54 protein-coding genes (2 of these 54 only partly in view) are annotated in these 57,671 nt (G+C 34.7%); 38 read left to right on the top strand and 16 right to left on the bottom strand.

Translation table 11 applies throughout. The features are described 5' to 3' along the window. Positions 1–263 carry the 5' portion of a lipocalin family protein gene (locus ACNFU2_RS11720; protein ID WP_273649692.1) on the bottom strand. 205 nt of this gene lie to the left of the window's left edge, so only the first 263 of its 468 coding nucleotides appear in the window; the start codon lies at positions 261–263; the stop codon falls past the left edge of the window. Positions 264–409: 146 nt separating this feature from the next. Between ACNFU2_RS11720 and ACNFU2_RS11725 the strand changes: the two genes are divergently transcribed. Together ACNFU2_RS11725 and ACNFU2_RS11730 are read left to right on the top strand one after the other, a co-directional pair. Further along, a complete protein-coding gene (locus ACNFU2_RS11725) occupies positions 410–1,162 on the top strand; it encodes a glycosyltransferase family 2 protein (RefSeq protein ID WP_418121789.1) in 753 nt (250 codons plus the stop codon). Beyond that, positions 1,162–1,788 (top strand): deoxyuridine 5'-triphosphate nucleotidohydrolase, encoded by a 627-nt coding sequence (locus tag ACNFU2_RS11730; RefSeq protein ID WP_418121791.1) that lies wholly within the window; start codon positions 1,162–1,164, stop codon positions 1,786–1,788. Before ACNFU2_RS11725 ends, ACNFU2_RS11730 begins: the two co-directional genes overlap by 1 nt. Here the strand turns inward: ACNFU2_RS11730 and ACNFU2_RS11735 are convergent. From ACNFU2_RS11735 to ACNFU2_RS11755, 5 genes are all read right to left on the bottom strand, one after another. Beyond that, complete coding sequence (locus tag ACNFU2_RS11735) at positions 1,780–3,015, bottom strand: 3-deoxy-D-manno-octulosonic acid transferase (protein WP_418124903.1); 1,236 nt, start codon at positions 3,013–3,015, stop codon at positions 1,780–1,782. The two genes, ACNFU2_RS11730 and ACNFU2_RS11735, sit on opposite strands and share 9 nt — an antisense overlap. Positions 3,016–3,018: 3 nt before the next feature. Continuing rightward, positions 3,019–3,363 (bottom strand): cupin domain-containing protein, encoded by a 345-nt coding sequence (locus tag ACNFU2_RS11740; RefSeq protein WP_273649696.1) that lies wholly within the window; start codon positions 3,361–3,363, stop codon positions 3,019–3,021. Continuing rightward, complete coding sequence (locus tag ACNFU2_RS11745; RefSeq protein WP_418121793.1) at positions 3,344–3,811, bottom strand: DUF1648 domain-containing protein; 468 nt, start codon at positions 3,809–3,811, stop codon at positions 3,344–3,346. Before ACNFU2_RS11745 ends, ACNFU2_RS11740 begins: the two co-directional genes overlap by 20 nt. A 10-nt stretch (positions 3,812–3,821) precedes the next feature. After that, a complete protein-coding gene (locus tag ACNFU2_RS11750) occupies positions 3,822–4,538 on the bottom strand; it encodes a C40 family peptidase (RefSeq protein WP_345991730.1) in 717 nt (238 codons plus the stop codon). A 69-nt stretch (positions 4,539–4,607) separates the two neighbouring features. Next, positions 4,608–5,255: an O-methyltransferase gene (locus ACNFU2_RS11755; protein ID WP_172280817.1), complete on the bottom strand. Its 648-nt coding sequence runs from the start codon at positions 5,253–5,255 to the stop codon at positions 4,608–4,610. A 181-nt stretch (positions 5,256–5,436) separates the two neighbouring features. Between ACNFU2_RS11755 and ACNFU2_RS11760 the strand changes: the two genes are divergently transcribed. Beyond that, positions 5,437–5,583 (top strand): hypothetical protein, encoded by a 147-nt coding sequence (locus ACNFU2_RS11760; protein WP_172280819.1) that lies wholly within the window; start codon positions 5,437–5,439, stop codon positions 5,581–5,583. Positions 5,584–5,641: 58 nt separating this feature from the next. Here the strand turns inward: ACNFU2_RS11760 and ACNFU2_RS11765 are convergent, their stop codons facing one another. Further along, positions 5,642–6,475 (bottom strand): OmpA family protein, encoded by an 834-nt coding sequence (locus ACNFU2_RS11765; RefSeq protein ID WP_172280821.1) that lies wholly within the window; start codon positions 6,473–6,475, stop codon positions 5,642–5,644. 86 nt (positions 6,476–6,561) lie between these two features. Between ACNFU2_RS11765 and tilS the strand changes: the two genes are divergently transcribed. The 7 genes from tilS (at position 6,562) to ACNFU2_RS11800 (ending at position 14,631) form a co-directional block, all read left to right on the top strand. After that, positions 6,562–7,875, top strand: coding sequence for a tRNA lysidine(34) synthetase TilS (gene tilS / locus ACNFU2_RS11770; RefSeq protein WP_418121796.1), 1,314 nt, complete (start codon positions 6,562–6,564; stop codon positions 7,873–7,875). Positions 7,876–7,878: 3 nt separating this feature from the next. Next, on the top strand, positions 7,879–9,954 hold the full coding sequence (locus ACNFU2_RS11775; RefSeq protein WP_418121798.1) for a cytochrome c biogenesis protein CcdA: 2,076 nt from the start codon (positions 7,879–7,881) through the stop codon (positions 9,952–9,954). Positions 9,955–10,091: 137 nt separating this feature from the next. Then, on the top strand, positions 10,092–11,618 hold the full coding sequence (locus ACNFU2_RS11780; protein WP_418121800.1) for a T9SS type A sorting domain-containing protein: 1,527 nt from the start codon (positions 10,092–10,094) through the stop codon (positions 11,616–11,618). Between the two features lie 197 nt (positions 11,619–11,815). Then, on the top strand, positions 11,816–12,331 hold the full coding sequence (locus ACNFU2_RS11785) for a biopolymer transporter ExbD (RefSeq protein ID WP_273649708.1): 516 nt from the start codon (positions 11,816–11,818) through the stop codon (positions 12,329–12,331). 66 nt (positions 12,332–12,397) lie between these two features. Further along, a complete protein-coding gene (locus ACNFU2_RS11790) occupies positions 12,398–12,907 on the top strand; it encodes a hypothetical protein (protein ID WP_418121802.1) in 510 nt (169 codons plus the stop codon). A 10-nt stretch (positions 12,908–12,917) separates the two neighbouring features. After that, positions 12,918–13,700 (top strand): alpha/beta fold hydrolase, encoded by a 783-nt coding sequence (locus ACNFU2_RS11795; protein WP_273649712.1) that lies wholly within the window; start codon positions 12,918–12,920, stop codon positions 13,698–13,700. Between the two features lie 127 nt (positions 13,701–13,827). Continuing rightward, positions 13,828–14,631 (top strand): patatin-like phospholipase family protein, encoded by an 804-nt coding sequence (locus ACNFU2_RS11800; protein ID WP_273649714.1) that lies wholly within the window; start codon positions 13,828–13,830, stop codon positions 14,629–14,631. 49 nt (positions 14,632–14,680) lie between these two features. Here ACNFU2_RS11800 and ACNFU2_RS11805 read toward each other — a convergent pair whose 3' ends face one another. Beyond that, positions 14,681–15,685, bottom strand: coding sequence for a DHH family phosphoesterase (locus ACNFU2_RS11805; RefSeq protein WP_273651065.1), 1,005 nt, complete (start codon positions 15,683–15,685; stop codon positions 14,681–14,683). 231 nt (positions 15,686–15,916) lie between these two features. Here ACNFU2_RS11805 and rpmH point away from each other — a divergent pair, with 231 nt between their 5' ends. Further along, complete coding sequence (gene rpmH, locus ACNFU2_RS11810; RefSeq protein ID WP_172280837.1) at positions 15,917–16,075, top strand: 50S ribosomal protein L34; 159 nt, start codon at positions 15,917–15,919, stop codon at positions 16,073–16,075. A 157-nt stretch (positions 16,076–16,232) separates the two neighbouring features. Further along, on the top strand, positions 16,233–16,943 hold the full coding sequence (locus tag ACNFU2_RS11815) for a cell division ATP-binding protein FtsE (protein WP_172280839.1): 711 nt from the start codon (positions 16,233–16,235) through the stop codon (positions 16,941–16,943). Between the two features lie 3 nt (positions 16,944–16,946). On the opposite strand, the gene ACNFU2_RS11820 is transcribed toward ACNFU2_RS11815, so the two are convergent. The 3 genes from ACNFU2_RS11820 to ACNFU2_RS11830 are packed head-to-tail and all read right to left on the bottom strand — an operon-like array spanning position 16,947 to position 19,682. Beyond that, positions 16,947–17,642, bottom strand: a complete 696-nt coding sequence (locus ACNFU2_RS11820; protein WP_306614920.1) for a tRNA1(Val) (adenine(37)-N6)-methyltransferase — start codon at positions 17,640–17,642, stop codon at positions 16,947–16,949. Continuing rightward, positions 17,642–19,096, bottom strand: coding sequence for a sensor histidine kinase (locus ACNFU2_RS11825; RefSeq protein WP_172280843.1), 1,455 nt, complete (start codon positions 19,094–19,096; stop codon positions 17,642–17,644). The genes ACNFU2_RS11820 and ACNFU2_RS11825 overlap by 1 nt, the downstream gene beginning before the upstream one ends. Then, the gene (locus ACNFU2_RS11830; RefSeq protein ID WP_418121806.1) at positions 19,086–19,682 is read right to left on the bottom strand and encodes a riboflavin synthase; all 597 of its coding nucleotides are present in this window, start codon (positions 19,680–19,682) and stop codon (positions 19,086–19,088) included. The genes ACNFU2_RS11825 and ACNFU2_RS11830 overlap by 11 nt, the downstream gene beginning before the upstream one ends. Before the next feature lie 49 nt (positions 19,683–19,731). On the opposite strand from ACNFU2_RS11830, the gene pdxA reads away from it, so the two are divergent. The 14 genes from pdxA (at position 19,732) to ACNFU2_RS11900 (ending at position 32,875) form a co-directional block, all read left to right on the top strand. Beyond that, the gene (pdxA, locus tag ACNFU2_RS11835; RefSeq protein WP_345991708.1) at positions 19,732–20,823 is read left to right on the top strand and encodes a 4-hydroxythreonine-4-phosphate dehydrogenase PdxA; all 1,092 of its coding nucleotides are present in this window, start codon (positions 19,732–19,734) and stop codon (positions 20,821–20,823) included. Between the two features lie 84 nt (positions 20,824–20,907). Then, positions 20,908–21,438 (top strand): YceD family protein, encoded by a 531-nt coding sequence (locus ACNFU2_RS11840; RefSeq protein WP_172280849.1) that lies wholly within the window; start codon positions 20,908–20,910, stop codon positions 21,436–21,438. 69 nt (positions 21,439–21,507) lie between these two features. Further along, positions 21,508–21,711, top strand: a complete 204-nt coding sequence (gene rpmF / locus ACNFU2_RS11845; protein ID WP_172280851.1) for a 50S ribosomal protein L32 — start codon at positions 21,508–21,510, stop codon at positions 21,709–21,711. A gap of 123 nt (positions 21,712–21,834) precedes the next feature. Next, a complete protein-coding gene (accB, locus tag ACNFU2_RS11850; RefSeq protein ID WP_172280853.1) occupies positions 21,835–22,314 on the top strand; it encodes an acetyl-CoA carboxylase biotin carboxyl carrier protein in 480 nt (159 codons plus the stop codon). A gap of 98 nt (positions 22,315–22,412) precedes the next feature. Next, on the top strand, positions 22,413–23,768 hold the full coding sequence (gene accC, locus ACNFU2_RS11855; RefSeq protein WP_172280855.1) for an acetyl-CoA carboxylase biotin carboxylase subunit: 1,356 nt from the start codon (positions 22,413–22,415) through the stop codon (positions 23,766–23,768). Positions 23,769–23,929: 161 nt separating this feature from the next. Then, the gene (locus ACNFU2_RS11860) at positions 23,930–24,952 is read left to right on the top strand and encodes an MAC/perforin domain-containing protein (RefSeq protein WP_418121810.1); all 1,023 of its coding nucleotides are present in this window, start codon (positions 23,930–23,932) and stop codon (positions 24,950–24,952) included. Between the two features lie 173 nt (positions 24,953–25,125). Next, positions 25,126–26,373: an ornithine--oxo-acid transaminase gene (gene rocD, locus ACNFU2_RS11865; RefSeq protein ID WP_418121811.1), complete on the top strand. Its 1,248-nt coding sequence runs from the start codon at positions 25,126–25,128 to the stop codon at positions 26,371–26,373. Next, a complete protein-coding gene (locus ACNFU2_RS11870) occupies positions 26,373–27,164 on the top strand; it encodes a glycosyltransferase family 2 protein (protein WP_418121813.1) in 792 nt (263 codons plus the stop codon). Before rocD ends, ACNFU2_RS11870 begins: the two co-directional genes overlap by 1 nt. A gap of 98 nt (positions 27,165–27,262) precedes the next feature. After that, complete coding sequence (locus tag ACNFU2_RS11875) at positions 27,263–27,925, top strand: polysaccharide deacetylase family protein (protein ID WP_418121814.1); 663 nt, start codon at positions 27,263–27,265, stop codon at positions 27,923–27,925. 39 nt (positions 27,926–27,964) lie between these two features. Next, complete coding sequence (locus ACNFU2_RS11880; protein ID WP_418121816.1) at positions 27,965–28,714, top strand: glycosyltransferase family 2 protein; 750 nt, start codon at positions 27,965–27,967, stop codon at positions 28,712–28,714. A 4-nt stretch (positions 28,715–28,718) separates the two neighbouring features. Then, on the top strand, positions 28,719–29,699 hold the full coding sequence (locus ACNFU2_RS11885; protein WP_418121818.1) for a glycosyltransferase family protein: 981 nt from the start codon (positions 28,719–28,721) through the stop codon (positions 29,697–29,699). A 23-nt stretch (positions 29,700–29,722) separates the two neighbouring features. Continuing rightward, on the top strand, positions 29,723–30,712 hold the full coding sequence (locus ACNFU2_RS11890) for a hypothetical protein (RefSeq protein WP_418121820.1): 990 nt from the start codon (positions 29,723–29,725) through the stop codon (positions 30,710–30,712). Then, positions 30,709–31,659 carry a hypothetical protein gene (locus ACNFU2_RS11895; RefSeq protein ID WP_418121822.1) on the top strand — a complete coding sequence of 317 codons (951 nt, stop codon included), beginning with the start codon at positions 30,709–30,711 and terminating at the stop codon, positions 31,657–31,659. The genes ACNFU2_RS11890 and ACNFU2_RS11895 overlap by 4 nt, the downstream gene beginning before the upstream one ends. Positions 31,660–31,663: 4 nt before the next feature. After that, positions 31,664–32,875, top strand: coding sequence for a glycosyltransferase (locus ACNFU2_RS11900; RefSeq protein ID WP_418121824.1), 1,212 nt, complete (start codon positions 31,664–31,666; stop codon positions 32,873–32,875). Positions 32,876–32,963: 88 nt separating this feature from the next. Here ACNFU2_RS11900 and ACNFU2_RS11905 read toward each other — a convergent pair whose 3' ends face one another. From ACNFU2_RS11905 to ACNFU2_RS11915, 3 genes are read right to left on the bottom strand one after another with little or no spacing between them, the layout of a single operon-like run. Continuing rightward, on the bottom strand, positions 32,964–34,187 hold the full coding sequence (locus ACNFU2_RS11905; RefSeq protein WP_418121826.1) for a glycosyltransferase family 4 protein: 1,224 nt from the start codon (positions 34,185–34,187) through the stop codon (positions 32,964–32,966). An 8-nt stretch (positions 34,188–34,195) separates the two neighbouring features. Then, positions 34,196–34,852 (bottom strand): glycosyltransferase, encoded by a 657-nt coding sequence (locus tag ACNFU2_RS11910; protein WP_418121828.1) that lies wholly within the window; start codon positions 34,850–34,852, stop codon positions 34,196–34,198. A 4-nt stretch (positions 34,853–34,856) separates the two neighbouring features. Then, positions 34,857–35,654: a hypothetical protein gene (locus tag ACNFU2_RS11915; protein ID WP_418121830.1), complete on the bottom strand. Its 798-nt coding sequence runs from the start codon at positions 35,652–35,654 to the stop codon at positions 34,857–34,859. 318 nt (positions 35,655–35,972) lie between these two features. Between ACNFU2_RS11915 and ACNFU2_RS11920 the strand changes: the two genes are divergently transcribed. The 3 genes from ACNFU2_RS11920 to ACNFU2_RS11930 all read left to right on the top strand — a co-directional run bounded on the left by ACNFU2_RS11920 (position 35,973) and on the right by ACNFU2_RS11930 (position 39,518). Continuing rightward, positions 35,973–36,863, top strand: a complete 891-nt coding sequence (locus ACNFU2_RS11920) for a hypothetical protein (RefSeq protein ID WP_418121832.1) — start codon at positions 35,973–35,975, stop codon at positions 36,861–36,863. Between the two features lie 139 nt (positions 36,864–37,002). After that, complete coding sequence (gltX, locus tag ACNFU2_RS11925; protein WP_418121834.1) at positions 37,003–38,514, top strand: glutamate--tRNA ligase; 1,512 nt, start codon at positions 37,003–37,005, stop codon at positions 38,512–38,514. A 47-nt stretch (positions 38,515–38,561) separates the two neighbouring features. Beyond that, positions 38,562–39,518, top strand: a complete 957-nt coding sequence (locus ACNFU2_RS11930) for an acetyl-CoA carboxylase carboxyltransferase subunit alpha (RefSeq protein WP_172280876.1) — start codon at positions 38,562–38,564, stop codon at positions 39,516–39,518. A gap of 61 nt (positions 39,519–39,579) precedes the next feature. On the opposite strand, the gene ACNFU2_RS11935 is transcribed toward ACNFU2_RS11930, so the two are convergent. Beyond that, positions 39,580–40,275 carry a DUF6759 domain-containing protein gene (locus ACNFU2_RS11935; RefSeq protein ID WP_172280878.1) on the bottom strand — a complete coding sequence of 232 codons (696 nt, stop codon included), beginning with the start codon at positions 40,273–40,275 and terminating at the stop codon, positions 39,580–39,582. Between the two features lie 143 nt (positions 40,276–40,418). Between ACNFU2_RS11935 and tsf the strand changes: the two genes are divergently transcribed. The 9 genes from tsf to ACNFU2_RS11980 all read left to right on the top strand — a co-directional run bounded on the left by tsf (position 40,419) and on the right by ACNFU2_RS11980 (position 56,903). After that, positions 40,419–41,246, top strand: a complete 828-nt coding sequence (gene tsf / locus ACNFU2_RS11940; RefSeq protein WP_418121837.1) for a translation elongation factor Ts — start codon at positions 40,419–40,421, stop codon at positions 41,244–41,246. 241 nt (positions 41,247–41,487) lie between these two features. After that, positions 41,488–44,295 (top strand): gliding motility-associated C-terminal domain-containing protein, encoded by a 2,808-nt coding sequence (locus ACNFU2_RS11945; protein WP_306614903.1) that lies wholly within the window; start codon positions 41,488–41,490, stop codon positions 44,293–44,295. Positions 44,296–44,422: 127 nt separating this feature from the next. Next, on the top strand, positions 44,423–47,224 hold the full coding sequence (locus tag ACNFU2_RS11950) for a T9SS type B sorting domain-containing protein (protein WP_306614901.1): 2,802 nt from the start codon (positions 44,423–44,425) through the stop codon (positions 47,222–47,224). 133 nt (positions 47,225–47,357) lie between these two features. Continuing rightward, complete coding sequence (locus tag ACNFU2_RS11955) at positions 47,358–50,183, top strand: T9SS type B sorting domain-containing protein (protein ID WP_306614899.1); 2,826 nt, start codon at positions 47,358–47,360, stop codon at positions 50,181–50,183. Between the two features lie 111 nt (positions 50,184–50,294). Next, positions 50,295–53,693 carry a T9SS type B sorting domain-containing protein gene (locus ACNFU2_RS11960; protein ID WP_273649765.1) on the top strand — a complete coding sequence of 1,133 codons (3,399 nt, stop codon included), beginning with the start codon at positions 50,295–50,297 and terminating at the stop codon, positions 53,691–53,693. A gap of 149 nt (positions 53,694–53,842) precedes the next feature. Then, positions 53,843–54,631, top strand: coding sequence for a hypothetical protein (locus ACNFU2_RS11965; RefSeq protein ID WP_273649767.1), 789 nt, complete (start codon positions 53,843–53,845; stop codon positions 54,629–54,631). Positions 54,632–54,803: 172 nt separating this feature from the next. Further along, a complete protein-coding gene (locus ACNFU2_RS11970) occupies positions 54,804–55,583 on the top strand; it encodes a DUF6759 domain-containing protein (RefSeq protein ID WP_273649769.1) in 780 nt (259 codons plus the stop codon). Positions 55,584–55,658: 75 nt separating this feature from the next. Continuing rightward, positions 55,659–56,336: a tRNA (guanosine(46)-N7)-methyltransferase TrmB gene (trmB, locus tag ACNFU2_RS11975; RefSeq protein ID WP_172280894.1), complete on the top strand. Its 678-nt coding sequence runs from the start codon at positions 55,659–55,661 to the stop codon at positions 56,334–56,336. 123 nt (positions 56,337–56,459) lie between these two features. Beyond that, entirely contained in the window at positions 56,460–56,903 is a 444-nt protein-coding gene (locus ACNFU2_RS11980; protein ID WP_172280896.1) for a DUF6759 domain-containing protein, read from the top strand. A 70-nt stretch (positions 56,904–56,973) separates the two neighbouring features. Here ACNFU2_RS11980 and rpsB read toward each other — a convergent pair whose 3' ends face one another. Continuing rightward, positions 56,974–57,671: the 3' portion of a 30S ribosomal protein S2 gene (gene rpsB / locus ACNFU2_RS11985; RefSeq protein WP_172280898.1), read on the bottom strand. Its footprint extends 64 nt past the window's final position; 698 of the gene's 762 nt are visible here — the last part of the coding sequence; the start codon falls outside the window, past its right edge; the stop codon is at positions 56,974–56,976.

Below are 57,671 nucleotides of genomic sequence, written 5' to 3' on the forward strand. Positions count from 1 at the left end.
CATATTGCAGGGGTTCCTATTTCATCCTTATCGGTTCTTTTTCCGGTATTTCCTTCATTGAACAACCATCTTGATTCTTTCTGGCAAGTGGTAAAAGTAATTTCATCTGAAACCCCGGATCCGTTTGCCGGAATAGTGGTAATCACTTCTTTAACAGGTTGCCAAAGTCCGTTAATTGGAAATACCTGTTGAGTATCGTCGTCCTTACATCCGGTTGCTACTAATAATGATAAACCTGCAAATAGTAATGCTAATTTCTTCATGTATCAAATTTTTCAAGGCCTAAAATTATGATTTTTTTTAAATACTCTGTCATTTTTTTTAGGTTTTGCAATTATAATTTTCATTTTCTTAAAATTCCTTCAATAAAACAGATATTTTAAAACCTTATATTTGCATAAAAACACGTATGCCCGAGGTTTCCATAATCACTCCATGCTATAATTCTTCCAGATTTCTGGAAGAGACCATTCATTCTGTAATAAGCCAAACTTTTACAGACTGGGAGTGGCTAATCACTGATGACAAGTCTTTGGATAATTCTGTGGATATAATCCGTAAGGTAAATGATCCAAGAATAAAGTTATCTGTTGCGGAAAAAAATGGAGGTGCAGGACATGCTCGAAATTTATCCCTTGAAAAAGCAACCGGAAGATTTATTACTTTTCTGGATGCCGATGACTACTGGGAGCCTGATTTTTTAGAAGAGATGATCAGCTTCATGAAGCGCGAAAATGCTGAAATTGCCTACTCCAATTATGCGAGATGCAATGAACAGCTTATTCCTCAGATTGAAGATTTCAAAGCAGACAAGGAAGTAACTTTTGACAATTTACTGAAAACATGCCGATTATCCCTCCTATCATCGATGTATGATTCCCAGAGGGTAGGCAAAGAATACTTTCCGGAAGGCAGCAAGCGGGAAGATCATGTTATGTGGCTCAATTTACTAAAGAAAATTCCTGTGGGAAAACCCCTTCCCAAAACTATGGCAAAATACAGGATGCATTCAACGAGTGTTTCCAGAAAAAAACAGCATATCGTAAAAGATCAGTACCTTGTGTACAAAGATTTCATGAAGTTTTCTACGTTAAAGTCTCTATATTATACTGCCAACTGGGCGTTGAACGGGTTTATGAAATATTCTAAAATTTTTAATTAATGGAGTATTCAAAAGAATTCAAAGCAGCACTGAGTAATTTCTCTTCTATAGAAAAAGACCGTTTGATCTTCAGACTTCTTAAAAAAGATAAGCTTCTTTCCAAAAAACTATATTTTGAGTTAATTGATACAGAAACAACGGATCAGAAAAGATCCCAGATGGAAGATATCATTGAAGAAAAAGTTCTTTTCGCATCTAAATATATAACTAATCCAAAATATTTCCTGGTTCTTATTAGAAAAATAAGCGCTGAAATAACTGAACACATAAAAGTGACTACCGATAAATTTGGTGAAGTATCACTTCACCTGTTTCTCATCAACAGAATTTTAGACCAAAATTCTCAGCTCAACCATCAAAGGTTCGATGCTGTATATAAGCTTTACATTTATATAATCAATAAAGCAATAAAGGCGCTTCTTACTATACAAAAGCTTGATGAAGATTACTGGATTGAGTTCGATGAGCAATTGAGTGAACTGGAAGATAAAATTCAAAATAACCGCTACCTACAGAAACTTTGTATCAATAATAATTTTGATATGAGATGGCTTAAATCTGACCGTATTCCTGAAAATCTGGATTTAATCATTAAAGAGATCAAAAGCCAGGGATTCTTAAAATGATGTCATCTTTTCAATAATAAGCTCCGAAGAATCGGGTTTATCATCTACAAATTTTCTGGCACTTTGAGACATATCTTCAATTACCTCTTCATTATGTGTTAAAAAAAGAATAAAATCCGCAGCCAAATATTCGGTTTCAAAAGATTTGCCTCCATCTGCTGAAATCAGTTCATCTGCTTCAGGGTTTTTTCTGTAGTGGTTTCCGAAAACAACAGGAACACCAAAAGCCGCCGCTTCAAGAATATTATGAAGACCTGCATCATGAAACCCACCTCCCACTACGGCAATATCAGCATAAGAATATAATTTTGATAGCAGCCCGATGCTATCAATAATCAACAACTGAGGATTGAAAGCCGAAAATCCGGAATCAGAAATCTCACTGTACAATAAGGCATTGGGAAACATCTGCTTTAAGTTCTGGACTCTTTTTAAATCATGAGGAGCAATAATAATTTTCACATCCTGATTCATTACAGAAACCAGCTCTGCAATTTTTTCTTCAGCATGCCACGAACTTCCGAAAACAATGGTTTTTTGATCTCCTGTAAAGTCTTTGATAAATTTTACATGATGATCCCTGCTCCTAAGTTGCTTAACCCTGTCAAATCTTGTATCTCCTGTTATAGAAGATTTTACCAATCCTATACTTTTAGCCAGAGCGTAGGAAAATTCAGTCTGATGAAAAAACCAATCAACGTTTGACTGAAGCTGTTTGACAAACCATTTCCCGTAAGATGTAAAAAATGATTGCCTTTCATAGAACAGTGCAGAAATCACATAAATTCTGGCATTCCTTTTTTTTAGTTCAGCTAAAAGATTATACCAATAATCATATTTAACCGTAAAGAATAGTTCAGGAGTGAACTGTGCAACAAACTCGCTTACAGATTTTTTTGTATCAAAAGGAAGATAGCAAATAACATCAGCGATATGTTTTTTCCTGATAACATTTTCATATCCTGAAGGTGAAAAAAATGTAATCAGAATTTTATGTTGTGGAAAAATTTCTTTCAACCTTTCAAGAACAGGAAGCCCCTGCTCATATTCCCCCAGACTTGCTGCATGCATCCAGATTACCTTATCCGTTTTTGAAAATGAAGATTTTACAAGCGATAAAGAATGTTTTCGTCCCTCAATTCCTTTTTTAGTTTTCTCATTGAACAACGAAAATACTTTCATTCCGAAAATGAGGATATTAATCAGTATGTTATAAATAAAAGACATCATCTATTTTTCAATTTCAACCCGGTCATTATTTGTTGAAGGACAAGAGATCACTAAAAACTCAAGTTCTTCTTCTGTATCATTAAAAATATAATGTTGCGCTTTTGGCTCAATAGAAATACTTTCACCCGCTTTTATAAAAAACTTTTCCTGCTCAATTTCAAATGAAGCCTCTCCCTTAAGAATATAAAAGAATTGGCTAGCTCTATTATGAAAATGAAGTTTTTCAGAGGTTCCCGAAGGCATTTTTTCCTGCTTTACAGAAAGCTCCTGGGTATCCTTCAGTACCCAGCTATCACAATGCTCTCCCCATATATAGTGATCAGAATTATTTTTGGATTTTATCATATTTTCCTTTTTTAAACATTACAAATATGTTTGTCCCTATTACAAGGATCATCAAGCCTAAAAAAACGAAAAACATATTACCCAAAGTATTTGTTCTGTTTTCAGCTATCCAAACGGTTTCTAAAAGAGTATACCCAAACAACAATAGCAGAGGTAGCAGAATACTGTATGCAAAAAGCTCTAAAGATTTTTTATTTCGGAAGTGATCCGGAACAGTAAGCATGGGAGAGTTGGGATCTCTGGTAACCGCAAAAAGAATAAAAGATAAGAAGGTAGCAATAGAAGGTAAAATCCAAATTGTCCTTTTATGATCATAACCGTCAATTCTTCCGTTAACCATAAAATGAGTAGGAATAATTTCCGGTAATTCTGCATATTTCCATCCGGTAAAAATCCAAATTGAAATAAGCAAGAGAATATTTACAATAAGTAATAGTTTACCAGACATGCTTCGGTTATTACAAAACTTTTTTAATCACTCTTAATTTATGGGTATGACTGTTCAATTCCTTATTGAAAATCCCGGAGGAATCAAGGGTGTCAATTCTTACCTTACCAGAGGCATGAATGATCTTCTGATTTTCTAACATAATTCCAACGTGAATAATTTTCCCTTCGGTATTTTCAAAGAATGCCAGGTCTCCGGGCTGACTTTCCTCAACAAAGGTTAAAGGCTCCCCCATCTCTGCCTGCTGATAGGTATCTCTCGGAAGCTTGATGTCGTGAACTTTATACACCAATTGTGTAAAGCCTGAACAATCTACCGCAAAAAAGCTTTTTCCTCCCCATAAATAAGGAACATTAAGAAATTCTTTTGCCGTTAAAGCAATGCTTTCCCGAATATCATGACTTCTCCTTGAAGCCACAGCCGGAAATTCAACTTCTGATCCCATAGAAAGCAATGTTTTACCATCATTCATCAATACAGAGGAGAAATCTTCCGTAATCAGAGTAACTTTTCTCTTTTCAAGTTCTTCGTCTGATACAGGTTTTATCTGTTTAGTATCCATCCATCCTTCATAGCCATCATAATGCATTTTTATTTTGGTCCAGTTTTTATTCACTTCCAAAATATCAGCACTTTCACCAAACAATATTTCTGTTACAATCTCTGCTTTGTCCGAGTTTTCTGCCCGGACAGGAGCTACAGTAACAATACAGATTCCTTTATTCATCAACTTTCTTTATATATTAAATGACTAAGAATTTGAAAATTTAAAAATTTAAATTTCAAACCTCTCTATTTACTTCCTTCGAAGGAAATTAACCCCATCACGCAAAGGTAAAATAAGATTTTCAAAATCTTCATCTTTTGCAATCAAATCATTTAATTCTTTAATGACCTGGGTAGATCTTTGTTTTGGGTTTTCTTCCAATACTTTACCGTACCATAGAACATTATCAAACAATACCACTGATCCGGATTGGGTATGGGGTTTTATTAATCTGAAATATTCTGCATAATTATCCTTATCTGCATCGATAAAAACAAGATCAAAAATCTCATTTGTTTCTTTTAAGAAGTCTTTTGCATCCTGAAGTTTAAAATAGATCTGCTCCGAAAATTCACTTTCAGAAAAATACTTCCTTGGAAGGTAAGCCAGGTCTTCATTAACATCCAATGTTGTAATTTTTCCTTCTTTGGATAAGCCCGTAGCTAAACAAAGGGTGGCATATCCCGTAAAAGTTCCTATTTCAAGAATATTTACTGGCCGCAGCATCTGGGAAATAATCGTTAAAAGCCTTCCCTGCTGATAACCGGATATCATATGCGGCTGTGTTGTTTTCTGGAAAGTTTCTTTTCTTAATCTCTTCAGAATTTCAGGTTCGGAAGAAGCGTGGGTCTCCAGATACCTATCCATTTCCGGGTTCTTTTCTTCAAAAAAACTCATGTTATCGATTTTTGTTATTCAAATTTAATTAAATAAAAGAAAAAATGGTGGTATTGTGGATAAAAGATACAATTTAACCATGGGAAAATCACCCTGCTAAAATACCGTAAAAACACGGGTGTTTTAGCAGACAGGACATTAGTACCTTTGCTAAGCAGCAAACGCAAAAACATCATATAACATGGAAACAGAAGAAAGCCTAACTAAGAAAAAGAGAAAAGCTACAGGATCATTAGAGAATGTATCTTCTGAAAAAACTAAACGCAAATTATCCGATTCATTTATTAAGCGAATTATTTCATTATTGAAACAAGAAGAATTAGTTTGATTAAAATAATAAATCCCGAATTTCTCCGGGATTTATTTATGTTTATGTATTTCAAGTATTATTTCTTAGGAGCAATATCCATCAGTTTCATAAACTCATCAAGCTTAGGCATAATGATAATTTCAGTTCTTCTGTTTTCTGCTCTTCCTGAAACACTCATGTTCGTTGCTTTAGGATTGTATTCTGAACGACCTCCAGCTGTAATTCTTGAAGGATCTACTCCAAACTGAGTTTGCAGCACCTTAGCAACCGCAGTTCCTCTCAATGCAGAAAGATCCCAGTTGTCTCTTGGTAAATTAGCAGAGCTCAAAGGAGCATTATCAGTATTCCCTTCAATAAGTACGGAATATTTATCGTAATCGTTGATCACTTTAGCTACTTTTCCTAGTACTTCCTGAGCTGCCGGCAGAATGTTATAATCTCCTGTTTTGTACAACATTTTATCTGAAAGGGAAATCATTACAACTCCTTTCAATACTTTTACCTGAACATCCTCATCGGTTACATTATCCAAAGATCTTTTCAGTTTATTTGACAATGCTAAATTCAGACTATCATTTTTAGCATTATTAGAAATCAATTGTTTGATGTATGAGTTTGAAGCATTAATCTCACCTACCAGTTTATCAATATTTGCAGAGCTTTTTCCTGTATTGGATAAGCATGCATCTAAAGATGACTTCAGAGCATCATGCTGGCTTTTTAGTAAACTATTTTCACCGGATAATGCGGAGTTTTGAGATTTCAGATCCTGAATCTCTCTTTGTCTTTCGCCAATATTTTCAATGCACTGTTTGTAGTTCGAACTTAGTGCATCATACTGTTTTTTGCTGACACAAGATGTCATTCCCAACGCCATCGCAGAAACTGCTAAAATTTTTAATATCTTCATAAATAATCTTTTTTAGACGGATCAAAGTTAGAAAATTCAATTGAATTATATGAATTATCTTTGCACAAATGAAATTCTCAACAGTTATGTTGAAAAAATTAAGTATTAAAGAACAGCTGCAAAATCTGGTTAACTCACCCGAAAAACACAATTATCTTTTAGCGGTAAGCGGAGGTGCAGATTCCATGGTTTTAGCTTTTCTATTCAGTAATCTGGGTCTTAACTTTCAGATTGCACATATCAATTACAAACTTCGGGGTAAGGACTCTGATTCGGATCAGAAAGTTGTTCAGGATTTTTGTCAGGCCAATGACATCAGATTTCATTTATATGAGGTTTCGGAAGAAGATCAACAACCTGAAAATTCCATTCAGCTTTGGGCCAGGGAACTCCGGTATCAATTTTTTAAAAAGGTACAAGAGGCAGAAAAACTGGAATATCTGGTAACCGCACATCACCTGAATGATCAACTAGAAACATTCATCATTAATCTGTCAAAAGCAGCAGGCATTAACGGATTGAGCGGCATTCCTGCTAATGAGAACAAAATCCTGCGCCCTCTTTTAGGTTATTCCAAAGAAGAGATTTATAGTTTTGCAAAAGAAAACAATATTGAATACAGAGAAGATGCGTCTAATAAAAAAAACGATTACTTAAGAAACAAAATCAGAAATGAAATTGTCCCGAAACTTCTTGAAACTAATGATCATTTTTTAGAAAATTTTAAAAAAAGCTCTTCTTACCTGAATCAGGCAAAAGATTTTATACAAAAACAAATAGAAGAAGTAGAAAATAGTATTTCTACATTTAACCTGGAAAAGAGAATCCTATCAAAGCAAAAGCTGGCTAAAGAAAGTGATTTTATAAAGTTCGAAATTTTAAAAAAATACGGATTCAACAAAGAAGAAGAAATCAGGAAAATTTTCACCGCCTCTACAGGAAGTTCTTTTTTTTCTAATGATTATCAACTGATGATTAATCGGGATGAACTTATCATAATCAATAAGGTTGATAAAAAAGAGGAAGAACAGATAATTTTAATTGAAAAGTTTGATTTCAATAAATTTTCAGTTGAAATCAATCTTGCCACATTCATTACAGACAGTAGTGAGCATAGCAAGAGTTTCAAATGGTCTTTTGATGCAGAACAGCTTCAATTCCCATTAATTTTAAGGAAAAAAGAGGAAGGTGATTTATTTTATCCATTACTCTTTTCGGGAAAAAAGAAAGTTTCCAAGTTTTTTAAGGATGAAAAATTATCTATTTTAGCGAAGCAAAAAATTTGGGTATTGGTGGACGGCAATAAAAACGTCTTAGGCATTATTCCTTACAGACAAGACAGAAGATTTGTGTGTACAGAAAAAACAAAGCATACCCTAAACCTTTTTAATGAAAAGTAAAAAATGAAAAGTAAATTTAAAGCATGGCTGTTATTAGCTTTGGTATTCTTATTTTCAGGACTCAATGCACAGATCAAAAATCCTGTAAAATTCAAGTTCACGATCAATGATCTGGGAAATAATCAATACGAGGCAGTTCTTAATGCAACGATGGAAAGTGGTTGGCATATTTACTCGAGAGATATTCCTGAAGATACAGGGATTCCCACAGAATATAAAGTTTCGGGAAAAAATATTGAACTGATTGGAAAATTTCAGGAGGTTGGAAAGAAGCATGAAGAATTCTCTGAGGCTTTTGGCGGAACGATTGTTTTCTATTCAAACTCGGCAGGCTTTAAACAAAAATTCAAACTTAAAGATCCTACAAAACCCGCAGATGTCACCTCGGAAATCACTTATCAAACGTGTGATGACAGGGTATGTCTGGCTCCCAATACATTAGAATTCAATCAAAAGGTCACTCCAAAAGGAGCAACTGAAGAAGCAACCCCTGAAGCTGTTTCAGAAACAGTTAAAGATTCTGCAAAAACGACTGTAACTGCTGTAGAAAATCCGTCTAAAGACGAAATTGTCGTATCACAGGTTTCGCATCTTGATCCTAAAAAATTGAAAATAGAAACAATAGATTTTAAAAAGCCTTTAACGGATTGTGGTACTAAGTCTTCAAAGGTTGATGAAAACTACTGGACCTATTTATTTTTAGGATTTATCGGTGGATTAATAGCCTTATTAACTCCTTGTGTTTTTCCAATGATCCCTCTAACGGTATCATTCTTTACAAAAGGAAATAAAAATAAAGCCAAAGGAAAAAGAGATGCTCTTATCTATGGTTTTTTCATCCTGCTTATATTTGTATTGTTAAGTGTTCCTTTCCATTTAATTAATGGAATTGCAGGAAATATTTTTAATGAAATTTCAACAAGTGTTTGGCTTAATATAGCGTTCTTTATCATATTTATTTTCTTTGCCGGAAGCTTCTTCGGATACTATGATATTACACTACCAAGCGCTATTGCCAATAAATCATCCAAGGCTGAAGAAGCAGGAGGTATCATTGGAATCTTTTTTATGGCTCTTACACTGGTGATTGTTTCATTCTCATGTACCGGACCTATTTTAGGAAGTTTATTAGGAAGTGCTGTTACCGGATCTACTAATGTACCGATGTTGCTAACTTTTGCATTGGCTGGTTTTGGTTTGGCTTGGGCAATTATTTTCGGACTTTTAGCATTATTTCCTCAAGCTTTGCAGAGCCTTCCTAAATCAGGAGGATGGATGAATACAGTAAAAGTAGTGCTAGGTTTCGTGGAACTCGCATTGGCTTTAAAATTCCTGTCAAAAGCAGATCTTGTTTCTAAAACATTTTTATTAAAAAGAGAATTATTTATTGTTATCTGGATCATCATTACAATTGGTCTTGCTTTATATTTATTTGGACTGATCAGATTCCCTCATGATGATAAAAAACCCAAAATATCTATCACCAGAAAAATATTGGGAGTATTAGGAATTGGATTTGTAATCTATCTGATCCAGGGATTGATCCCTTCTGAGCGTCCAAAACTTCAGTTACTGAGTGGTATCCTTCCTCCGCTTAACGTTAGCTATTTCCATAATGAAAAGGACGGAATTCTGGGAATGCATCCGGAACATGACTTTTTCAGCGCTATAGAATTAGCCAAAAAAGAAAACAAACCCATTTTGATTGACTTCACCGGATATGGTTGTGAAAACTGTAGAAAAATGGAAGAGTTTGTCTGGAGCGAACCCGACATTTTACCCATCCTTCAAAACGATGTCATTCTTGCTTCTCTGTATGTTGACGACAAAGAAGAACTTCCGGAAGATCAGAAAACCAAAATTGATCTGGGAGACGGTCAAATTAAAAAAGTAAAAACAATCGGAGACAGATGGAGTTTATTCCAGCAGGTTAATTTCAATAACAATTCCCAACCCCATTACGTTTTGGTAACTCCGGGCGGAAAGGTTATCAACACTCCTGTATCAGGTTATATGCCGAAAGAGGAGTTTAAAAAATTCCTGGAATGCGGAGTAAATTACTACAAACAGAATAAATAGTTTTTACACTTAAAAATATTACAGCCCTGTCAATTAAATTGACAGGGCTTTTTACACTTATTAGAAAAATGTCTACACTTACTTATTGAAATAAATAAACCCAATAATTTTTATTTATTTTTAGGATAAAAGTATACATGAAAAATCTATTTTATCTTTTATTTTTCACTTTAAATTTTCTTTCTTTAAGCGCCCAGGCACCTTCCATAGTATGGCAGAAGACTTTTGGAGGTACAGGTAGAGAAGAGTTTTTTGATATCCAGGCAACCAATGACGGCGGATACATCACTATTGGGGATACTACCTCTTCAAATGGCGACGTAACTACAAACCATGGAAGCACAGACCTTTGGATTGTAAAAGTAAACAGTTCCGGTACCATCCAATGGCAAAAAACGTATGGCGGAAGCAATATAGACAGAGGATTTAAGATTCAGCAGACCACTGACGGCGGATATATCGTCATTGGATCCACAAGTTCTACGGATGGGGATATTATGGGAAATCATGGAGGATATGATTTATGGATACTTAAACTTGATGACTCCGGCAATATTGTATGGCAAAAAACACTGGGTGGTAGTGCTGATGAAGATGGAGTTGATATCCAGCAGACAAATGAAGGAGGATATATTGCTATAGGATCTACCTACTCTACAGATGGTGATATTACAAGTAATCACGGACAAAGGGATATGTGGATCATCAAATTAGACAGTTCCGGAAATATACAATGGCAAAATACGTATGGTTTTCTTTATCAAGACGATGGAAATCAGATTAGGCAAACTCCGGATGGAAGTTATGTCGTTATCGGAAGTTACAACTTTTCTTCAACCGACACTTCGGATTTCTGGATTCTGAAATTAGACCCATCAGGAGTTGTTATCTGGGAGAAAACATATGGCGGAACATCAAGGGAAAACCCGTACGATATACAAAACACCAGTGATAACGGATATATACTTGTAGGCTACACTCAATCCAGTGATGGAGATATAACAGGGAATCACGGTCAGGGTGAAGTATGGACGCTGAAACTCAACTCGTCAGGTGACCTGCAATGGCAGAAAACATTTGGAGGAACGTCTTCTGATTATGGAGAAGCCATCCAACGGACCTTGGATGGCGGATATATCATTGCCGGAAACGCCCAATCAACCAATGGAGATGTGACGGGTAATCATGGAAGCAGTGACTTCTGGATTATTAAGACTGACTCTTCCGGAAATATCATGTGGCAAAAATCGTTGGGAGGCACCAGTAATGAAATGGGCAGAGGTATTATAGAGATTGCTGACGGGACCTATATTGTAGTTGGCGGAACCTATTCTACCGACGGAGATATCACCATTAATAAAGGGCTTAACGATGGCTGGATGGTAAAAATCCAAACTGAACAGCTAAGTACCGCAGAAAATAATATTAAAAACAATATTTCCTTGTATCCTAATCCTGCAAAAGATCTTATTTATCTGGATAACCTGCCTACGGGAACTACTGTACAGATAACAGATATGTCGGGAAGAAAATTACTAAGTCAAAAATATAATAATAAAAAAAGCTCTATTAATACCTCTCAATTAACCAATGGCATTTATATTATCCACGCTGAGCATCAGGGAAAAAATATTTTATCTGAGAAATTGATCATAGAGAAATAATACACAATCTCTTAATTAATCATAAAATATTAGTAAAATCAAAAACGCTAAGGTTTCTTTATGCTAAACATTTAATAAATTTTAAAAAATTGTAAGATTTTGAAAAATTAGGTACAAACTTTGTATGGATTCCTTCAGATAAAGAACAATAATTCAATCTTTATCAAATAACCGTTTAACATTTAAAAATTGTACTTATGGCTGAAGTTATCGCACAAGAAAAATCAGGAGGAAAACAACGGAAAAAATTAATCCGCGTGGACATGACTCCAATGGTAGACTTAGGTTTTTTATTAATAACCTTTTTCATGTTTACAACCAATTTTACAAAACCCAATGTAATGGATCTGGGATTGCCGGCAAAAAGCCCAACTCCACCAACAAATGTAGTTGACAACAAAAACCAGGTTACATTTATTATCGGAAAGGATAATAGGATATTTTATCATCAGGAGGCAAAAGGAGATTTAAACACCAGCAATCTCAAAGAAACCGATTATAATGGGGTTAATATTTCAAAAATCATTTCGAAGGCTTACAATGACGCACCTATAAAAGATAATTTCACAATTATCATTGAACCTACAGATGATTCTAATTATAAAAATTTTGTAGATATGCTGGACAACATTGCCATCTCTAAAAAGGAACGTTATGGAATCACCGACATGAAACCTTGGGAAAAGAAAGTTTATGAAGAATTAATAAAATAAAACAGAAAGGGCATTATAATAATGCTCTTTTTTATTTACTTTTGAGAATACAATTTTTATTCTTCGATGAAAAATATACTAATGATCGCGGCAATTACAGCCCTACTTTTTTCTTGTTCAAAAAAAGAAACACAATCAACCCCAAACCATACAGACAGCGTCAAAATTATCGATTCTATTAATGCTGCCCGTACAAAAATAAATGACAGCATTAGAAGTAAAAACCATTTCAAAGACTTTAGCGGAGATCATAAATTCACGCATAATCTCATCAAAAAAGCAGGCTCTGTCAATTTCAAAAAAACAGAGGGTGAAAAGGATCATTATAAAGTTCTTGGAGATATAAAATCAGGGAAAGATCATGTACATATTGAAGGCTATATGAAAGTTGTTTCCGACAAGCATATGAATTTCACAGGAAGTATTTCGCAAAGCATCTCTGAAAACGAAAACGGGAAAATAGATATAAGAAAGGGTACAAAAACTTTCTTATCTAAAGACGGCGGAAAAACCTGGAGGCTTCAGGATATGGTAAACGGCTCAGGATTTGTAGACTATATCGATATTCACTTTTAATTCTGAACACATGCTGAATTTTGAAAAAACAGGAAACGGAAAGGAAATTTTAGTACTACTCCATGGCTTCATGGAAAATCTTTCTATCTGGAGTGATATGGAGCCGCACTTATCTAAAAATTTCACCCTTTTAAAAATAGATCTCCCTGGTCACGGAAAATCAGAAATTTTGGCTGACGTTCATACGATGGAGCTTATGGCTGATGAAGTAAAAAAGGTTCTAAACGATCAAAAGCTTGAAAAAGTTCACCTGTTAGGACATTCTATGGGAGGCTATACTTCATTGGCATTTGCTGAAAAATATCCCGAATCAATAAAAAGTCTTACCTTATTTTTTTCCACCTACTTTCCGGATGATGATGAAAAGAAAAAACAACGCATAAAAAGCTACAGAATTATTCAGGAAGCATTCCCTAATTATGCAAAGGCCGGAGTTCCTAATTTATTCAACCCTAACGAAAGAGATATTCTTGAAGGCAAAATAGAAACAGCTCTGGAAGTTGCATTGTCTACCAATAATATGGGAGCATTAGCCTGCGTAAAAGGAATGGTAGAACGAACGGATAAAAAACATGTTCTGGAAAATCTTGAGGCTAAAATATTAGTCCTCTCAGGAAAGCATGATAATGCAGTAAAAACAGAAACAACCATCAATAACCTTCCGGACAGGACGAATATAAAATCATACATTCTGGATTGCGGACATAACGGACATTGGGAAAAACCAGGAATTTGTGCAGAGATCATTAATACTGAACTTCTTCATAATATGCCGAAAAACTTAGTTTTATAAACATTTAGGCTTTTTGTTTTCCAACACGAGCCATATTATTACTAAATACAGTCAAGCTATTTTATCCTCAATAAGCCCAATTAAGGTTCTGAAATTTCTTGTATATTAGTGAAGATTAATTTTCTCAATGAGCTTATTCTCCTTCAACAAAAAGAAACCCGTAATCGGCTTGACACTTTCCGGTGGAGGCATGCGTGGAATTGCCCATATTGCTGTTTTAAAAGCGTTGGAAGAATTCAATCTTAAACCCGATATTATTTCAGGTACCAGCGCCGGTTCTATTGTTGGCGCTTTTTATTCTTTCGGAAAAACTCCCGATGAGATGATGGACATTGTAAAAAGCACCACTTTTTTTTCCAGGTCTTATTTAAAACTTTCCAAAAATGGCATTTTCAGCTCAAATTTTATTTTAAAACTATTTACAGATCACTTTCCTGAGGATGATTTTAAAATCCTGAAAATCCCCGTTTATGTGGCTGCAACAGAAATGACCCACGGCATTGTAAGCTTCTTTTCAGAAGGACCACTTTTTCAACCCCTTTTAGCATCTTCAAGCGTTCCTTTTATACTTCCACCCGTAAGGATTGGAGAAAAAATATATGTAGATGGTGGCGTTTTAGACAACTTACCCATAGAACCAATCATTGATAAATGCGATTTCCTGATTGCATCACATGTGAATTCGATCAGTTATGATGAACTTAAAAAAATGAGTCTGCTAAAGGAATTTGATAGAATTCTCCATTTAGCCATTGCAAAATCGGTTTATTCTAAAGTGAATTCATGTAAGATCTTTCTTGATCCTCCTAAAATGACAAAGTTCAGCTTATTTAACAAAAAATATATGGATGAAATGTTTCAGCAGGTGTATGAATATACATGTGCAGAACTGGAAGACAAGGGATACAGAAAATTAAAAATTGACAATTGAAGCCAGGTTTAATGCTATTTGATTCGTATCTCCCTTCTTCTGTTTCATTTTACAAATTCTCTTCAGCCACTCTGTTTTTAAATATTTCAAGAGTATCCGGTAAAGAATCATTTGATTTACCTCCTGCTGCGTTGATATGCCCTCCTCCATTGAAATACTTCCTTGAAAACTTATTAACATCAACATCATCTTTACTTCTGAAAGAAATTTTGATAAAATCTTCATACAGGTCTTCCATGAAAAATGCAGACATCTTCACTCCGATAATACTTAATCCATAATTAACAAAACCTTCAGTATCTCCTTTTTGGAAGCCATATTCCTGAAGTTCTTTTCTTGTTAAGTATAAAACAGCTACTGTACCGTCATTTACCACTTCTATTCTTCCTAATATCAGAGCTAAAAGATGCAGACGGGAAACGGTATTGGTATCCCAAGTATTGGATGTAATAACGGAAGGATCAGCTCCTTTTTCAATGAGGTTAGCAATAATACGGTGTGTCGTAGCGCTTGTTGAGCGGAAACGAAACCCTCCCGTATCAGTCATGATCCCGGTATAAAGACACTCTGCAATATCTTTATTAACCAAATCCTCATCCTCCATTGCTTCAATAAAATGATAGATCATCTGGGAAGTTGCAGGGATAATGGTATCTGAATATACATAGTCAAACTCTTCAGGCTGCTGATGGTGATCAATGAGAATTTTTTTTGCGGTAGCTTTTACCAGCCAGTCTCCAAGAATGCCAATTCGTGAAGGTGAATTGAAGTCTAAGCAAAAAATAACATCTGCATCACTAATAAGATCAAATGCAACCTTTCTTTTATATTCAGCAACGATATTCTTTCTGGCTTCAGGCATCCATTTCAAAAATTTAGGAAAATCATTAGGCACAACCACTTCTGCCATTATGCCTTTTGCGTGCAAATAATGTTTTAATCCTAAACTGGAACCAATAGCATCTCCATCCGGATTATAATGGGTAAGGATAACTATTTTATTTTCAGGCGTAAGAAGATTCTTTATTTCTAAAAGTTCAGTAGGTGTAAACATCATTATGTTCTTTAAATTTGAGTCTCCAAAGATAGAGCTTTTAAATAAATGAGACATACATTAATTTAAATAAGCTGAGGGACTCTATTTATAGTGAACTTTTCTAATATCACCTTCAGAAACGCTTAAATTAATTTCAAAAAAAAACAATATAAATTTGTAACTTCTAAAAAAATATTTATCTTTGCAACCTGAAAAATAAATAGATAATTACGATTTAAATATATAGTAATGAGTAAAAGAACATTCCAGCCATCAGAAAGAAAAAGAAGAAACAAACACGGTTTCAGAGAAAGAATGTCAACGCCAAACGGTAGAAGAGTTTTGGCTGCAAGAAGAGCTAAAGGCAGAAAGAGTTTAACGATAAGTGCATCTCGCGCTAAGAGATAATCTCGAAATTATCATATACAAATCATGCTTGAAAAGAAGTTTTTCAGGCATTTTTTGTTGTTAAAATTTACTAAAATTTAGGTTCTTTAAGTTTCTTTTTTCTATTTTTAAAATCTGAAAAGATTTTTTTTAGAAATCGCCCTCTTAAAATTAAATTATGCCACATACAAATATCTCAGGAGATAGCATTATAAGTTTACAACATGCAAAGATTGCTCAAAAAAACTTTACTGTTCTTTCTGACGTTAATCTCAATATTAAAAAAGGAAGATTTTGCTATCTTATCGGAAAAACAGGATCAGGAAAAAGCTCACTTTTAAAGACATTGTACGGGCATATTCCATTGGCTTCAGGACACGGTGATGTAGTAGGTTTTGATCTTGCTAAAATGAGAACGTCTGACATCCCTAACCTGAGAAGAAAATTAGGAATTGTTTTCCAGGACTTTCAGTTACTTTCAGACAGAACAGTGGAAAAGAATTTAAAATTTGTCCTTGAGGCTACAGGATGGAGTGATAAAATCAAAATGGAAGACCGTATCAACGAAGTTCTTGGAAGCGTGAACATGAAGAGCAAAAAGCATAAAATGCCACACGAACTTTCAGGAGGAGAGCAACAGCGTATAGCTATTGCAAGAGCTTTATTAAATCATCCGGATCTTATTCTTGCAGATGAGCCTACCGGAAATCTTGATCCGGAAACTTCTAATGAAATCATGACTTTACTTAAGCAGGTTGCTTTGGAAAACGGAGCTGCTGTAGTGATGGCTACTCACGATTATCATATGATCCAAAACTTCCCTGGTGAAGCGATCAGATGTGAAGATGGAAAGGTATCCGTACTTGATACCACGGAATTATTCGAATAATTTTCATTTACTAAAAACATGAAACTCTTTAGTGAGTTCTAAATATTGGTCCGAGTATTTTCTCGGACTTTTTTCTATCACCAATTCAGAGTCTTCGGCCTCACCTTCCCTTATTGAAAATTCCAATATCAGTCTTTTAACTTTTGAATGTTCAATTCCTTTGATCTGAATTCTTCTGAACAAAAACAAATGATATTCTTTTGCAAGACCAATGAAATCCACTCCCACCTCAACAGGAATGATCACCGAAAAAACACCCTTTTCAGACAACAACGACGGAATTCTGGAGATTAGTTCTCTGAAATTCAACTCAATTGTCTGCCTGGCAATTTTATCCTTACCGGAATCAGACTCTTCAAAATACGGAGGATTGGAAACAATAAGATCAAATGTATCTTTTGATTCAAAAGTTTTAAAATCCTGATGAATATTTTTCAATCTTTCACTGAAAACCGAATTCCGGAAATTCTTCCGGGTTAATTCAACAGCACCAATCTGAATATCCAACCCTAAAAACACAGCATTAAGATTCCTTTGAGCAAGCATTAAAGATATCAAGCCTGTACCGGTTCCTACCTCAAGAACTTTGGCTGCCCGATCGACACTAGCTAAAGCACCTAACAAAACACCATCAGTCCCTACACGAAAAACATCCGGGGATTGCTGAATATCAAACTGCTTAAACTTAAAAGGTTTCACTATAGATTGGTCGGTAGTGTTATAGTAAATGTAGAACCTTTATCAACTTCTGATTTTACAGAAATTTCACCTTTATAATCTTCCACCATTTTTCTTACCATGGAGAGCCCTAATCCCATCCCACTGTTTTTTGACGTAAAATTAGGTTCAAAAATCCTTTCATACATATTATCCGGAATACCTACTCCGTTATCCTGCACAGAGATCATTACTCTTCTTTGATGCTGCTCTATATCAACATTGATAATTAATTTTCTATCTTCGCTCTGAGCCTGCTTTGCATTGGTAACAAGGTTGGTAATAATCCTGGAAAGATAGATCCTGTCCATGTTGATCATGATATTTGCCTTGTTGGTATGAACGAAAACACTGTCATCACTGAAAACACGTAGAATATCAGCAACCTCTGCATTCAGGTTGATGGTCTCATTATTTTTTTCGGGAAGCTTCGCAAATTCTGAAAAAGCAGAGGCTACGGTAGCAATCAAATCGATCTGATCAACCATCGTTTTACTCATCATTTTCACCCTTTCCGTCACATTAGGATCCTGAGGATCAAACTTCCTTTCAAAATTCTGGATGGTAAGTTTCATAGGAGTCAAAGGATTCTTTACTTCATGGGCTACTTGTTTCGCCATTTCTCTCCACGCTTCCTCTGATGCTTTGAACCTAAGCCTTTCTTTTTGATCCTGAATCTGAAGTATCATTCTGTTATAAGCTCTTGCCAAAGCATTTAGCTCATCATTTTTATAATATCTGATAGGACGCATTTCATTCTCAAAAAGAGTAATACGCGTAATCATATCAGAGAATTTCGTAATATTTTTAGCCAAACTGTTTGAGGTTACCCAACTAATCCAGATACTGAATATAATAAGAAAGAAATCAACCAAAAGGATATATTTAACATATTGGTGAAGCACTTCCAGATAAGCGGATTCATTATGATACAAAGGAATATATACAATTCCTATAGGCTCCAGAACATTATTTTTTAGGATCATATAAGAGGATGTGAATACCGCATCCTTTGCCTGATCATATCCTTTAATATCCACTCTGGCATCAGTCGCCAGGATTCGATTAACAATATCTACGGGAATTGATTTTTGAGATACTAACCCCTGATCTCTGTTGGAAAGAAGATAATGTCCTTTCAAATCATAAATCACAATATCATGCTGATTGATATCTGCAATTTCAAAAATTTTATTTCCTAAAACCTGAGGGAGATCTTTAGTTTCGAGTACCGTACTGCTTACTTCATAATCCAGAAAGCGCATTACAGCACTGGTTTTCTCCTGCATGTCAATTTTGCTTTGTTGCAAAGAATGGTTTCTCAAAACAAAGTAAGGAACGAGGGATGAAGCAACAACACTTAAAAGACATACCAGCAAGAAACCGAAAAACACTCGATTCCTCAAGCTATATCCTTTGTACTTATTAATTGCCATTCTGTTTTTTAATTAACCTAGCAATATACTTACCAATTATGTCAAATTCAAGATTAACTTTATCACCTATTTTTAAATATTGCATATTCGTAAACTCCCAGGTATATGGAATAATCGCGACAGAAAATTGGAAATCCTCACTTTTAGCAACGGTAAGACTTATTCCATTCATAGTAATTGATCCCTGAGGTACTGTTACAAAATCACCGTCATTATCATATTTCACTGTAATGAAATAGCTCCCGTCTTTATTTTCGATTCCTACAACCTCACCTGTCTTGTCCACATGTCCCTGTACAATATGCCCATCCAGTCTGCCATCCATCTTCATACAACGTTCAAGATTTACCACTGTTCCCACTTCCCATTTTCCAAGATTAGTCTTTTCCAGAGTCTCATTAATTGCTGTTACAACATATTGGTCATCCTTAATTTCCACAACCGTCAAACAACATCCGTTATGTGCAAGACTTTGATCTATTTTTAACTCATTGGTAAAAGGGCAGGTTAATGTAAAGTCGATATTACTTCCTTTTTCTTCAATTTTCTCAATAACTCCAACTGCTTCAATAATTCCTGTGAACATATTATTTTTTGCTAAATTTGTAAAATTATAATCTTCAAAGATAATCAAAATGAGTCCAAAAAACTATAAAGTACGAGTAGGAATTTCAATAGGTGATTTCAATGGCATCGGCCCTGAGATCATTATGAAGTCTTTGAAAGACAAAACGATCACAGATTTTTTCACTCCTGTAATCTTCGGATCCGGGAAATTATTTACCTATCAAAAGAATATTTTCAAACTGAATCTTAATTTCAATTATATCAATGAAGCCTCTCAGGCTCAGACGGGAAAACTGAATATGGTCAATCTTGCCAAGGAAAATTCTAATGTAGAGTTGGGAACTCCTACCGAAGAATCCACCCAAATGGCAATATCCTCTCTGGAGGCTGCTACAGAAGCTTTAATCAAAGGAGACATTGACGTACTTGTTACCGCGCCTATCAATAAGGATGAAATGATGAAACTAGGCTTTAAACATGCTGGACATACTGGATATTTTGAAGAAAAATTCAATAAAAAAGGCTTAATGTTTTTAGTAACGGATGATTTAAAAGTAGCCGTTTCTACGCATCATATTCCTTTAGCTAAGGTGGCCGAAAGTATTTCGAAAGAAAAAATCAAAAAACAGATCAAAGCCTTAAACCAAACTTTAATTGAAGATTTCTGTATTCAAAAACCAAAAATTGCCGTATTAGGACTGAATCCCCATTCCGGAGACGGAGGAGTAATTGGCAGCGAGGAAATAGAGATCATCGGACCAGCCATCAAAGAACTTTCAGACAATGGAGTTTTAGCTTTCGGACCATTTCCTGCGGACAGTTTTTTCCAACCCAATAAATATAAAAACTTCGATGCTGTTTTAGCAATGTACCATGATCAGGGCCTTGCTCCTTTCAAAACACTGGCTTATGAAGAAGGTGTAAATTATACTGCAGGACTACCTTTTATCAGAACTTCTCCCGACCATGGAGTCGCTTATGATATTGCAGGAAAAAATATCGCCGATGAACAGAGTTTTACAGAAGCTATTTTTACAGCTATTAAAATTTTTAAGAACAGAAGCGAATATAACGATCTCATGAGCAATAGGATGCAGCCAAGAAAAATGGCTGTAGATAATGGAATAGATGAAGATCTTCCTGATGAAAATGAAGCATAACTCTTCCAAACACATTTAAAATTAATTTGTTTGATATTTTATTTGTAATTATAAAAAAAATGCATATTTTTGCACACTCATTTTATGGACAAGTTAAGAAACTATGACGTAAGCTTTTCCGGATTAAAAAACGGCAAGCATCAGTTCAAATTTGAGATAGACCAATCGTTCTTTCAATTATTTGACACTGAACAGGAATTTACAAATCCTAGAATAACAGTAGATGTTCTTTTGGAAAAGCATACTACTTTTTTAGAGTTTGAAATAAAAATTGATGGAACCGTAGAATTGGTTTGCGATATTACAAGCGCCGATTTTGACCATCAGATTGAAAATGAAATTAAAGTCCTGGTCAAGTTTGGAGAAGAATATGATGATAGTGACGAAAACGTTATTACTATTCCAAGCTCGGACCACGCTTTCAATGTAGCACAGTTGATTTACGAAAATGTAGTACTTTCCATACCTATGAAAAAAGTATCTCCTGACGTAAGTGATGAAGATTTAAAAATTTTGGACCAGTTCAGTCCTAAAGATATTGAAGAAAAGGAAGAGGAAGAACATGAGAGTGACCCAAGATGGGAAGCTTTAAAAAAATTAAAAGATAAAAATTAAAATAATTTAAATATGATGAGATGATGAAAAAAATCTCATCGCTCATCAAATTAAAAAAGTTATTACACAATGGCACATCCAAAGAGAAGACAGTCGTCCACAAGAAGAGATAAGAGAAGAACTCACTACAAAGCAGTAGTTCCTCAATTAGCGAAAGATGCAACTACAGGTGAACACCACCTTTATCACAGAGCTCACTGGCATGAAGGAAAACTTTACTATAGAGGTAAAGTAGTACTAGAGAAAACAGTGGAAACTACTGAAGAAAACTAAGAGGTAAATTTAAAAAAAACTCATTTTAATACAAAAATCGCCCAATTTCATCAAAATTGGGCGATTTTTTGTTGTTTTTTATGTTTTTTTGGTATCTTTGGCTCAAAATCAAATATCAAATTTATGGACATTAAAGACATACAAAATCTTATCAAGTTTGTATCTAAAGCCGAAGTTTCAGAGGTTAAATACAAGACTAAAGATTTCGAAATCACTATTAAAACTCCATTAGCAGGAAGCGAAGTAAACTATGCACAACCAGCAGTTTACCACACTGCTCCTCAGCAAGTAGCAGCTCCTGTACAAACTCCTGCTGCCACTACCCCAACTGAAAAAGTAGAAGCAGCTTCTGATGACAGCAAGTATTTAACTATTAAGTCTCCAATGATTGGTACTTTCTACAGAAAGCCATCTCCAGATAAAGACGTTTTTGTAAATGTAGGTGATGAAGTTTCCAACGGAAAAATCGTTTGTGTAATTGAAGCAATGAAATTATTCAATCAGATAGAATCTGAGATCAGCGGTAAAATCGTTAAGATATTGGTAGACGATGCTACTCCTGTAGAGTACGACCAACCTTTATTCCTAGTAGATCCATCTTAATTTAGAAGTTAGATGTTAGACATTGGATGTTAGATTAAATTCTACATTAAAATAACATTATCTAATTTTCAAATTATCTAATTTTCAAATTGAAGAAGATGTTCAAAAAAATATTAATAGCCAACCGTGGCGAGATTGCAATGCGTATTCTTCGTACTTGCAAAGAAATGGGGATCAAAACCGTTGCAGTTTACTCTACTGCAGATAAAGACAGTCTTCACGTAAGATTTGCCGATGAAGCAGTTTGTATTGGTCCTGCAATGAGCAAAGACTCATACCTTAAAATTCCAAATATCATTGCTGCTGCAGAGATTACTAATGCAGATGCAATTCACCCTGGTTATGGATTCCTATCTGAAAATGCGAATTTTTCTAGAATCTGTCAGAAAAATGGGATCAAGTTTATTGGTGCTTCCCCAGAACAAATTGAGAAAATGGGTGACAAAGCGAACGCCAAAGCAACCATGAAGGCTGCAGGTGTGCCATGTGTTCCAGGTTCTGACGGTCTTATTGAATCATATGAGCATGCAGTGAAAGTTGCTGAAGAAACAGGATATCCTGTAATGATCAAAGCAACTGCCGGTGGAGGTGGAAAAGGAATGAGAGCTGTCTGGAAAGCAGAAGATCTTAAGGAGCATTGGGATTCTGCCATTCAGGAGGCTGTAGCTGCTTTTGGAAACGGAGGTATGTACATGGAAAAATTAATTGAAGAGCCTAGACATATCGAAATTCAGGTTGCAGGAGATCAATATGGTAAAGCCTGTCACCTTTCTGAAAGAGATTGCTCTGTACAAAGAAGAAATCAAAAATTGACAGAAGAAACTCCTTCTCCGTTTATGACCGATGAACTTCGTGAGAAAATGGGTGCGGCAGCAGTAAAAGCAGCTGAATTCATTGGTTACGAAGGTGTGGGAACAATCGAATTCCTGGTGGACAAACACAGAAATTTCTATTTCATGGAAATGAACACAAGGATCCAGGTAGAACACCCTATTACCGAGCAGGTAATTGATTATGATTTGATCAGGGAACAGATCCTGTTAGCTGCAGGAACTCCAATATCAGGAATCAATTATTACCCGAAATTACATTCAATTGAATGTAGAATTAATGCTGAAGATCCATATGCTGACTTCAGACCTTCTCCAGGAAAAATAACAGGATTAAATATCCCTGGGGGACATGGAATCAGAGTAGACACTCATGTTTACTCAGGATATACGATCCCTTCTAATTACGACTCTATGATTGCAAAGCTAATTACTACGGCTCAAACCCGTGAAGAAGCAATTGCTAAAATGAGACGTGCATTGGAAGAGTTTTATATTGAAGGAGTAAAAACAACGATTCCTTTCCACAGACAATTAATGGATGACGAAAATTATCTTGCAGGAAACTACACTACAAAGTTCATGGAAGACTTTGTAATGGATAGAAAATATGATAATCATTAAGATTATTTAATATAAAAAACAGAAACTGCCTCAAATCGGGGCAGTTTTTTGTTTGAGTTACTTTCATTTTTACATTACAAAATGATTTGTCATGACTTTTATCAGACCTCATTATTTCCCATTTTTTTGATTTAATGTTATTTTTGTCGCGATAAAAAATTATGATGAAACAAATCTTATTCTGCATAAGCACCTCGCTTATTCTTTTTATGTCATCCTGCTCTAGTGATGAAGTTATTGAAACGACCCCCGAAACTTCAAATGAAAATCCGATATCACTTGAAGATAGTAAGGAATTTGGTTACTACAATGCTTTAGGATATGGTTATAATGTTACTGGCGAATATGCAAATTCTAACTCTACGGGCTTTAAAGTTCTTGATATTGATAAATTTAAAACAGAGCAAAGCGCAAGATTAGTTGATGAAAATACATTGACGCAGGAATATTCTGATGAATATGGTGAAGATGCTGCAGCTTTTTCAAAAGTGATTTCAAGAAAAGTGAGCGCAACTGATCAAATGCTATTATATGGAAAGACGATATCAAGTCCTTTCAAATCTGCTGTAATTAATAATCACAGTTATTTCGATCCGAAATTTATTTATGGAAGCTACAATATTTTAATTAAGCAAAAAAGATTCAGAATCAACGCAACAACAGATTTACTTACGAATTATGTAACCCAAAATTTCCTGAAGGATCTACAAATAAAAACACCGGAACAAATAGTACACGATTACGGCACACACGTTACGGTGGATATTTATACAGGAGCTAAATTAGATATCTTTTTTCAGGCGCAAACAACAAATCATGATCGTAGCAAAGCGGCCAGAGCAGGTATAGCAATTGCGGTAAATGGTTTAAAATCAATCACATCCAATGATATTAACGTACAGGAAGCCTCTAAAAATTATTCTAAAAAACTATACTATAAAACAAGGGGAGGTGAACCTTCAAAACGTTTTGCTAATATCTTAAACATAGATCAAAGCATCCCAAAAATCAATATATCAGATTGGCAAAGTACTTCTACGAAAGATAATTCTGTACTAGTTGATTTTGGACCTCATGGTTTGGTAATACTATATGATTTAATAAAAGATCCAATAAAGAAATCTCAAATGAAATCATACATTGATCAATATCTTGCTACCAATCAAGTGCTTTTATCCAAGTAACATATCATCACTTATATTTTATAATATTCCGCTTTGTAAAAGGCGGATTTTTATTTATAAAATATAGGAAGAGTTCAGAAACTACCCCCTTCCTGAAATTCAAAATTAAAAATAAACATATCACTGATCAATCCAACATTATAATTATTAACTTTGTACAAAACCAAAAGAATATGTCAACAGTAGAAACAGAAAAAAATTCACAGTATTTTATCGACCTTGAAGACAAGCATGGAGCACATAATTACCATCCTCTTCCCGTAGTTTTAGACCGAGGAGAAGGTGTATTTGTATGGGATGTAGAAGGCAGGAAATATTATGATTTTCTTTCAGCTTATTCTGCCGTAAACCAGGGCCACTCCCATCCAAAAATCGTAGATGCTTTAGTAAATCAGGCTAAAAAGCTTGCCCTTACCTCAAGAGCTTTTTACAATTCAAAATTAGGAGAGTACGAAAAGAAGATTACTACTTTATTTGGTTTTGATAAAGTGTTACCCATGAACTCTGGTGCTGAAGCAGTAGAAACAGCAGTGAAACTTGCCAGAAAATGGAGTTATGAAGTTAAAGGTATTTCAGAAAATGCAGCGAAAATAATTGTTTGCGAAAATAATTTCCATGGTAGAACAACTACTATTGTTTCATTTTCTAACGATCCGGATGCGAATCAAAATTATGGGCCTTTTACCCCGGGTTTTATTAAAATCGCATATAATGATCTTTCAGCTCTGGAAGAAGTATTAAACAATGAAGCAGAAAATATTGCCGCATTTTTAGTTGAACCCATTCAGGGTGAAGCCGGAGTGTATGTTCCGGATGAGGGCTTTCTTAAAGGAGCTTCTGAGCTGTGTAAAAAACATAATGTTCTTTTTATTGCGGACGAAGTACAGACAGGTATTGCAAGAACCGGGAAACTGATTGCCTGTTACCATGAAAATGTGCAGCCAGATATCCTGATTTTAGGGAAAGCACTTTCCGGAGGAATGTATCCTGTATCTGCTGTTCTTGCTAACAATGAAATCATGAACGTTATTAAACCCGGACAGCACGGTTCAACATTTGGAGGAAATCCAATAGCCTGTGCAGTAGCCGTAGCAGCTTTAGATGTTGTAGCAGATGAGAACTTATCTGAAAGAGCCGAACAATTAGGACAGCTTTTCAGAAATGAGATCCAAAAATTAATTGAAAAATCTGACCTTATTACTAAAGTACGAGGTAAAGGATTGTTAAATGCGATTCTAATCAATGATACTCCTGACAGTTCTACAGCGTGGAACCTGTGTTTGAAATTAAAAGAAAACGGACTGCTTGCCAAGCCTACTCATGGAAATATCATCAGATTAGCACCACCTTTGGTCATTACAGAGGAGCAGTTACTTGATTGTATAGAAATCATTAAAAAAACGATTCTCGAGTTTAAATAATGTCTCTTACTCTGGCTGTCATTACTTATAATGAAGAGCATAACATTGCAAGGCTTTTAGATTCCCTTTATAATATCGTCGATGAAATTATAATCGTCGATAGCTATTCAACTGATCGCACAAAAGAAATTGTTCTTCAACAATATCCCGAGGTCAAGTTTTTTGAAAAGAAATTTAACGGGTATGGTGAACAGAAAAACCATGCCCTTTCATTATGTTCTGGTGAATGGATTTTATTTCTGGACGCTGATGAAATCCCTGATACGGAACTAAGAAATTCTATCAGGCATGTAACGTCGTTAAATAATCCTGAATATCATATTTATAAGGCGAAATTTAATAACCACCTAGGGACTCATTTGATAAGGTATGGAGGCTGGGGAACTGTATCCCGAGAAAGATTGTTCAGGAAGGATTCGGCAAAATATTCAGATGATAAAGTACATGAATATCTAATCTCTGATAAAAAAGCAGGAAATCTCGATGGCAAGCTAGATCACTATACCTACAGAAGTATACATTGCCATGTATCAAAAATCAATAAATATTCTGATATGATGGCCGAGAAAATGTTTGAAAAAGGAAAAAGAATCAAGCGTTTTAAGGTTATCGTAAGCCCTGTTTTCGAATTTATAAAAGTTTTTATCTTTAAATTGGGCTTCCTGGATGGGTTTGCCGGATATTATATCGCTAAAACCATGTCTTATTATACATTTCTCAAGTACATTAAACTTCGTGAAAAAATAAAATTAGAAGAACTTGAAAAAAAATACCACAAGAAAGCCGTATGATGTTATCCCTAATTATTATATCTGTTATATTGGTATTCTTAGTGATACATTTCAGACTCTATCTCATTTTCTTCACTGAAAACAGATTGATTATCCTCATGTACCACCAGATAGGAGAAAAAAGTACAGATGACCTCATGGTAAGCCTTGATAATCTTGAGCGTCAGTTTAAATATCTGAAAGACAAAAATTACACTTCTAAATTCTTTTCGGAAATCAACATTCCGACTAGGAATAGCATTATATTAACCTTCGATGATGGTTATAAAAATAATTTCGACTATCTCCCTTCCCTATTGGAAAAATACAACTTAAAAGCTGTTATATTTATTCCTACAAAATTTATTCAGGAGGGATACAAAGATTATCCCATGATGACTTTTGAAGATATCAGAACTCTTGATCCGAATTATTTTGAGATTGCCTTGCATACTCATGCTCATGAAAATCTGAGAACATTAACACCAGAAGAAATCGAAAAGGATCTTGAAACAAACATGCAAATTCTCAATGACCATCATATTCGGTATAAAAAGGTCCTTGCTTATCCTTATGGAAAATACCCAAAGAAAGGTGAGGATAAGAAAAAGCTTTTTTTTACCTTAAAAAAGTTGGGAATTAATTTCGCCGTAAGAATTGGAAACAGAGTAAATTACTATCCATCTAAGAAATATGAGCTATGTAGAATAGATATAAAAGGGGATGACTCCATAGAAAAATTCAAATTAAAACTTATCTTTGGAAAATTAAAACTGTTTTAGAAGACCTAACTTTAATGGTTTTCAAACATCTAAATGGTTATGATAAATATAAGCGGCTTAATCATAACATATAACGAGGAAAAAAATATACAGGAAGTCCTTGAATGTTTTGATTTTTGTGATGAAATTATAATTGTAGATTCTTTTAGCACCGATAAAACCTTAGATATTGCTAAAGCTAATCCTAATGTAAAAATCATCCAAAACAAATTTGAAGATTTTACTAAACAAAGAAACATAGCTCTGGATCAGGCTAAAAATGATTGGGTCCTATTTCTGGATGGTGATGAAAGAATTACCCCGGATCTTAAAGCTGAAATAATTAATGAACTTGAAAAACCGGACAAAAAAGATGCTTATTATTTTTACAGAAAATTCTTCTTTGCAGGGAAACCTATTCATTATTCAGGAACCCAGACTGACAAGAACTTCAGATTGTTCAGAAAGTCAAAGGCGAGATATATTTCAGAAAAAAAAGTACATGAAACATTAGATGTTTCCGGAACAATTGGAGAATTGAAGAATAAACTACTTCATTTTTCCGTTTCAGATTATGAGTCTTATAAAAATAAAATGATTCATTATGGAATTCTGAAAGGACAGGAACTATCAAATAAAGGAAAAAAATTTAATCTAATAACACAATATTCCAAAACAGCGTTCAAGTTTTTCAAGGCATACATTTTGCGGTTAGGAATATTAGATGGAAAAGAAGGTTATCAGCTTTCATATTTGCAGGCGTTAAGCACGTATGAAACGTATGAATCATTAAAAAAGGAACAAAAATAGTTGAATGAAGATTTGTGTAATTAGTTATGATTTTTGGGGCTACGACAAACATATTGTAGATACACTATGTAAAAAGGGTATTGATGCACATCATATTAAAATCGGAAACGTTACGCATTCAAACTTTCAGGAGAGAGCAACTAATGCCATCAGTAAGGTTTTTTTAAATAAGAACCTGAAAACGGAGAAAAGACAACAGTTTGTTATCGATTCGCTTGCAGCATTAGGCCCTCAGGATCAAATTTTGGTTCTAAATCCTGACACATTTGATATATCTACTCTTCAGGAAATTAAGGCATACAGCAAAAGACTTATTACTTATTTATACGATAGCCTTGAAAGGCTCCCTGTTGAAATTGAAAAACTTAAGCTTTTTGATAAAATTTTTTCATTTGATATTATTGATGTTAAAAAACACGCTTTTGAAAAGCTGACCAATTATATTTATCTGGATCACCATTCTTCGGAGGAGCAGAATCCGGAAATGGATCTTTTCTATATTACATCCTACGATAATAAAAGAGTCTCTTTTATTAAGTTACTTACGAAGAAGTTAATCGCTTTGAATTTAAAATTTCAAATTATGATTATCGGTAAGAAAAGCTGGAAAAATCAACTAAAGAATTTATTTATTACAGTGCCGGAAAGCTTATCCATTATCTTTAGTATCAAGAAAATTTCCCATCAGGATCTTCCGGGATATTATAAAAACTCGAAAGCCCTACTCGATCTTACACGGGAAAACCAACACGGATTAAGTTTCAGGGTTTTTGAAGCAATGGCACTCGAAAAGAAAATCATTACCGACAACGTAGCTATTAAAGACTACGATTTTTATAATCCCAACAACATCCTAGTTCTAGATGAAACCTGCAGTAATCTGAATACCCAATTTTTTGAACAGCCGTACGAGAAGATTCCAGACAATATTTATTACTTTTACACAATTGATAGCTGGGTTGATCGTGTTTTTAAACTGGCTTAAAAAATTATTTCAACTATAAACCAATGATTACACTTACTGATCAGTCTAAAATCATCATATTTTGTCCACCCAACAGTGTTACAGGAGGTCCTGAGGCATTACATCAGCTTGCAGATAAACTCTATCAACTACAGGTTAAACATGTTTTTATGCATTATATTCCAAAACGGAAAAATGCAAAACCTTCTAATTACTCTATTTATCAGACTACTGAGATAGAACAGATTGAAGATCATCCGGAAAATATTCTTATCGTTCCCGAATCGATGACCTTTTTGATAAAAGAATATCCGCTAAGTCAGAAGATAATCTGGTGGTTGAGCGTAGATTTTTATAAAATATTAATGGACTATAGAATAAGAAAGCAAAGTATATTTACAAGGCTTTTCTATAGACAAGCTGACAAAGAATATCATTTTGAGAAGCTACCTAATGTTTTCCAGTGGGCTCAATCTTATCGTTCGTCGGTTTATATTAAAGAACATGGAATTCCCGATAATCAGATTGATTTTGTATGTGACTATATCAATCCCAGCTTCTTAAAAAACAAGAAGCCTATTATAAAAGATCTCAACAATAAAAAAATCCTATACAATCCACGTAAAGGAAAAAAAGAAATCGCACAATTAATTAAAAGTTCACCAGATCTGATTTGGGTTCCAGTTCAAAATATGAATGCAAGCCAGATTAAAGATCTTATGGAAAAATCTTTACTGTATGTTGATTTTGGGGAAAATCCGGGAAGAGACAAAATGTTAAGAGAATCTGTTTCGCAGGATTGCTGTATTATTTCAGGAAAGAATGGTTCATCTGCTTATTATGAAGATCTTATGATTCCGGATGAATATAAATTCACTTTCAATGAAAACAAAATTCCAGATATTATTGCAAAAATAAAAGATGTTCTGGAAAACTATCCTAAACATATTCCTCATTTCGAACCCTACAAAAAAATGGTTATTAATGAAGAAATTTCATTTGAAGAGAAGCTAAAAGAAATATTTACGAAATGACTTCAAAGAAAAAAATTACTTTAATCTATCCCTTTGCATATGGTTATATTGATTTTGTTGTTGAAGAGCTTCAGTCGGATGCATCCATAATAGTTACAGATATTAAAACCGATACGATAAAGTATTCTTATCCTAATATTTTTGTGAAAATATGGAATGGTATTACAAAATTGTTTGGGACTAATATCAAAAAAAAATACTTTAATCGACAAGTAATAAATCAAATCACCGAAGTTCAGGATATTATTTTTGTGATCCGACCTGATATGCTAGAAGATTCTCTATTAAAAGAATTGAAAAAGAAGACAAAAAGCTTCATTGCTTATTATTATGATAGTTGTAAAAAATACCCCCGACAATTACAAATATCACACTTTTTTGATGAGATTTATTCCTATGACAGAGAAGACATTGATCGACACCAATTTATAGAAACCTCAAATTTCATTCACGATGAAGTAATTGAAAATCAACCAACTAAATACGATATTTTTAATATATCGTCTTATGATTCAAGAATAGAGGAAATTGACAAAGTATCAAAAACATTATTTGATGCAGGGTTTTCTATTAATTTTGTTTTATTTTGGTATGAAAAATTAACGTATCCGCATTTAAACTCTATAACAGAATACTTGACACTTAGTGAAACTAAGAAACTTATCTCCCAATCCAAGGCAATGATAGATATACAAAGACATGACCAGAAGGGACTTTCTTTCAGAACCTTTGAAAGTTTAGGATACCGTAAAAAACTGATTACGACAAATTCAGAAGTAAAAAAATACGATTTTTATCATCCTAATAATATGTTAATAATCGATAGTAGTAATTTAGATACAGAAGTAATCAAGGATTTTCTAAAGCTTGATTATGTGGAAATTCCACAGGATATTCTCAATAAATATACCGTTAAGAGTTTTACACAAAAGATATTCAAATTATAAAGTAATGGGCATTAAAAGAAAAATAAAAAATTATATCTATCTCAAGAACCATTATCCTTTATCCGAAAAGAACATTATTCCTGATGAGAATAAAAAAAATGTCCTTATTGTAGATAGTCAGATTCCTACTTTTGATAAAGATTCCGCTTCGAATCGAATCACCGAGATTGCCAAATTTTTAGCCAAACATTATAATGTCTATTTAATGGATTGGAGAAAAGCAATTCCAAAGGTAGAATCAAAAAAATACATTAAAAACCTGAATGATCATAATGTAATTGTCTATACTCCGTTTATAGGAAAATACGGAATCATGAAAGGAAAAAAGCATTTCATCAACAATCTTCTTCCTAAGCTTGATTTTGTGTGGTGTCATAGACCTGAACTTTTTGAATATTATCTGGAATTTTTCAGAAAGGAAGCGCCAAAAGCCAAAATAATTTATGATATGGTAGACATTCATTATCTAAGAATGGAAAGAGGCCTTGAAATTAAATATGATAAAAACAGAGCTAAGGAACTTGTTCACTATAAATATATTGAAACTGAACTGTGTAAAAAAGCAGACAAGATTGCGGTAATAAGTGATAAGGAAAAGGAGTTTATGACTGCTTTTGTAGATGAATCCAAATTATTTACTGTCAGTAATGTTCATAATCTCAAAGTTAAACCGGAAGATATGCCACCTTTTGAAAAACGAAATGGTATATTCTTCATCGGTACATTTTTACACGATCCAAATGTAGATGCCGTAGAGATTCTCTATCACAAGATCATGCCATTGGTTTGGAAAGCTTTACCTGATCTGAAAATTACGATAATCGGATCTGAGGCACCACAATCCATTATAGATATGAATTCTAATAAATTTGAAGTAGCCGGTTTTGTGGAAAATATCATCCCATACTATGAAAATTGTTTTGCATCGGTATCTCCTTTAAGATTCGGAGCCGGTGTAAAAGGAAAAATAGGACAGGCCCTCGAATATACTTTACCTGTACTCACGACAGAAATAGGTGCTGAGGGAATGTTTTTGAAAGATGGAGTAACGGCAATGATTGCAGGAAATGATGATTATCAGAAGTTTGCGGATAATATCATTAAGATATGCAGTGATAAAAATACCTGGAATACTTTACATAATAATTCGGAAAAAGCAATCTATCCATTTTCGATCGAGGCTCAGAAAGATGAAATTTTTGAGCTTCTTAAATAAACCACTTGACAAATGTTTCCTCAAAAAGGAAACATTTGTTTTGATTTCCTTTTCAGATTAAAGCTGGTATTCTATCATGAAGTCACAATCAAAGGTTAATAATCTGTTGATAAATAGCAACAAGTTCATCTGAACTTTTTTTCCATGAAAACAGTTTAGAACGCTCCAGTCCCTTTTTAGCATATTCTTTTCTTACATTTTCATTTACATATAAATCCAGCATAGTTTGATATAGTAATTCATCATCGTCTGGGCTCAGCATAATTCCAGCATCTCCCACAACCTCCGGTAAAGATGAAGTATTAGAAGTCACCGTTGCCACACCACATTGCATAGCTTCTAAAGGAGGCAAACCAAAACCTTCATAAAAAGACATATAATAAAAAGAATGTGCATGGCTGTATAAGCTGGCCAGATCTTCATCAGGAACTCTTCCTGTAATTATAATTTTATCTTTTAGTTCCTTTGCATTATTGTACTCATCGAAAATTTTATCATAATCCCATCCTTTTGCACCTACCAGTACTAATCCTAAATCGTTAATATCATTTTCTTTAATAACCCTGATAAAATTACGGATTACAAAATCAACATTTTTACGAGGTTCCAAAGTTCCTACACTTAAAAAATATTTTTCAGGAAGATTATACTTTTCCTTTATTGAATTAAATTTATCAACATCTTTACACACATAAAATAGAGATTCAGAAGCTGCTAATAAATTAACAAAGACATGGTCAGGATTGATATGAGGAGCATAGTTGAGTAAATCTTTTTTCGTATTTTCAGAGACACAAATAGCATATCCATCTTCTCCTATACTTTCTATAATTTTTTCTATAAGAGTTGCATTAAAGTGCAGTTCCGGAAATAAAATAGGTATTAAATCATGAACGGTAACAATCTTTTTTAAATTTCCATACTTCCTTATTTCATTATTGATCGGGTAATAGAAAGAGTGAAAAATTTCAGCTTTTCTAAAAATCTCTTCAAGATGCACATTCTTATAATTGTAAATACCTCTCCTATTATAAAAATGACGGAAAAGCTTTTCTTTCCTGAATGGTAAAAATACCCTCCTATATCTTTGATTGGCTTCTTTTATTGATATGGAATGGTCAGAAAAAAAATCATTTATTTCTTTTGTACTTGTTTCATTGTTCAACACACTTAAATGAGAGTAAAACGTTTCTATTGTGCTATTCTTACTTAATTCCCGAAAAAAAGCCAAAGTGACCCTAAAGATTCCGGTCCTGTTATCTTTATAAAAATCTGCTATAACATCAGCATCTAAAATTACTTTTATACTCATAAGAATATCTATACAATGGTATCGTAAAAAGAGTTTTGCTGCTCCTGTCGTTTAATCTCTTTAATATGCAGCAAACACATTGAATAATCAGAAGCTGGAAGACCTGCTATTTTTTTATAATTGCATAGTTTTTCGTGCACCTTATTTTCCCATTTGATTCCTCTGTTAAGTTTAAAAATACGATGCTGATAATCCGGAAAATTAATATACCCCTTGTCATTGACCAGCCAATTCCAGCGTTCTATGTGCTCATCGGTAATTCCATGAACAATATTTATTCTAGGGACCATGAAAACGTCTTTTTTTCTCTTTTTAAAAAGATAGGGCTTTATTTTTATCATAAGAGAAGGTTCAGGAATCTCATCCGCATCTATTTGAAATAAATAGTCTTTCCTTGCAACTTTTATCAGATTATTTTTAAAGGTTGCAAAATCACCGTCCAGACGTGCTTCGATCCGGATAATTTTATTCCCATACTTATCAAGAATGTCACTAACTTTTTGATTTTTATTGGTTATATCCTGCAATACAATAACTTCATCATTTTTATTTATTGCTGGCAGTAAAGCATTTAAAAGTCTGACAATTTCATCAGCTTCATTGTTCACTGTTATCCCGTAAGAAATACTTACGATTTTTTTTAAAATTTGGTTAATAACTCTCATATCATTAATTATAAATTATCGGATAATTACCTGCAAAGTGAACAAAATAATTTTCAGCAATAACTTTTCTTACAAATTTTTTATATTTTTTTGTAGGGAAGATACAGTATCCATTTTTTTTACAAAAGTACTTTTTTATGAACTTTGGAACATTTTTTTCAAAGGCTTCAATTTGATTTCCTTCACTAGTTCCTTTTATCTTGTATAAGACCTGAACATTAAATTCAGCTGGTAATGCTTCAAACCACCCATTGACCTGGGATATATATGCGAAGGGAGTTTCCTCAAAACTATTTAATTCTCCCTGATTATGCTCTGAAAAGTAATAGTCTTTAAATATATCTGCCACTTTTTTTGGACGGAAAATAAATACTCCTCCGTTAATACTTCCCTTTAATAAAGGATGAGTATCAAAATACCTATCTGTAAAATACATTTCAGTGGTTTCCTCCAATATTCTTGAAATATGTCCCCAGGTTTTATTAAATTCCTCTGTTCCGCGTGGATCAAGTACTGCTCCAAAATATTTATTCTCAGGAAGATATTCAAATACAGATGGAGCTTTTTCTGATATCGCAATATCAAGATCCAGAAACAAAACGATATCATAATGCATTGTTTTGGAAGGTATAAGTAATTTTTGTGATAATAATGAGCGATAAAAGTCTTCATCCAGAGGTTTGTCAAGAATAATTAAATCTGCACCGCATTTTTGTGCGTACTTCTCAAACTGAGTTTTACTTTTATTAAATATTTTCTGATATTTTTCTCCTACTATAAAAAGACAGATCGCTTTTTTCATTGTATAACTTTCAATGTTTTTGGACTACAAAAATACATTTAAAAAAATAACACATAGAGAACTTGTAATTATCATCAGGATCTAAATTTCTTTATTTTTTAGCGTTATTATCTATTTCTAGCTTAATTATTATTTGCAGCACCTTAAATTACTTTAAAATATTAAATCACTACCTCTTCTTACATTAAACATAATTTTAAATTTATTTGATTTAAATAAATATTTACATTCAAGAATGGCTATTTATTGATTTTATCCCAAATTAGTGATATGTAGATTATTCTATTATCTTTGCGCCTTTAAAATTAAATTAAGCATATGAAAAAGAAATTACTGAAACTGAGCACTCTTGCTTTTACATTTTCTATACTCTTAAGTATCTCCTCATGTAGAGATGCTTCTGAAAACATAGATTCGGTAACCACATCCGAGGTAAATGGAAATTTAGCAAACAAAATTCAATCATTCAGAAATGTTGAAGAAAAAAAAGTCTTAGTAGAATTTAAAAACTTTATCAATAGCCAGGCATCTCAGAACATTGAGAAAAATGCTATTTTTTTTCATGAACAAAAATTAAAGTCCATCTATAAAGAACGACAAGAATTTCATTTTACAAGTATCCAAAACCTGGCTGATGAGATCAACTCGTTAGTATTAATTGACAAAGAAAAATCAGAAAAATTATTTACTTCTTACTCAAAATTTCTAAGAAAGTCGATATACACAGTTGAACCAACTGTTAATTACGAAGACGCAATTACCTTAGACATAAGTAAGCTAACAAAAACCAATGATCCTACAGGAAAATATATTGGAGTTGTGTCAGTAAAAGAGGGTATACTTCTTACTAATGGAGCATATTCTATCACATGGCACGTTGGAATTGAAAAGCATAAAGATGATTTAGGAACTACTTTTTATCGTAATTTTACACAAATTGGATCTAATGTACAAATCAATGGACAATGGACAACATATCCAAGCTCTATGAGACCCAGTCTAGATTCAAGAGCCGATTTTTTTGGAGCATCAATTTATCATCATGAAACGTTAGGTTTCTTATCTGATTATGGAAGTGTAATACGAAATACAGGTCAAAAAACAGATTATGGATGGGCTCCAAAAAGTGCACGTATAGGAGGAACATTTACAACTACAGTAAATGGTGCTGAATATAGTCTGGAAGGAGCAAGTAATTTTACCTGGTAAATTAAAAAGAGCAAATCATTTTCTGATTTGCTCTTTTTAATTATAGAACAAGACAAAATTAGTTATTATAAATAAACCATCATTGTTAGCTTCTAAAAAATATATTTTTAAGTAAATTTGCACAAAATTAAAATTGATAATGGAGAAAGTAAGAGTACGTTTTGCTCCAAGTCCTACAGGACCTTTGCATTTGGGAGGTGTAAGAACCGCATTATATGATTATCTTTTCGCTAAAAATCAAGGTGGCGAGTTTGTATTGAGAATTGAAGATACAGATACAGCAAGATATGTAGAAGGTGCTGAAGAATATATTGAAGAAGCTTTAGAATGGTGTGGAATCATTCCAGATGAAAGTCCTAAAAAAGGAGGAAAATACGCTCCTTATCGTCAATCTGAAAGAAGAGAAATTTACGACAGGTATACCGAGCAGATCTTAAAAACGGATTATGCATATATGGCTTTTGACACTCCTGAAGAACTGGATGCTATCCGTGCAGAATACGAAACTAAAGGAGATGTTTTTTCTTATGATAACAAAACAAGAAATCGCCTGAGAAACAGCCTTGCATTATCCGAAGAAGAAGTACAAAAACTTTTGGATGAAAAAACACCTTACGTGGTGAGATTTAAAATGCCTGTCGACAGAATTTTAAATCTTGAGGATATTATCCGTGGTAAATCATCTGTAAATACCAATACTTTAGATGATAAAGTTTTGGTTAAAAATGATGGAATGCCCACTTATCACTTTGCCAATGTAATCGACGACCATGAGATGAAAATAACTCATGTTATTCGTGGAGAAGAATGGTTACCTTCTTTGGGCTTACATACTTTATTATATGAAGCAATGCAATGGGAAGCTCCACAATTTGCTCATCTTTCACTTATTTTAAAACCAGAAGGAAAAGGCAAACTTAGCAAAAGAGATGGTGATAAATTCGGATTTCCTGTATTTCCGTTAGATTTCAAAGATCCCGAAACCGGAAATATCTCCAAAGGTTACAGAGAAAACGGATATCTTCCGGATGCATTTATTAATATGGTCGCTCTCTTAGGATGGTCCCCTGCAGATGATAAGGAAATTCTTCCATTGAAAGAAATGATAAAAGAATTTGATCTTCATAAAGTTCATAAAGCAGGTGCGAGATTCAGTAAAGAGAAAGCGGAGTGGTTCAACCATCAATATATTCAGTTAAAGTCTGATAAAGAACTTCTTGACATTTTAAAAAGTACAGATCTTGATTTATCCCACATTTCTGATGATAAACTAATCAGAATTATCCATCTTATGAAGGAAAGGGCAACATTTCCAAAAGACATTTATGAAAATGGAAAATTCTTCTTTGAAGCTCCTACTTCCTATGATGAAAAAGCATCAAAGAAAGCGTGGAATGAAGACACTACAACCATTTTAAGTGAACTCTCTTTTGTTTTAGAAAAAACAGAAACATTCAATGCAGAAACATTGAAGCAGATGGTACATGATTTTGCAGATAACAAGGGCCTTGGAATGGGCAAAGTAATGATGCCTTTACGTCTCGCTCTTGTAGGAGAATTGAAAGGGCCGGATGTCCCGGATATCATGGAACTGCTTGGAAAAGAAGAAACTATAGTAAGAATAGACAATGCTATTAATAATTTTAAATAGAGTTTCATAATTTTTCATAAATTTGAACGATATAATTTACTTCAAGAATGGAATATTTAAGTTTCGAACTTCCTATAAAAGAATTAATGGACCAATACCAAACATGTTCTTTAGTAGGAGAAGAAAGTGGTGTTGATGTAAAATTAGCATGTAGTCAAATTGAGGATAAGATCATAGAGAAGAAAAAAGAGATCTATGGAAACCTTACTCCTTGGCAAAGAGTACAACTATCCCGTCACCCTGATCGTCCTTATGCATTGGATCATATCAATGGTATTGCAGACAAGGGTAGTTTTCTGGAGCTTCACGGAGACAGAAATTTTGCAGATGATCCGGCATTGGTTGGAGGCTTAGCTACTCTGGATGGTCACAAAGTAATGATCATCGGAACCCAAAAAGGGAGAACAACCAAAGAAAGACAGCACAGAAGATTTGGGATGCCAAATCCTGAAGGATATAGAAAAGCTCTTAGACTAATGAAATTAGCTGAAAAATTCCGCATCCCGGTTGTAACTTTAGTGGACACACCTGGAGCATATCCTGGATTAGAAGCAGAAGAACGTGGACAAGGTGAAGCTATTGCCCGAAACATTTTTGAAATGGTTCAGCTTAAAACTCCGATATTCACTTACATTATTGGTGAAGGAGCTAGCGGTGGAGCATTAGGAATAGGTGTTGGAAATAAAGTATATATGCTGGAAAACACATGGTATACTGTAATTGCACCCGAAAGTTGTTCTTCTATATTGTGGAGAAACTGGGATCACAAGGAAGATGCAGCGAATGCATTAAATCTTACCCCGCAAGATGCATTAAGAGAAAAATTCATTGATGGGATTATCGAAGAACCTCTGGGAGGAGCACACTACGATCCTGAAACAGCATATTTGAATTTGAAAAGTTCAATTTTGCAAAACATAAAAGCTTTCTCTAAGTTTACAGGACAGGAACTTGAAACTCAACGTCAAGAAAAATTCATTGCCATGGGGCAATTTAAAGGATAAAAATAAAAACGGTTAAGAAATTCTTAACCGTTTTTTTATTCTATATTGATCATTCAATTTTTTATTCAGAAACATTCAGCTCAATCTCAATATCTTTGCTGATCTTTTTTATGGAAGAATATTTTGCATCACAAACCATTGTTGTCAAAACATATTCTCCCTTATCTATTAAAATAAAATTCTGCCCTTTTGCAGGAACACTTAGATTGTAATATTTTTTCCCACTGATCTTTACAATCAAATTACAGTTCGATCTATTTTTAATATTGATGTATGCCTCTTTTAAATTAGTATCATTGCTAAAAAGATGAGTAAGCATAGCAGCTGTCCTTTTATTCTCTTCACTTGGTTCTGATTTTTTGCTTCCGCTTACGCTGGCATAATTTACTTTTGTTTCAGAAGGTGCAGATGCTGAATTTACGGCTAGTGTTTTGCCACTGTTCAATTCATTATTTTTAACAATTTTTTCTATTTTTTCTTTACTAATAGGCTTAATAGTTGGTTTTGCCTCCGGAGAATTATCAGCCATAATTATTTCTATCAGCTTCCTTTTAAAGTAATCTGTTTTTGCATGATTCGGGTTTTGTTTTAAAAATCCGGCTATTACTCTTGCCTCCTTTGAACTTTCAGCATCCTGTTCAGTATATATTATCAAAGTCTCTTTTTCCACAACAGCTTTAGATTTGGCCCTTTTCTTCTTCTGAGAAAAGCCAAGTGTAAAAATGCATAAAAATATAAGGAGAAATATTTTTTTCATTAACTAAGCATTTTAAAATTATTAACAAATAAATAACGTGAAAAGTCAATTTTTAGTTTGTCATTAAAATCATTATCTTTGCACTGCTCAAAAATAAACTAAAAAATCAAAACTAATTCTTAATAAAAAAAATAATAGATATTATGTCTTATACACCAGCTGCTGCAGACGTAGCAAAATTGAGAAACCAAACAGGTGCAGGTATGATGGACTGCAAAAAAGCTTTAGTTGAAGCTGAAGGAGATTTCGAAAAAGCAGTAGATATCCTTAGAAAAAAAGGACAAAAAGTTGCGGCTAACAGAGCTGACAGAGAATCTACTGAAGGAGTTGTTATTGCAAGAGTAAATGAAGATAACACTTTAGGTGCTGTTATTTCTTTAAATTGTGAGACTGACTTTGTTGCTAAAAACGAAGCGTTCATCGAGTTAGCTTATGAGTTAGCTGAAATGGCAATTTTTGCTGCAACTAAAGAAGAACTTCTAGCTACAGACTTCCACGGAATTACTGTTGCTGAAAAACTTATCGAGCAAACAGGAGTTATTGGTGAAAAAATTGAGATCGGTGCTTTTGAAAGACTAGAAGGTCCTTTCTTAGGAGCTTATATCCACGCTGGAAACAAAATCGCTGCAATTACATCTCTTTGTTCTAAAGTAGAAGGAGCTGATGAAGCTGCTAAAGCTGTTTCTATGCAGGTTGCTGCAATGAACCCTATCGCTCTTGACGAAACAAGAGTTTCTCAAGAAACTATTGACAAGGAATTAGAAATCGAAAGAGAACTTCTTACTAAAGAAGGTAAGCCTGAAAACATTATCGACAATATCCTTAAAGGTAAAATGCAGAAATTCTACAAAGAAAACACTTTGGTTCACCAAGCATTTATTAAAGATGGAAGCCAATCTGTTGCAGACTATGTAAAATCTGTTAATGGAGATTTAAAAGTTACAGGATTTGTAAGAGTAAGTCTTAACTAATCTTGTCTTCTTAAGATAAATAAAATCCCGATGAAAATTCATCGGGATTTTTTTATGCTCTTACTATTATTTTTGAACTTAAAATCGCCATGGTAAAAATTATTCTTTTTACGATTATAATTTTCATACACTCAAAAGATTTTGACATATAATTATGAATTATTTTTTATTTTAGCCCGTAATTTATTAATGATATATCAAATATTATTTTAAATTTGTAGAAATCCTAATTCCCAAGTTTATGAAAAGATTTCTACTCAGTTTATTACTGTTCTTTTTTACAATTAACCTATTTTTCGCACAAAGAGATACTGAGCACTGGATAGCCCCTTATTATGATACCGTTGGAGGATATACCAATGCATTATATTTATCTACGGATTCGGTCACTCCCTTTGATGTACAAATTTATAATAATAATGCCGTGGTTACCACTGTTACAATCAGCAAAGGGAGCCCACAGGTCTATACCATCACGGACAATGCCCTCATAATGGCCAACACTACGGCAAATGCTTTTACTGCAACAAGTAAAGGACTATACCTTAAAGGGGACAAGCCTTTTTATTGTAGTTTAAGATTAGCACAAAGCGTACATGGTGAAATCATCACCAGTAAAGGAAAAGCGGGTATTGGTAAAGAATTTTTCGTAGCATCCAGCCCTAACACTTCAACAAGTTCACTATACAATTTTACCGCAGGAATTCTTGCTACAGAAGATAACACAACCGTAACTGTCTCATGGAATGGCACAGGCGTTACTTTTTATGGAGGAACACCTACAGGAAATTCACATACTTTCACATTAAACAAAGGACAATCATTTATATTTGCAGGTTCCGGGAATTCCAGCCCAAATCTTACCGGATTTATCGGTGCTAAAGTTGTCTCCGACAAACCCGTTACATTAACCAATGGTAGCTGCAATGGAAATTTCGGGATATTAGGATCCGGAGGTTCTGACCCTGTTCTCGACCAGTCTGTCCCAGTAGAAAGGCTGGGTAATACTTTTGCCATGGTCAAAACTAGGTCCACAGCCCCTTCTCAAAATATGGAAGGCGGAATCATCATAGCCACAGAAGATAATACAGATATATTTTTAAATGGCTCTCCTACTGCTGTAGCAACAATCAATGCAGGACAATGGTATAGAATCAACGAAACAAGTTATGTAACACAAACCGGAGCGGGAACACATTCCAATATGTTTATTTCCACATCCAAAAAAGTATATTTATATCAATTTGTAGCTGTAGGAGATAGTAATGCTACCTGTGGATTTAATTACATCCCACCTCTAAACTGTTTCCTGCCCAGAAAGATTGATGAAATTGGAAACATCAATCAGATGCCGGGTATTTCAAGTGGGATTACATTAAAGCTAAACATTTTAACAGAGACAGGAGCAGCTGTTTTAGTGAACGGAGTCGCTCCAACGGCCGCACAAGGACCTTATCCATTGACAGGAAATACCCAATGGCAAACCTATGCCATTGAAGGGATTACAGGAAATGTATCCATCACATCTACAAAAGCTGTAACTGCAGGAATTAATGGCGGATATAGCTCCGCAGGATATGGAGGTTACTTTGCAGGATTTTCATCAGTCCCAGTAATCAGTAAAAAGACAGGGGAGTGTGTCCCTGGTATTGTTTTGGAAGTTGACGATGGATATGAAACCTATCAATGGTATTTAAATGGGGTTGCCATTCCTGGCGCTACTACCAATACTTACACGCCTACCCAGGCAGGAAATTATACCGTGAAAGTTGGTATGGGAACATGCCCTCCTGTAACAACGCCTATTTATAAGGTTTTCAATTGTATGAAAAATACAACAACCAGTATAAATGCTTGTGCTACTAAAATTATAACCCCAACCTTTTCAAGCTCTACACAGACACCTGTACCGAGTACTGTATCCATTTTAACAGCACCTACTCACGGAACAGCAGTCCTAAACCCTTCGACAGGAATAATAACTTATAATCCTGCACCGGGATATTTAGGACCAGATGTAATCGTTTATACTTTCTGTGGAAATGCTCCGGAATTCATCGACTGCGAAACAGTAACTGTAAATCTGACAGTTGTCCCTTTTATCGTAAAGGATGCCACCCTGGAAGCATGTCAATATGAAGACAAAGCTTATTTTGATTTAACAACAGCCAATGTTATTGACTTCAATTTAGTAACAAAAAAATACTACCCCACTTTAGCTGACCTGAACGCTAATACCAATCAGATCACAGAGCCTCAACACTATGGTTCTGCGGGAGGAGTTGTTTATGTTAAAATTACAAGTAATGAAGGATGTACAGGAATTGCAAAAATTACACTAATTGCAAAACCTATTAAGAAATCTCCTACTCTGCTTGATAAATATATTTGTATTGATTCTAGAACCAATCTTGATGCAGGCCCTGGTTACGATTCATATCAATGGAGCACGGGTGCCACTACACAATCCATAGAGGGAGTAGGAGTTGGTGAATACACCGTTATTCTTGGAAAAGACGGATGCTTTGTTACACAGATTGTAAAGGTTATCAAAACTCAGGATCCTGTAATTACTCAGATTGAAATCTCTAACAATACGGCAACTGTTATTGTAACTGGTGGTACACCACCTTACAAATATTCCGTAGACGGAACATCAAACTGGCAGGATTCAAATGTATTTACTAACCTTTCCAGAGGGCAACATACATTCTATGTAAAAGATGCCAATAATTGCACCCCTATTTCTGTTGAAATTACGGTTCCTAACTTAATCAACGCAATAACTCCAAACGGCGACAATATCAACGATTATATTGATTACAGTGAACTGGGTTATAAAGAGAATCTTAGCTTTGTCATCTATGACAGGTACGGAAATAAAATATTCACCGGCGACAAATTCAACAATTACAAATGGGATGGAAGACATTTCGATAAAAAGATAGTGACAGGAACTTACTGGTATCACATTAACTGGAATGAATCCAACAAAGAAAAAACACCTATAAAATATACGGGTTGGATTTTAGTAAAAAATAGAAATTAACATTAAATAATTATTAAATAATTAGACCACGATTAATTAATCGTGGTTTTTTATTGTTGTAATAGATTATTATTAAAACATATCAAATAATCTACTATTTTTGTATAAAATTATAATTCCCAATACCATGAAAAAATATTTCTTTAGTCTAGTTCTGGTTCTTTTTATAATTAATACACTCTTTGCCCAGAGGGATACAGACCACTGGATAGCGCCTTATTACAGTACTATTGAAGGATATACTAATGCCTTATACCTATCAACAGATTCAGTAATCCCATTTGAAGTTAAAATCTATAACAACAATTCTATAATTGGAACAGCTATAATCAGCAAAGGAAATCCACAAACATTCACTCTAAATAACAATGTAATACTTGCAACTAATATAGCTGATGGATTTAAAGTAATTAATAAAGGATTATATCTTAAAGGTGATAAACGCTTTTACTGCAGCTTAAGAATGGCACAAAGCGCACATGGTGAAATTATCACCAGTAAAGGGAAAGCAGGTATTGGCAAAGAATTTTTCATAGCATCCAGTCCAAATAGCGCAATAAGTGCAATTTATAATTTTACAGCAGGAATTCTTGCTACAGAAGATAACACAACCGTAACTGTCTCATGGAATAGCACAGGCGTTACTTTTTATGGAGGAACACCTACAGGAAATTCACATACTTTCACATTAAACAAAGGACAATCATTTATATTTGCAGGTTCCGGGAATTCCAGCGCCAACCTTACAGGTTTTATAGGTGCTAAGGTTGTAGCTGATAAGCCTGTAGCTCTTACTAACGGAAGCTGTAATGGTAATTTCGGAATACTCAGCTCGGGGGGCTCTGATCCTGTTCTTGATCAATCTGTTCCTATTGAAAGACTTGGCAATACTTTTGCCATGGTCAAAACTAGGTCCACAGCCCCATCTCAAAATATGGAAGGCGGGATTATTATTGCAACAGAAGATAATACTGATATATTTTTAAATGGTTCTCCAAATCCAATATCTACCATAAATGCGGGACAGTGGTATAGAATTAATGAATCCAATTATGTCACACAAACCGGAGCAGGAACACATTCCAATATGTTTATCTCCACATCTAAAAAAGTATATTTATATCAATTTGTAGCTGTAGGAGACAGCAACGCGACCTGTGGATTTAATTACATTCCACCACTCAACTGTTTTCTGCCCAGGAAGATAGATGAAATTGGAAATATTAACCAAATGCCTAATATAAACAGTCCAATAACACTGAAATTGAATATTCTCACTGAGACAGGTGCAGCCGTCCTTGTCAATGGAGTCGCCCCAACTCCTTCACAAGGACCTTACCCTTTGACGGGCAATACCCAATGGCAAACCTATGCCATTGAAGGGATTACAGGAAATGTGTCCATCACATCTACAAAAGCGGTAACTGCAGGAATTAATGGAGGATATAGCACTGCAGGTTATGGAGGATACTTCGCAGGATTTTCATCTGTCCCGGTAATTACGAAAAAAAGCGGTGAGTGTGTCCCTGGTATTGTTTTGGAAGTTGACGATGGATATGAAACTTATCAATGGTATTTAAATGGAGTCGCCATTCCCGGAGCTGTAAATAGCACCTATACTCCAGTACAATCAGGAAACTACACTGTAAAAGTAACAATGGGAAGCTGTCCGGTAACAACTCCAATTTATAAGGTTTTTACCTGTATGAAAAATACAACAACCAGTATAAATATATGTGCCACTAAAATTATAACCCCAACCTTTTCAAGCTCTACACAGACACCTGTTCCGAGTACTGTATCAATTTTAACAGCACCTATTCACGGAACAGCAATCCTAAATCCTTCTACAGGAATAATTACTTACAATCCTGCGCCGGGATATTTTGGACCAGATGTAATCGTTTATACTTTCTGTGGAAATGCTCCGGAATTCATCGACTGCGAAACAGTAACTATAAATCTGACAGTTGTCCCTTTTATCGTAAAAGATGCCACCCTTGAAGCTTGTCAATATGAAGACAAAGCTTATTTTGATTTAACAACAGCAAACGTTATTGACTTCAATTTAGTAACAAAAAAATACTACCCCACTTTAGCTGACCTGAACGCTAATACCAATCAGATCACAAATCCACAAAATTACGAATCCACAGGAGGAGTTGTGTATGTTAAAATTACAAGTAATGAAGGATGTACAGGAATTGCAAAAATTACACTAATTGCAAAACCTATTAAGAAATCTTCTACTCTGCTTGATAAATATATTTGTATTGATTCTAGAACCAATCTTGATGCAGGCCCTGGTTACGATTCATATCAATGGAGCACGGGTGCCACTACACAATCCATAGAGGGAGTAGGAGTTGGTGAATATACCGTTATTCTTGGAAAAGACGGATGCTTTGTTACACAGATTGTAAAGGTTATCAAAACTCAGGATCCTGTAATTACTCAGATTGAAATCTCTAACAATACGGCAACTGTTATTGTAACTGGTGGTACACCACCTTACAAATATTCCGTAGATGGAACATCAAACTGGCAGGATTCAAATGTATTTACCAACCTTTCCAGAGGTCAACATACATTCTATGTAAAAGATGCCAATAATTGTAAACCGATTTCTGTAGAGATTACAGTTGTCAATCTTATTAATGCCATAACTCCTAATGATGATGGACATAATGATTATATTGACTATAGTGCCTTGTCATATAAAGAGAATCTTATTCTAGTTATCTATGACAGGTACGGAAATAAAATATTCACCGGCGATAAATTCAATAATTACAAATGGGATGGAAAACATTTAGGCAAAAAAATTTCCACAGGAACTTACTGGTATCACATTAACTGGAATGAATCCAACAAAGAAAAAACACCTGTAAAATATACGGGTTGGATTTTGGTAAAAAACAGAAATTAAATTTGACAATATTTCCAAACCACGATCTTAGAATTGTGGTTTCTTTTTATTATTTTATTGCATTTTTTTTAAATTACTTGATGATATATCAAATAATCTCCTATTTTTGCAACAATCCTAAATTCCCATATCTATGAAAAGATTTTTACTTAGTTTATTCCTATGTTTATTATCCTATAATTGCCTTTTTGCACAAAGAGATACAGACCACTGGTTTGCTCCTTATTTTGATAGCTCATCTTCGTCAGCTACAAACTACGCACACGGGCTTTACTTTTCTACTGACTCTGTCACTCCTTTTGATGTCAAAATTTATAGTAATAATGCATTAATCGGGACCGTTACTATCAGTAAAAACAGCCCACAATCCTTTACTTTGGGTGCTCAATACATCAGAACAACAAGCTCTTCAAGTGCTGCCGTTCCCACAAATCTTGGAGTTTATACCAAAGGAGACAAGCCTTATTTCGCTTCTTTAAGAATATATAATATTTCTCACGGAGAAATTGTTACTTCTAAGGGGAAAGCTGGAATTGGAACTCAATTTTATGCCGCAGCGACTCCTATGACTGTTAGTTCCACATCTAATAACTTCACAACGGGAATAATGGCAACAGAAGATAATACTACCGTTACCATTTCAGGATATGATCCCAATATACAATTCATTAATAATACCACTCCTCCACTATCACTTACGACGACATTAAACAAGGGACAATCCTATATTCTTGCCGGACTTGGAAATACCGTTGCTAACCAGACGGGATTTATTGGAGCAAAAATTGTTGCTGATAAGCCTATATCCGTTACCAATGGTAATTCAAATGGGTTTTATGCAACAACAACATCTGCTGATGGTTCGGATTTAATTATGGACCAGTCCGTACCAACGAACAGACTTGGGAATGAGTTTGCCATGGTAAAAAGTATTTCCACAAGCCAGAACAATATGGAAGGAGGAATTATAATTGCCACAGAAAACAATACTGAAATTTATCTTAATGCGGGAACAACTCCAGTTGCTACCATCAACGAGGGAGACTATTACAGAATTATGGCCAATGACTATGCTACTCAAGCGGGCGGTCACTCTAATATCTATATCCGTACTACAAAAAATGTTTATTTGTACCAATTAATTGGTGCCGGCTCTGCCAATAATACGGGAGGTTACAATTACATCCCCCCTTTAAATTGTTTCCTTCCCCGAAAAATAGATGAAATCGGGAAAATTCAGGAAATGCCAACCTATACAGGTACCGTTAACTTAAAACTTAATATTTTAACTGAAGCCGGTGCAGCAGTTACTGTAAATGGTGCTACTCCAACCGCAGCACAGGGACCATTTCCTCTTACAGGAAATACACAATGGGTAACATATGGTATACAAGGAATTACAGGAAATGTTACCATTACATCAACAAAAGCCGTAACTGCCGGAATCAACGGTGGATATAGCACGGCGGGTTATGGCGGATACTTCGCAGGATTCTCATCAATCCCTGTAATCGCGAAGCAAACAGGAGACTGTATTCCAGGAATAGTTTTAGAGGTAGACGACAGTTTTGAAACCTACCAATGGTCTCTAAACGGAAATCCAATTCCGGGTGCAACTTCCAACTCTTACACTCCAACTCAGGCGGGAAATTATACCGTAAGAATTACCGTAGGAAGCTGCCCTCCTGCTACAACACCTGTATACAAAGTATTCTCTTGCCTTGAACAATCTACAAAATCTCTAATCATGTGTGAGGGATACCAGGCGATTGTCCCTGAATTTACAAATTCAACCCAAACTTATGTTCCGGGAACGGTAACCATTGTAACTCCACCAGCGAATGGAACAGCAACAATTGATCCTGTAACCGGTGTTATCACTTATGTTCCGAATTTCGGATACTTTGGTCCGGATACTATTGTATATAAATTCTGTGGAAATGCCCCGGAATTTATTGATTGCGAACAGGTAACGTTAAACTTAACAGTTTCTTCAACGCCAACTGTTACCAATGCAGCATTGAGAGCCTGCTTCCTGGAGCAAAATCCGTCAACCGGACTATTTAATCTTACTTTGGCTGCAGTAACCACACAGGCTGGAACTACAAAAAAATATTACCCATCACCTACTGATGCAGTAAATGGGACAAATGAAATTACAAATCCTACTACCTACATTGCACCAACCGGAGTTGTGTATATTAAAGTAAGCAATGCCAATGGATGTTACAGAGTTGCGGAAGTTACCCTGACTGTTCTGGCACCTGTAAAATCTACAGTACTGGTTGATAAAATCATCTGTATGGAAGATAAAACCACACTTGATGCAGGCCCCGGATTTGCTTCTTATCTATGGAGTACAGGAGCTACTACACAGTCTATTACTAACGTGGGAGTCGGTACTTATTCTGTCCAATTAAAAACGGGTGAATGTACAACAACACAAACGGTTAATGTATATCCCGCAGAGCAACCTGTTATTTCTAATGTTGACATAACGAGCAATGCCATAACAGTATATGCTATAGGAGGCACTCCTCCTTATAAATATTCTATTGATAACATAAACTGGCAGGACTCTAATGTATTTAATAATATTCCACGTGGAGATGCTGTTGTATATGTTAAAGACGCCTATGACTGTGATCCTATTTTTGTTTCCGTTACTATTCCAAACCTGGTTAATGTAATTACACCAAATGATGATGGTGTAAATGATGTAATTGATTATTCGTCATTATCATACAAACCAAATTTAACATTCAATATCTATGACAGGTATGGTGCTAAAATCCATCAGGGAGATAAAACCAATGGCTATAAATGGAATGGAACAACCAATGGAAGTAAAAGAGTATCTACAGGAAACTATTGGTTTGATATTAGCTGGAATGAGCCTAATAAAAAGCAAACACCAATAAAATATTCCGGCTGGATCCTTGTAAAAAACAGAGAATAAGATTTTCTTGAATAATAATAAAAACCACGATTTCGAATCGTGGTTTTTTTATTATTTTTTCAACATATTACTACTTATTATTATTAAATTTGCGTTAAAAGCTAGTACTAAATGAATAAAATTCTATCTTTTTTATTTATATTTTATATTTTCTCGTCTGTATCTGCCCAATTGGACAGAGAACATTGGTTTGCCCCGATGGTAGACAGAACCGGAAATCCGAATCCCTATCAGAAACTGTATCTTTCTACCAACCGGACAACATCATTCCCTGTAAGTATTTATAATAATAATGTATTAATCGGTACCGTAAACATCAGTAAGAATAATCCTCAAAAATTTGATGTATTAAGGGATTATATCATCACAACACAGCAAACGGACCTATTTACTCCCACATCTAAAGGCCTTTATTTAAAAGCAGAATTTCCTTTTTACGCAAATTTGAGATTTTCCGTATTCAACCATGCTGAAATTATCACTTCAAAAGGTATTCCCTCAACTGGAAAAGTTTTTTACGCAGCCAATGCTCCGATCAGTGTTACTAATATTATTTTAAACTTTATGACCAGTATCCTGGCCACTGAGGACAATACAACGGTTACTATATCTGGATATAAGCCTACTGTCCAGTTTTCAAATGGAACAACAGGAGCTACTAACCCTGTGATTACATTTACACTTAATAAGGGGAAATCTTACATTATAGATGGTATCGGAGATATTGCCGGAAACTTTGACGGATTTATTGGAGCGAAAATAACCGCTAATAAACCTGTAAATATCACCAATGGAAATTTTAATGGCCAGTATGCAGGGAATTACCCCACCAGTTCAGATATTCTAATGGATCAGGCTGTCCCCGTTGACAGGCTTGGAAATGAATTTGCGCTCGTCAAAGGAAACGGAAATATCGGCGCCAATATGGAGGAGGCATTAGTAATTGCAACAGAAGATAATACCCAAATCCGTGTAAATAACGAAGTCGTTCCTATTGCTACATTAAATACAGGACAATACTTTATTATTCCAGATACCAAGTACCAGCTGCAAGGAAACGGTCACTATAATTTATATATTAAAACGACAAAAAATACTTACGTATATCAGATGTTAGCCGGGGATGCAACCGCAGGAAATGAGGTGGCTACAGGGGGCTTTAATTTTATTCCTGCCCTCAACTGTTATCTTCCCAAGCAAATTAATGAACTGGGATTTATAGATGAAAATTTTGTCCACTCCAATAATAATCCAAATGGAATCCTCAGCATTCCAACAAAACTTAATCTTATCACCGAAAAAGGAGCCAATGTAACAGTGAACGGCATTACACCACCTGCTACAACGGGACCGTTTAATATGACAGGAACAAATAACTGGGTAACTTATGGAATTCCCAATGTTACGGGAACCATTACCGTTGTTTCCGATAAAGCAATTACGGCCGGAATCAATGCCGGAAGTGACGCTGTTGGTTATGGAGGATTTTTTGCAGGCTTCCCGACCCAACCTGTTATTTTAAAATCAGGGGGCGATTGTGTTCCGGGAATTGTTCTTACTGTAGACCCTGTTATTTATAACGCCTATCAATGGTATCGCAATGGAATTCTTATTCCGGGAGCAACGAATGTTTCATATACCCCAACCCAGTCCGGAAATTATAATTGCGCCGTTACAATGGGTAGCTGTGCTCCATTAATTACCGAGCCTTATAAAGTCTTAAATTGTACTAAACTCAGCACCGCCTCATATGATGTTTGTACAAGCCATACAATTAATCCTGTATTTAGTTCTTCTACCCAGACACCTGTAATCTCAACAATAGCCATCTTAACGCCCCCTACATTAGGAACAGCAACGATAAATCCTACTACAGGGGCCATCACATATAATGTAACTAATCCGGGAACTGCCGGAACAGATACCTTTACTTACACATTTTGTGGAAACGATCCGGATTTTCCTGATTGCGAAACTGTGACTGTTACGATACACATTCAGGTTTTAACGGTAACTAATGCTACTTTATCTGCCTGCGATATCAACGGTCAGGGCACCTTCAATCTCACTTCAGCGAATGTTACTACCAGTACACCTGTAACCATTACCTATTACCCTACCTTGACTGATGCGCAAACAGAAAATGCCACTGCTCTGATTACAAATCCCAATAATTATACAGCTCCGAATGGAACTATCATTTATGCTGTGGTAAAAAACCCTTCCGGATGTAAAAGCATTGCCCAGATCACACTCAATCTGTACCCGGTAGCAATTGTTCTGCAGAATTATAATGGTACTTTCTGTGATGATAATTTTGATGGTATAGTAACGGTTATACTATCAAATATTACTCCCTTGGTGCTTTCAAACAGTACTTATTTTACAAACGTAAGATATTATGCAAATCTAGCTGATGCTGATGCCGGAAATGCCAATAATTTACCCAACACCTGGAGCTACAGTGCTACCACAACCATTTACATAAGGGTAGATTCTCCCGACGGATGTGCAAAGGTAATCCAACCCCTTACATTTACACTAGGTGCAAGAGTTCCTTTACTTAAAAATACAGTAACGGAAAGTTTTTGTGATGATGATCTGGACGGAATAAAACAAGTAAATTTAAGTCAGTATATCACACAATTTACAACAGACCCTTCAGTAAACGCTACTTTTTTTGCAACTCTTACAGATGCTCAGAATAACATCAATCCAATCAATAACCCCGTAATCCTTACGGGCACACAAACTACTTTCGTAAGATTTCAAAAGCAGGGAGCTTGTGCAGAAATAGGAAAGATAATCATAACCATAAAAACGCCTAAACGATCAGACTTACTTACTGATCAGATTATATGCCCTAATACCAAAACAACTTTAGATGCAGGTCCCGGCTTTGAAAGCTACCTTTGGAGCACGGGGGCAACAACATCTTCTATTTCCAATGTACCTGCAGGAAGTTATTGGGTAGACCTGCAATACAATGGTTGTATTTACAGACAGTTTGTAAATGTTACCGAATCTCAATCTCCAGCCATTGTTTCCATAGAGATTAACGGGAATACAGTAACTATAGGGGCAAGTGGAGGAACTCCTCCTTATGAATACTCACTCGATGGAACGACCTGGCAGATTTCAAACGTTTTTCAAAACCTGCCACGAGGGAGCTATATTATTTATGTAAGGGATTCCAAAAGATGTAATGAAGTTCAGAGGCCTTTTACCATCATCAATCTGATCAACACCATCACTCCAAATGATGATGGTCATAATGATGGAATAGATTATTCCGCATTGATGACAAAAGATAATATTGAGTTTAGAATTTATGACCGGTACGGCGCGGAAATCTTCAGAGGCACTGCTAGTAATCGTTATACCTGGGATGGGAAGTTGGGAGGAAGACCTGTGAATACAGCAACATACTGGTATACCATCAGCTGGACTGAGTACGGGGCAAGTACTGTCGTAAAATATTCTAGCTGGCTTTTGGTAAAAAACAGATAGCAAAACATCAACAGAAGAAAATGATCTAAAAAATCAACGTTATAACATTCATTAACACTTATGAACTAAAGTTTAATATAACTTTAACCTGTTTTCACTATCTATCTAGGTATAAATTGATGTAATTCTATGTAATTTTGCCACATTATATGAAGAAACTTATAACGCTCTTGCTATTGGTTTTTCTTGCAAAGATCAATGCTCAAATATATTCCGGGGAAGTATTCCTTAGAGACAATTCCATATTATATTTAAATCAGGTTTATGTAACAAACCTGAATACTCAGCGAACCGTTCTTACTGATTATAATGGTGATTTTAACATTCAGGCTAACCCTGGAGATGTTATACGTTTTACTTCAATCGTTACAGAAAGAAAAGATATCCGCCTTACCCCTCAGATGTTCGGCATTAAAAGCCTGATCGAGCTGAAAATTGCCTATCATGATATCCAGGAGGTTGTCATCAGCAGATTTAAACCTACAGGAAATTTACGATATGATGTTAATGCCTTAGCTAAGAAAGATAAAGCCCTTGAGCTGAAAAAAGTAATTGGGCTTCCGGAGCCTAAGGGAGATGGCAATCCGCCACAGCTTCCGGTAGCGGGACTTCGTGACGGTGGCTTAACATTTAGTCTTGAAAGCATTTACGATATTTTATCTGGAGAAAGAAAAAAGAAACAACGTTATGTTGCTTACGAGAACATGAATAATTCTGTGACTCAAATAAAGAACTATTTGGGTAAAGATTATTTCCTGAAATTTAAAATTCCTGAAAATTTAATTGATAACTTTTTACAATTTGTTTATTCTTCAGAGAATATACAACCTTATGTACAGGCAGGTAACTTTGAAGCTGTAAAAATTCCAATTGAAAAATATTTACCCATCTATCAAAGAAGGCTAAAGAACTCCCATCTGCAAGATATTGTAAAATAACATACAGTTATTGAGATATTTACAAAAAAATTGTATTTATATACAATATATTCTTAAATTTATCTCACGTACTAGTGTAAAATAAAAATTATATTGGTACGTTATCTTTTTAAAGACTAACTGACCTGAATACAAATTAAGGAGAGATACCATTTAACCTAATATTTGTCAGATGAAAAAGTTACTTCTATTCTTTAGTACACTATTATTTATTAGCCTTTCTGCTCAGAAAAGAGGAAAGGACTACACGAATATTCTAAAAAGTAAAAACATTTATGAGATCAATGCTTTTCTTAGAGATGCCCATCCGGATGATCCCCGTAGATCAGTTTTAAAACCTAAAGTAATGGATATGATGAGGGAGTACATCAAGAATGCTCACCCGGCAGATCAAAAAGTAAAAGAAATGCAGGAAATGCTTGCTTTGCTTAAAAGGAGGCCATCTACCAAGATCACTTTTGATGAAATGAATGCTATCATTAAACAAAAGCAGATCGCAAAATACAAAGCAGAATTAGCTGCCAAACAATCTTCAATCGTTTATACGCCCAGTAATGCACAAAATGCAATTGTAGTCAACACATCTTCAACAACGGTAGCAATTCCAGATGCTGAAGCAGAAGAATTCAATATGCTGATGGCAGTTTCTCCCACGGAACATAAGAACAGGACAGTACAGATCCTAAATTCATTGTTTGATAATGATCCTATGAGCAAAGAATGTATCGTGCTTATAGAAAACAAATCAGACTGTAACATGATCGTGAGAATGGAAGGTGTTGGTACTACAAAATACAGACTCGCTGTTCCGGCACATAATGAAAACTCCATAGTTGTACAAAAAGGAGATTATCTTTTTACAAGCATTGTTTGCGGAGCACAATATGCCTCTCAAAAAACGATTCAAAAACCGATTATGGTTGCACTGGGATCCTCGGAACCTAAAAATTAACCTTTTCTTTTTAAGAGCAAAAGGAGCCAGTTATGCATAAAAATCACTATTTTTGCCAGATTTTCATTTATAGTCATGGGTAAAAATAAAATAGCAAGATTCGAAGAAAACAAAATATTACCTAACGTCATTCAACCGACAAGGGAAGAAGTTTTAAGTGGTTTCGAACTTAAAGGAAATTGGAGAACTGATTTCTTTAAAAACAATAATCCTATTGTTCTTGAGTTAGGGTGTGGAAAGGGAGAATATTCTGTTGGTCTTGCAAAAGCATTCCCAGAAAAGAACTTTATAGGGATAGACATTAAAGGAGCAAGGTTCTGGTTCGGAGCTAAAGAGGCTGTTGAAAACAATATGCCTAATGTTGCTTTTTTAAGATCTCAGATTGAACTTGTAGATCACTTCTTTGCAGAAAATGAAGTGGATGAAATATGGATCACTTTCCCGGATCCTCAAATAAAATACAGACGTACAAAACACAGGCTGACTCATCCTGACTTTCTGGATCGGTATAAAAAATTCTTAAAACCAGGCGGAATCATTCATTTGAAAACAGATTCCGAATTTTTACATGGCTATACGTTAGGTTTTCTACAGGGAGCCGGCTATGAAATAATCACTGCCCATCACGACATTTACGGAGCTCCGGAGTATGATCCCGACACAAAATATTTAAGGGATATAAAAACATATTATGAAGCACTTTTTTCCGCAAAAGGAAAGACTATTACTTATATAAAGTTTAGAATAAGTTAAGTTTTATATGTACACACATTTGATGAAAACAACTATTCTGACTTTAATAGGATGCGAATAGATAGGGAAATAGAATTTTATAGATAAAAAGTAAAATCATACATTTACTGTTCAAAAATATATATGAAAAAGAAATTACTCTTACCTGGCATCATTCTCTCATTAATAATGATCAGCTGTAGTGTAAATTATAATAATTATCCAATCAGGAGAAATCCTTTTCCATCCACTTCTGCAACATCATCACGCGTAAGTACGGAACGTGAGTATAATGAATTAATGAAGACTTATAAGCCTGAAACAACTGAAGTATTAAATGACCTGTTAAATGACTCATCAGGGAGTACACAAACCTCTTTTTCTGTAGAGAATAAATCTCCTTGTAATATGGTCCTTACAATAAGCGGAAACAATTACTACAGAAAAATACCGATTGGAGCAAACAAAATAGGATACGTAATGCTTCCCAAAAATCAAAGTTATAAGCTTTCCGGGATGGTCTGCAACTCTGTATATCAATCGACAAAATTTATTACAAACTCCTACTCTATCACTTTATCCAACTAAAGTTTTTATATCATAAAAAAAGGCCACTAATTGTATTAGTGGCCTTTTATATAATAAAGAAAATCTTTAATTATTCTGCATCGAAATCAGCATCTGTATCAGCAGATACTTTTTCTCCTTCTTCTTTAGATTTTTCTTTGTCAGCTTTTCTCTGAGATTGACCTTCTCTGATAGAATCAGAAACAACATTTAAGATCATATCGATAGACTTAGAAGCATCATCATTTCCAGGAATAACGAAATCTACTTTTCTAGGATCAGAGTTGGTATCTACGATACCGAAAACTGGAATACCTAATTTTTTAGCTTCAGTTACAGCGATGTGCTCTCTTAAGATATCAACAACAAATATTGCAGAAGGAAGACGAACCATGTCAGAGATAGAACCTAAGTTCTTCTCAAGGTTAGCTCTTTGTCTGTCTACCTGAAGTCTCTCTTTTTTAGATAAAGTTTCGAACGTTCCATCTTTTTTCATTTTATCGATAGAGTTCATTTTCTTAACAGCCTTTCTGATTGTAACAAAGTTTGTTAACATTCCTCCTGGCCATCTTTCTGTAATATAAGGCATATTAAGTTCTGAAGCGTGCTTAGCAACAACTTCTTTTGCTTGCTTCTTAGTAGCTACAAAAAGAACTTTTTTACCTGCAGAAGTAAGTTTTTCTAAAGCGCTACAAGCTTCATCCAACTTTACTGCTGTTTTATGTAAGTCTACAATGTGAATACCATTTTTCTCCATAAAAATGTATGGAGCCATATTTGGATTCCACT

The organism is Chryseobacterium sp. PTM-20240506 (assembly GCF_048296755.1).
Taxonomy (GTDB): domain Bacteria; phylum Bacteroidota; class Bacteroidia; order Flavobacteriales; family Weeksellaceae; genus Chryseobacterium; species Chryseobacterium proteolyticum.

Coding starts and splice junctions, on each gene's coding strand:
- rpmH (WP_172280837.1), top strand. CDS start 15,917: ATGAGTAAAAGAACATTCCAGCCATCAGAAAGAAAAAGAAGAAACAAA.
- ACNFU2_RS11860 (WP_418121810.1), top strand. CDS start 23,930: ATGATGAAACAAATCTTATTCTGCATAAGCACCTCGCTTATTCTTTTT.
- ACNFU2_RS11935 (WP_172280878.1), bottom strand. CDS start 40,275: ATGAAAAAAATATTTCTCCTTATATTTTTATGCATTTTTACACTTGGC.
- ACNFU2_RS11920 (WP_418121832.1), top strand. CDS start 35,973: ATGAAAAAGAAATTACTGAAACTGAGCACTCTTGCTTTTACATTTTCT.
- ACNFU2_RS11870 (WP_418121813.1), top strand. CDS start 26,373: ATGTCTCTTACTCTGGCTGTCATTACTTATAATGAAGAGCATAACATT.
- ACNFU2_RS11895 (WP_418121822.1), top strand. CDS start 30,709: ATGACTTCAAAGAAAAAAATTACTTTAATCTATCCCTTTGCATATGGT.
- trmB (WP_172280894.1), top strand. CDS start 55,659: ATGGGTAAAAATAAAATAGCAAGATTCGAAGAAAACAAAATATTACCT.
- ACNFU2_RS11840 (WP_172280849.1), top strand. CDS start 20,908: ATGGACAAGTTAAGAAACTATGACGTAAGCTTTTCCGGATTAAAAAAC.
- ACNFU2_RS11725 (WP_418121789.1), top strand. CDS start 410: ATGCCCGAGGTTTCCATAATCACTCCATGCTATAATTCTTCCAGATTT.
- ACNFU2_RS11875 (WP_418121814.1), top strand. CDS start 27,263: ATGTACCACCAGATAGGAGAAAAAAGTACAGATGACCTCATGGTAAGC.
- ACNFU2_RS11780 (WP_418121800.1), top strand. CDS start 10,092: ATGAAAAATCTATTTTATCTTTTATTTTTCACTTTAAATTTTCTTTCT.
- ACNFU2_RS11965 (WP_273649767.1), top strand. CDS start 53,843: ATGAAGAAACTTATAACGCTCTTGCTATTGGTTTTTCTTGCAAAGATC.
- gltX (WP_418121834.1), top strand. CDS start 37,003: ATGGAGAAAGTAAGAGTACGTTTTGCTCCAAGTCCTACAGGACCTTTG.
- ACNFU2_RS11980 (WP_172280896.1), top strand. CDS start 56,460: ATGAAAAAGAAATTACTCTTACCTGGCATCATTCTCTCATTAATAATG.
- tsf (WP_418121837.1), top strand. CDS start 40,419: ATGTCTTATACACCAGCTGCTGCAGACGTAGCAAAATTGAGAAACCAA.
- ACNFU2_RS11945 (WP_306614903.1), top strand. CDS start 41,488: ATGAAAAGATTTCTACTCAGTTTATTACTGTTCTTTTTTACAATTAAC.
- ACNFU2_RS11805 (WP_273651065.1), bottom strand. CDS start 15,685: ATGTTTACACCTACTGAACTTTTAGAAATAAAGAATCTTCTTACGCCT.
- ACNFU2_RS11785 (WP_273649708.1), top strand. CDS start 11,816: ATGGCTGAAGTTATCGCACAAGAAAAATCAGGAGGAAAACAACGGAAA.
- rpmF (WP_172280851.1), top strand. CDS start 21,508: ATGGCACATCCAAAGAGAAGACAGTCGTCCACAAGAAGAGATAAGAGA.
- ACNFU2_RS11760 (WP_172280819.1), top strand. CDS start 5,437: ATGGAAACAGAAGAAAGCCTAACTAAGAAAAAGAGAAAAGCTACAGGA.
- ACNFU2_RS11910 (WP_418121828.1), bottom strand. CDS start 34,852: ATGAGAGTTATTAACCAAATTTTAAAAAAAATCGTAAGTATTTCTTAC.
- rocD (WP_418121811.1), top strand. CDS start 25,126: ATGTCAACAGTAGAAACAGAAAAAAATTCACAGTATTTTATCGACCTT.
- ACNFU2_RS11755 (WP_172280817.1), bottom strand. CDS start 5,255: ATGAGTTTTTTTGAAGAAAAGAACCCGGAAATGGATAGGTATCTGGAG.
- accB (WP_172280853.1), top strand. CDS start 21,835: ATGGACATTAAAGACATACAAAATCTTATCAAGTTTGTATCTAAAGCC.
- ACNFU2_RS11740 (WP_273649696.1), bottom strand. CDS start 3,363: ATGATAAAATCCAAAAATAATTCTGATCACTATATATGGGGAGAGCAT.
- ACNFU2_RS11915 (WP_418121830.1), bottom strand. CDS start 35,654: ATGAAAAAAGCGATCTGTCTTTTTATAGTAGGAGAAAAATATCAGAAA.
- ACNFU2_RS11730 (WP_418121791.1), top strand. CDS start 1,162: ATGGAGTATTCAAAAGAATTCAAAGCAGCACTGAGTAATTTCTCTTCT.
- ACNFU2_RS11970 (WP_273649769.1), top strand. CDS start 54,804: ATGAAAAAGTTACTTCTATTCTTTAGTACACTATTATTTATTAGCCTT.
- tilS (WP_418121796.1), top strand. CDS start 6,562: ATGTTGAAAAAATTAAGTATTAAAGAACAGCTGCAAAATCTGGTTAAC.
- ACNFU2_RS11815 (WP_172280839.1), top strand. CDS start 16,233: ATGCCACATACAAATATCTCAGGAGATAGCATTATAAGTTTACAACAT.
- ACNFU2_RS11955 (WP_306614899.1), top strand. CDS start 47,358: ATGAAAAGATTTTTACTTAGTTTATTCCTATGTTTATTATCCTATAAT.
- ACNFU2_RS11950 (WP_306614901.1), top strand. CDS start 44,423: ATGAAAAAATATTTCTTTAGTCTAGTTCTGGTTCTTTTTATAATTAAT.
- ACNFU2_RS11905 (WP_418121826.1), bottom strand. CDS start 34,187: ATGAGTATAAAAGTAATTTTAGATGCTGATGTTATAGCAGATTTTTAT.
- ACNFU2_RS11960 (WP_273649765.1), top strand. CDS start 50,295: ATGAATAAAATTCTATCTTTTTTATTTATATTTTATATTTTCTCGTCT.
- ACNFU2_RS11825 (WP_172280843.1), bottom strand. CDS start 19,096: ATGGCAATTAATAAGTACAAAGGATATAGCTTGAGGAATCGAGTGTTT.
- ACNFU2_RS11795 (WP_273649712.1), top strand. CDS start 12,918: ATGCTGAATTTTGAAAAAACAGGAAACGGAAAGGAAATTTTAGTACTA.
- ACNFU2_RS11790 (WP_418121802.1), top strand. CDS start 12,398: ATGAAAAATATACTAATGATCGCGGCAATTACAGCCCTACTTTTTTCT.
- ACNFU2_RS11830 (WP_418121806.1), bottom strand. CDS start 19,682: ATGTTCACAGGAATTATTGAAGCAGTTGGAGTTATTGAGAAAATTGAA.
- ACNFU2_RS11800 (WP_273649714.1), top strand. CDS start 13,828: ATGAGCTTATTCTCCTTCAACAAAAAGAAACCCGTAATCGGCTTGACA.
- ACNFU2_RS11900 (WP_418121824.1), top strand. CDS start 31,664: ATGGGCATTAAAAGAAAAATAAAAAATTATATCTATCTCAAGAACCAT.
- accC (WP_172280855.1), top strand. CDS start 22,413: ATGTTCAAAAAAATATTAATAGCCAACCGTGGCGAGATTGCAATGCGT.
- ACNFU2_RS11750 (WP_345991730.1), bottom strand. CDS start 4,538: ATGAATAAAGGAATCTGTATTGTTACTGTAGCTCCTGTCCGGGCAGAA.
- ACNFU2_RS11930 (WP_172280876.1), top strand. CDS start 38,562: ATGGAATATTTAAGTTTCGAACTTCCTATAAAAGAATTAATGGACCAA.
- pdxA (WP_345991708.1), top strand. CDS start 19,732: ATGAGTCCAAAAAACTATAAAGTACGAGTAGGAATTTCAATAGGTGAT.
- ACNFU2_RS11880 (WP_418121816.1), top strand. CDS start 27,965: ATGATAAATATAAGCGGCTTAATCATAACATATAACGAGGAAAAAAAT.
- ACNFU2_RS11775 (WP_418121798.1), top strand. CDS start 7,879: ATGAAAAGTAAATTTAAAGCATGGCTGTTATTAGCTTTGGTATTCTTA.
- ACNFU2_RS11735 (WP_418124903.1), bottom strand. CDS start 3,015: ATGTCTTTTATTTATAACATACTGATTAATATCCTCATTTTCGGAATG.
- ACNFU2_RS11765 (WP_172280821.1), bottom strand. CDS start 6,475: ATGAAGATATTAAAAATTTTAGCAGTTTCTGCGATGGCGTTGGGAATG.
- ACNFU2_RS11890 (WP_418121820.1), top strand. CDS start 29,723: ATGATTACACTTACTGATCAGTCTAAAATCATCATATTTTGTCCACCC.
- ACNFU2_RS11885 (WP_418121818.1), top strand. CDS start 28,719: ATGAAGATTTGTGTAATTAGTTATGATTTTTGGGGCTACGACAAACAT.
- ACNFU2_RS11745 (WP_418121793.1), bottom strand. CDS start 3,811: ATGTCTGGTAAACTATTACTTATTGTAAATATTCTCTTGCTTATTTCA.